This window comes from Intrasporangium calvum DSM 43043 (assembly GCF_000184685.1).
Classification (GTDB): Bacteria; Actinomycetota; Actinomycetes; order Actinomycetales; family Dermatophilaceae; genus Intrasporangium; species Intrasporangium calvum.
The window spans coordinates 1,769,596-1,827,266 of record NC_014830.1; the positions used below are offsets into that span (position 1 = coordinate 1,769,596).

A 57,671-nucleotide genomic window follows, 5' to 3' on the forward strand; every position below is an offset into this window, starting at 1 on the left:
CGGTCGCGCGCGCAGGCTGGTGAGCTCGTCCGGGCGGGCGTCGTCCGTGTTGACGACCGGGTGGTCGACAAACCGAGCCACCCGGTCTCGGAGCTCGCCTCGATCGTCCTGACCCGGCCGGCCGATCACTGGGTGAGCCGGGCGGCGTACAAGCTGCTCCGAGCTCTGGAGCTGTGGCCGGTCGATGTCGCTGGTCGGCGGTGCCTCGACGTCGGCGCCAGTACCGGCGGGTTCACCCAGGTCCTGCTGGAGCACGGGGCCGCGCGCGTCACCGCGCTGGATGTGGGGCATGGGCAGCTTGCCCCGGTGGTCGCGAGCGACCCCCGGGTTCTCGATCTACCCGGAACGAACATCCGCGATGTCGGGTCCGGGACGGTGGACGGGCCCTTCGACCTCGTGGTCTGCGACGTCAGCTTCATCTCCCTCAGCGTCGTCCTGCCGGTGCTGCGACCCCTCGTGGCGGACGACGGGGACCTCATCGTGCTGGTCAAGCCTCAGTTCGAGGTCGGCCGCGAGCGCTTGGCCCGCAGCGGGGTGGTCACCTCGAGCGGCGAGCACCGACGGGTGCTGCTGGCGGTCCATGCGGCGGCGGGGGGCGTCGGACTGGAGGTCAGGGGCGCGGCCCGCAGCCCGATCCGTGGAGGGGAGGGCAACGTGGAGTTCCTGCTGTGGCTTGTGCCACGTCGCCCCGGGACCGGCGGCCTGAATGCGGATGACATGCTGGTCTCGATCGACGCCCAGGAGGAGGAACCGTGACCCGCCGCATCCTGCTGGTCGCACACCCCCGGCGCCCCGAGGCACTCACGGTCGCCAAAGGAGTCATCAAGCGGCTGACCCACCTTGGCATCGAGGTGTCCTTGCAGGCGGATGAGGCGAAGGTCCTCGATCTCAAGCACAGCAAGCGAGTCCACATCGCCACCGAGGAGGTGGTGGCCGAGGGATGCGACCTCGTCGTCGTGCTCGGTGGCGACGGGACGATCCTGCGGGGGGCGGAGTTCGCGCGCAGCGTGGATGTGCCGCTCCTCGGCATCAACCTCGGTCACATCGGGTTCCTCGCCGAGGCGGAGCGCGACGACCTCGATGCGACCGTCGAGCACATCGCCAACCGCCAGTACACGGTGGACGAGCGGATGACCCTGCACGTGGACGCCAGGTTCGACGGTGAGATCGTCGCCAGCAGCTGGGCCCTCAACGAGGTGAGTGTCGAGAAGGCAGCGCGAGAACGGATGATCGAGCTCACGATCGAGGTCGATGGTCGGCCCCTCTCCAGCTGGGGCGGCGATGGCCTCATCGTGTCGACGCCCACCGGCTCGACGGCCTACGCCTTCTCCGCGGGCGGCCCGGTCATCTGGCCCCAGGTCGAGGCGATGCTCCTGGTCCCCAACAGTGCCCATGCCCTCTTCGCCCGCCCCCTCGTGCTCGGCCCCGACTCCCATGTGGCGGTCGAGCTGCGAACCGGCACGGACGTGCTGGGGATCATGTGGTGCGACGGTCGGCGCCACATCGACCTTCCCCCCGGGGCCAGGGTCGAGGTCCGTCGCGGACTCCGACCGGTGCGTCTCGCCCGCCTGACGCGCGGGCCGTTCACGGACCGGCTCGTTGCGAAGTTCCACCTGCCGGTGCAGGGCTGGCGGGGTGACGGGCGGCACAGCGCAACCACGCCGGCGGAGCCGGAGCGGACGGACCTCTGGATCAAGGGCACCTCAGACGAGGTGGACCGGAGGGCCGACGCTGGTGGTGCTCGGCCCTAAGGTGGACCCGTGTTCAGCGAGATGAGGATCCGCGGGGTCGGCGTCATCCATGACGCCGTGCTGGACCTGAGCCCCGGCCTCAACGTGCTGACCGGGGAGACGGGCGCGGGCAAGACCATGGTCGTGTCCGGGCTGGGCCTGCTTCTCGGCGAGCGCGCTGACTCGAGCCTGGTGCGAAGCGGCGCCGATCAGGCGTTCGTGGAGGGCGTCGTCCAACTGCCGCCGGGCCATCCGGCGCTGGATCGTGCCGCGGAGGCGGGCGCCGAGCATGACGACGGGGAGCTCGTCATCGCGCGGACGCTCAGCGCTTCGGGGCGGTCGCGCGCCCACGTGGGTGGGCGGACCGCTCCGGTCGGCGTGCTGGCCGAGCTGGGCCGACACCTGGTGGCGGTGCACGGACAGGCGGACCAGTGGCGCCTCAAGCAAGGCGACGCCCACCGAGAGGTGCTCGACGGCTTCGGCGGTCCGGCGCTCGGCGCGTTGCGTGACCGGGTGGGGCGCCTCCACGACGAGTGGCGGGGGGCCCACGCGGAGCACGACCGGCTCGTCGCTGAGTCGAGAGAGCGCGCTCGCGAGATCGACTCCTTGACGGCTGCTCTGGAGGAGATCGAGGCCGTCGATCCCCAGCCGGGGGAGGACCTCTCGCTCCGCGCAGAGGACGAGCGGCTGGCCCATGACGACAGCCTGCGCCTCGCCGCAGCCCGGGCGCTGGCGGACCTGAGCGGTGAGGAGTATGCCGCTGAGCCCGCTCCCAGCGTCCGTGACCTCGTGGGGTCCGCTCGCTCAGCCCTCGGGCACGGAGCCGTGCACGACAGCAGGCTGGGTGACCTGGACGCCCGGCTGGACGAGGTCGCGGCGCTCGTCGGTGACGTCGCCGCAGACCTGACCGCCTACCTGGAGGACGTCGATCTCGACCCACAACGGCTCGAGTTCGTCCAGGAGCGCCGAGCCGCCCTCGCCGGGCTGACCCGGAAGTACGGGGAGACGGTTGACGAGGTCCTGGACTGGTCCCAGCAGGCTGCCGCGCGGTTGGACGCGCTGGTCTCGGCCGACGACCGAGTCGAGTCGCTCAGGTCCCAGCTCGATGAGCTCACGGCCGAGCTCGCGGCCGCCGCCTCCGACCTCTCCGCTGCTCGCGCAGCGGCCGGCGCCGACTTCGCCGCACGCGTCTCGGGTGAGCTGGCCCACCTTTCCATGGGCAAGGCCGTCATCGAGGTCCGGGTCGAGCAGCGCCCTGCCGGCGACGGGATCCTCATGGCGTCCGGTGAACGGGTCCGAATCAGCCGCCTCGGTGCCGACGATGTGGAGATCCTCCTCTCGGCCAATCCGGGCGCGACACCGAGAAGTGTCGCGAAAGCAGCCTCGGGCGGAGAACTGTCCCGGGTGATGCTTGCCCTCGAGGTGGTCGGGGCGAGCCCGCTTGCCCAGGGCCGCCCGGGAAGCCAACCGCAGCCTCGGGCGGGCACCCCACCGACCTTCGTCTTCGACGAGGTCGACGCCGGGGTGGGCGGTCGTGCCGCCTTGGATGTGGGTGCCCGGCTCGCCGCCCTGGCGCAACAGGCGCAGGTCATCGTCGTGACGCATCTGGCGCAGGTCGCGGCCTTCGCCGACCGGCACCTGGTGGTCCACAAGTCTGACGACGGCGCCATCACTTCGAGCAGCATCACCGTTGTCGACGGGGAGGAGCGGCTCCGGGAGCTGTCCCGGATGATGGGGGGAGACCCCGACTCCGAGGCAGGTCTCGCCCATGCTCGAGACCTGCTCGAGCAGACCGCGGCGGCTCGCGTTTCCCGGGTCGGCGCAGCCTGAGGGGTGGGCGCGGGCCGGGGGTGCTGGCTGAGCATGCTCCGCTGCGGCCGACGCTGCTCCGACGTGGCACGATGGGGGCAACCATGGCCATGTCTCTTCGCCGCCGCATGCACGCTGCTCCCTCGGGCGGCGGTGTGGTCGGCCCTGCCCGCGTGGACGCCCGGACGAAGAACCTCACCAAGCGCCTGCGCCCCGGCGACATCGCTGTCATCGACCACGCCGACCTCGACAAGGTGAGTGCGGAGGCACTGGTCGCGGCACGTCCGACCGCCGTCGTGAACGCCTCCGCATCGATCTCCGGGCGCTATCCCAACGTCGGCCCGCAGATCCTCAACGAGGCCGGCATCCCGATCCTCGACGCCGCAGGGCCCGTCGTCATGGACGTGCACGACGGGGACCTGCTCCGGCTCGACGGCGCGGACCTGTGGCACGGGTCGACGAAGGTGGCCACCGCCCAGGTTCTCGACGCGGACGCGATCCAGGCGCAGATGCACGACGCTCGCGCCGGCCTTGCCGTACAGATCGAGGCCTTCGCGACGAACACGATGGAGTTCATCCGGAAGGAGCGCGAGCTGCTCCTGGACGGGATCGGCATCCCGCCCATCCGGACGAAGATCGAAGGACGACACACCCTCGTGGTCGTGCGGGGCTATCACTACCGGGACGACCTGCAGGCTCTGCGCCCCTACATCCGGGAGTACCGCCCGCTGCTCATCGGGGTGGATGGGGGAGCCGACGCGATCCTCGAGGCGGGCTACCGGCCGGACCTCATCGTCGGCGACATGGACTCGGTCTCGGACCGCGCCCTCCGGTCGGGGGCCGAGATCGTCGTGCACGCCTATCGCGACGGACGGGCGCCGGGACTGGCCCGGGTGGAAGCTCTCGGCATCAGCCCGGTGGTGTTCCCGGCGGCCGGCACGAGCGAGGATGTCGCCATGCTGCTCGCCGACGACGCGGGCGCGGAGCTGATCGTCGCCGTCGGCACCCATGTGACCCTCGTGGAGTTCCTGGACAAGGGCCGGGACGGCCAGGCCTCGACCTTCCTCACCCGCCTCCGCGTCGGCGGCAAGCTGGTCGACGCCAAGGGCGTCAGTCGCCTCTACCGGGCGCGCCTCCCCGCTCGCTTGCTCCTGCTCATGCTGCTCGTGGGCCTGTTCGCGCTCTTCGTGGCCGTCGCCGCCACCCCCGCGGGGCAAGCCTGGCTTCAGGTGCTCGCCGCGAGGTGGGACGACCTCTGGACCGCCGTCGTGGGGATCTTCACGTGATCGACTTCCGGTACCACCTCGTCTCCATCATCTCCATCTTCCTGGCCCTCGCGGTGGGGATCGTTCTCGGGGCAGGTCCGCTCCAGGGGAACCTCGGTACCCAGCTCACCGACCAGGTGGCCGCCCTGCGCGCCGAGAAGCAGGCACTCAACGACCAGCTCGCCGCGAGCGAGCGTCGGGTCGCTGCGGGCGAGGAGTTCGCCTCCGCCGTCTCCGAGCGCGTCCTCGACGGCGCGTTGAGCGGTCATGAGGTCGTCGTCATCGTCCTGCCGTCTGCGGACGGCGGTCTGGTCGACCTCCTCGAGGAGGGCGTCACGTCCAGCGGTGCGACGCTCACTGCCACGGTGACGCTCGGCGGCGACTGGTTCGACCCCACGTTGGCCGCAGAGCGTGCAGAGGCGGCGTCCGCCGCCGCCTCGACGCTCGGAATGTCCTCGCCTCTCTCGGGGGATGCCCTGCTCGCCGAGGCCCTCGCCCGGCTCACCGTGACCACTGATGTCGTGTCTGCGTCGGAGTCGCGCACCGCCGCCCTCAAGACCCTCAGTGATGCGGGGTTCATCGACGCGTCGGCCGAGCAGCTGGAGCCGGCGGACCTCGCCATCATCGTCTCCGGCCCGTTCGCAGGGGACGAGGCGGAGATCCAGCGGCAGGCCGAGACGATCCGCACCCTCGCCCGGTTCGTCGCGGATAGCTCCGCCGGCGCGGTCGTCGCGGGTCCGGAGCCGGTGACCGCCGCCGGTCAGTCCCTCACGTCCGATGCGGTCGCGTCGGTCAGAGGCGTGGAGGCCACCGCGCGTCTCATCTCGACGGTGGATCACGCGAGCGACCCCTCGGGTCCCGCCATCGTGGTGCTGGCCCTGAAGTCCGAGCTGGCTGGGGACGTCGGACACTACGGCACGGCGGAGGGAGCAACGGCTGCAGCGCCGCGGGTGTCCCCGTGACGTCGGAGGGGCGAGGCGTCCCCGAGGCCGTGGTCCCCGTCGGCAGACCGAGGCTCACCCAGTGAGCAGGAGGAGCCGACGGGTGACTGGTGCCCTGAGCGGCCTTGGCACCCGGCGGGTGCCAGCGTCTCCGCTCTGCCTCGACGGCCGTTCGGAGCTGTACGAAGGCACCCGACCCGTGGGGGCCGCAGACGGTCGGATCCGGGCAAGCGTGGCCACGGCAGCTGCGGCCACCATCGGCACGGTCGCCTTCCGACGACTCGCAGCCCGACTCCCGGAGACGACCAGGGCCACCTGGGAGCGGACGAACCACGCCGGCCGCAGTGTCACGCTCCTTCAGGGCCCGGTGTGGGTCGCCGCCGCCGCCACCGGGCTCGCCCTCGGATCAACGATGAACCGAAGGGCGAGCGGACGTCTCGGGCCTTCCCTTCTCGTCGTCCTGGCGAGCGGGGGACTCGGAGCGCTCGACGACCTCGCCGGGAGCGGCTCGAGCAAGGGCCTCAAGGGCCATCTGGGGGCCCTTCGGAGAGGAGCGCTCACGACCGGAGCAGTCAAGGTGATAGGGCTCGCCGCCACCGGGATGACGGGTGCTCTCCTGGCTGACCGCTCTGCCCGGAGTGACCCGCCGGCGAGTCGTGGCCCCGTGCGGGTGCGCGGCCGAGTCGCGGGGCACGGCCGATCGCAGGAGCGGGGAGCGTTGGCCGCTGTCGTCGGCGGGGCGGTCATCGCCGGGGCTGCGAATGTCGCGAACCTCTTCGACCTGCGGCCCGGTAGGGCGCTCAAGGTCGTCGTGCTCTGCGGGGGTCCCCTCGCCCTCGCGGGATTCCGCCCGGCAGCAGCGGCCCTCGGGGCCTCCGCCGGAGTCCTGCGTGATGACCTCGCCGGGCGGTCCATGCTGGGTGACACGGGCGCGAACGCCGCCGGAGCCCTCATCGGGCTCGCCCTGGTCGAGGCGACCGGCCTGCGTGGGAGGGTCGTCGCGCTCGCAGGCCTCACCGCGCTGACCCTCGCGTCGGAGAAGGTCAGCTTCAGCAAGGTCATCGACGCCCATGGGACGCTGCGCCGGCTCGACGAGTGGGGTCGGTCCGGGTCATGAGGTCCAACCCCACGACGGGGCCCGCGCCGGCCCTACGCACCGTGGTCGCCGCCGCCGGCTCGATCGCCGCGATCACCCTGGTCGCCCGCGTCGTGGGCTTCGGCCGCTGGTTCGCGTTCTCGCACTCGGTCGGCGCGACCTGTGTGGGGAGCGTCTACCAGTCGGTCAACGCGGTGCCCAACGTGATCTTCGAGGTGGCCGCCGGTGGTGTCCTGGCGGCTGTGGCAGTCCCGCTTGTTGCCGGGGCGCTCGCTCGCGGCGATCGGGGGAGCGCCGACGCCACGGCGTCCGCCCTGCTGACCTGGGCGCTGCTCGTCCTGCTCCCGCTCGGTGCCCTCGTCCTGGTCGGTGCCCGTCCGATCGCAGCGATGCTCCTCGGCACCGGTTGCGCGGGGGAGACGCAGCTCGGCGCGGAGTTCCTCGGTGTCTTCGCCGTGCAGCTGCCGCTGTACGGAGTCGCGATAGTCCTGGCCGGCGTCCTCCAGGCCCACCGTCGGTTCGTCGCCGCGGCGCTGGCCCCGCTCGTCTCGAGCCTGGTTGTCATCGCGACCTATCTGAGCTACCGCGCGGTGGTGCCCCAGCCTGCCGCTGAGATCGCGGCGATCCCGCCCACCGGGGTGCTCATCCTCGCGATCGGCACGACCGTGGGTGTGGCGGCCATGGCCCTCACCGTTGCGGTGCCGATCTGGCGTGCCGGTGTTCGGCTCCGACCCCGAGTCAGCTTCGCGGACGGCACTGGCGCCCGCGTGCGCTCGCTCGCCCTCGCGGGGTTCCTGGCCGTCGCCGGCCAGCAGCTCGCCACGCTCGTGGTCATCCGGCTCGCCAACGATCGTGGCGGCGCCGGCACCCTCAACGTCTTCATGTACGCCCAGGCCGTCGCCCTGCTGCCCTACGCCGTTCTGGCTGTTCCCCTTGCGACCGCAGCATTCCCTGACCTCGCACACGCACTCGCGGTGGGGCGAGGGCACTCGGCCACCGGTGGCCGTGCCGGTCAGCCGGGCGGGTCGGTGGGTGGCTCGGTGGGTGGCTCGGTGGGCGGGTCGGTGGGCGGGTCGGTGGGTGGCTCGCGCGGGCCTGGGCTCGACGCCCGGGCCCCTCGACGGGCCCAGCCCGAGGTGTCCCTCAAGGCACACACGACCCTCCGCCACAGCTGGTTCGGGGTTCTCGTGGTCGGTATCGCGGGGGCGGCGCTGCTCGCCGCAGTGGCGGGGCCGGTCGGCACTCTCTTCACGCTGTTGGACGCGGGTGGCGCCGCCAGCACCTCAGGCCGCACCCTGGGGGCGATGCCACAGGCTCTGGCTGCGTTCACTCCCACCGTTCCGGCGCTCGGCGCCATCGCCCTGCTGAGCCGCGCCTGCTACCTGAGAGGCCGAGCCGTGCTCGCTGGAGCAGTCGTGGGGACGGCCTGGCTGGCCACGACGGTCCTCCCTCTCGTCCTGCTCGACGATGGAGGCGCAGACGGACCGGCGACCCTGAACTTCCTGGCGCTGGGGTCGAGCCTCGGACTGGCTTGCGGCGCAGTCGTCCTCGCCTTCGTCGTGATGCAGGAGTGGGGCGCTTCGGTGCTGACCGTGCCCTGGCGTCCGCTGATCGCGACCATGCTCGGCGCGCTCGTCGCGGGGAGTGCCGGCTGGTACGTCGGGACCCGGTTCGAGGACGTCGACCTGCTCGGCGCACTGACCCTCGCGACGGTCGTCGGTCTGGGCGCAGCCCTGGTCCTCGTCGTCGTCGCCCTGGCTGTCGATCCGACGCTGCCACGTCGGCTCCGCCAGTTGCGTTCGCCGACCACGTCAGGGGTCGGGGGCTCGGGTGTGGGGGGCTCGGGTGTGGGGGGCTCGGGTGTGGGGGGCTCGGGTGTGGGGGGCTCGGGTGTGGGGGACTCCGGGGCCGGGGGCCGGGACCCATGGAGTCCCTCGTGAGGATCCTCATGGTCCTCGGAGAGTCCACCGGCGGGATCGGGGGGCACGTCGACCGACTGTCGCAGGACCTGAGGGCGGCCGGGCACGACGTGCAGGTCGCCACGTCCGCCGCGACCGCAGCCGCCTTCCAGTGGGGCGACGCCCATCCGCTCTGGCCGGTCCACCGCGGCTGGTCAGCCCCGAGGGGCCTCGTCGACTGGCACCTGCTGAAGAACCTCGCGGGGACGGTCGACGTCGTCCACGCCCACGGCCACCAGGCTGCCGTGGTGGCGGCGGTCGCCGTGGCCCGCGCCAAGCCGCGTCCCGCGTTGGTCATCTCGCTCCACAACACCCTCCCGCCGAGCCTGGTCGCCGGCGCGGACCGGATGCCGCTGGGCCCGTCCCGCGCCCGGGCCTCGGTCGCCGGGGTGGCCCGCTCCTCCATCCGCTGGGCGCTGCGGCGAGCCGCCCTCGTCACCGGTGCGAGCGCCGACCTCGTCGAGCTGGCCGAGCAGCTGGGGGCGCACCGGGCCACCCTCGCCACCGTCCCGTCCCCGGCAGTCGAGCAGCTCCTCGCGACTCCCACGCCGAGCGAGGCGGCGCGGCGCGAGACACGGCGCGCGCTCCGCGAGCAGGGCCACGACCTCGACGAGACACGCCCACTCGTCCTGACCGTCGCGAGGCTCGCCCCACAGAAGGACCTGCCGAGCCTCGTCGCCGCAGCACGGTCCGTGCGGACCCCCGCCTCGTGGGTGGTCGTGGGAGGCGGGGACGAGCGGCTCCGGGCGTCGTTGGAGAGCGAGCTCAGCGGCATACCCCTGCGGCTGGTCGGGCCCCAGCGCGACGTCGCGCGCTGGCTGCGGGCCGCGGACGTCTTCGTGCTGCCCAGCCGGTGGGAGGCGCGCGCGCTCGTCGTCCAGGAGGCGATGGCGGCCGGGCTGCCCGTCGTCACGACCCGCACGGGCGGCCTGCCCGACCTCGTCGGCGACGCGGGTCTGCTCGTTCCCGTGGGCGACCCGGGGTCGCTCGCCGCGGCCGTCGAGCACCTCCTCTCCGACGGTCCGCTGCGCCGTCGCCTGGGCGAGGCAGCGCGGGCGCGAGCGCGCGCGTGGGCCACTCCGGAGGAGGAGGCGCGCCGCTGGGTGTCGCGCTACACCGAAGCGCTCCGCGGATGACGTAGACTTAAAGCCCGTGGTGGAAACGACGAAGCACATCTTTGTGACCGGAGGCGTCGCCTCATCCCTCGGCAAGGGCCTGACGGCTTCCAGCCTCGGCCGACTGCTTCGATCCCGTGGTCTACGGGTCACGATGCAGAAGCTCGACCCCTACATCAACGTCGACCCGGGGACGATGAACCCGTTCCAGCACGGCGAGGTCTTCGTCACCGATGACGGAGCCGAGACCGACCTTGACGTCGGACACTACGAACGGTTCCTCGACGTCAACCTCGTCGGGGCGGCCAACGTCACGACCGGTCAGGTCTACAACACCGTCATCGCCCGGGAGCGTCGGGGTGAGTACCTCGGCGACACCGTCCAGGTCATCCCGCACATCACCAACGAGATCGTCGCCCGGATGCGCGCCCTCGCCACGGGCATGCCCGACGCGCCCGACATCATCATCACCGAGATCGGCGGGACGGTCGGCGACATCGAGTCCCTGCCCTTCCTCGAGGCGGCCCGTCAGGTGCGCCACCTCATCGGCCGCGACAACAGCTTCTTCCTCCATGTCTCGCTCGTGCCCTACCTCGCCCCGAGCGGCGAGCTCAAGACGAAACCCACGCAGCACTCGGTCGCCGCGCTGCGCCAGGTCGGTATCCAACCGGACGGGCTCGTGCTCCGGGCCGACCGGGAGATCCCCGACCCCATCAAGCGCAAGATCTCGCTCATGTGCGACGTCGAGGTCGATGCCGTCGCCGCGTGCCAGGACGCCCCGAGCATCTACGACATCCCCAAGGTGCTGCACAGTGAAGGGCTCGACGCCTACGTCATCCGACGGCTCGGCCTGAACTTCCGGGACGTCGACTGGACCGAGTGGGACGAGCTGCTGCAGCGGGTGCACGACCCCGAGCACGACGTCGAGGTCGCTCTGGTGGGCAAGTACATCGACCTGCCGGACGCCTACCTCTCGGTGACCGAGGCGCTCCGCGCCGGCGGCTTCCACCACGACGCGAAGGTCCGGATCCGCTGGGTCGCCTCCGACGACTGCCAGACACCGGCCGGTGCCCAGCAGGCCCTCGGCGGCGTCGACGCGGTCCTCGTGCCCGGGGGCTTCGGCGTCCGTGGCATCGAGGGCAAGCTCGGCGCGCTCACGTGGGCTCGTGAGAAGCAGGTGCCGACGCTCGGCATCTGTCTCGGCCTGCAGTGCATGGTCATCGAGTACGCACGGTCGGTCCTGGGTGTCACCGGGGCGTCGTCGACAGAGTTCGACCCCCAGACGCCGGACCCGGTCATCGCCACGATGGAGGAGCAGAAGGCCTTCGTCGACGGCGCCGGCGACCTCGGCGGGACGATGCGCCTCGGGCTCTATCCTGCCCACCTCAAGGACGGTTCCGTCGTCCGAGCGACCTACGCAGCCGCTGAGGTCAAGGAGCGCCACCGGCATCGCTACGAGGTCAACAACGGCTACCGCGACCAGCTCGAGTCCGCCGGACTCGTCATCTCGGGCACGTCCCCCGACGGTCACCTCGTCGAGTTCGTCGAGCTGCCCCAGGACGTCCACCCGTACTACGTGTCCACGCAGGCGCACCCGGAGTTCCTCTCCCGGCCGAACCGGGCACACCCGCTCTTCGCGGGCCTGATCGGCGCTGCGCTGGAGCAGCAGCGGGCCGAGCGCCTCGTCGAGGTCGAGCGTCCGAAGCACGGCCACGACGAGGACGGCCATCCCGTCGGTGACACCCAGCCGGGGGCTGCCCAACGGTCCCCAGACCCCACCCTGGTCCCGGTCGCCGCCGAGGCGGAGTGAGCCTCTCCGCCCCGAGGGGCAGCCTTGCGGACGTCGTCGAGGAGTGGACCTCAGCACCGGTCGTCGAGTCGTCCGTGCCGTACTCCGGCCTCATCTTCGACGTGCGGCGGGACCGGGTCGACCTCGGCGAGGGCGGAGTCGTCGACAGGGAGTTCATCGAGCACCCGGGGGCGGTCGCCGTCGTCGCGCTCCAGCCGTTCGAGGGGGTCGACCACGTCCTCCTCATCCGCCAGTACCGCCACGCCACCCGGGGACACGTCTGGGAGCTGCCGGCCGGGCTGCTCGACGTCTCCGGGGAGCCGCACTGGGAGGCGGCCGCCCGTGAGCTGGCCGAGGAGGTCGACCTCGTCGCCGGCCGGTGGGACGTCCTCATGGACGAGGTCGTCTCTGCCGGCGCGTTCCCCGAGCCGGTGCGCATCTTCCTCGCGCGAGACCTCGTCGACGTGCCCGGTGAGCACCTTCATGAGCGGCACGCCGAGGAGCTGACGATCCGCCCGCTGTGGGTCCCCCTGGACGAGGCCCACCGCGCGGCCCTCACCGGCCGGATCAGCAACAGCGCTGCCCTCATCGGGGTTCTCGCCGCACACGCGGCTCGCGCCGTCGACTGGGCGACACTGCGGCCCAAGGACGCTCCCTGGCCAGCCTGGGAGGCCCAGCGCCGGCCGGAACCGCCGCCGGGGGCTGGCGCGTGACCCGGCCCGCGGTCAGCCCGTGCCCCTGTGGCGGCGGCCCGTACGCCGAGTGTTGTGAACTCCTGCTCGACGGCGCCCGGCAGGCCCTCACCGCGGAGGAGCTGATGAGGTCGCGCTACACGGCGTACGCGCGCCACGACGCTGACCACGTCTTCCGCACCTGGCACCCGCGGACCCGGCCCGACAGTCCCCCCGTGGATCCCGAGGTCGTCTGGACGGACCTGCGCGTCATCCGCGTCGAAGCCGGCGGGCCTGAGGACGACACGGGGACAGTGGAGTTCCTCGCCCGGCACACCGGTCCCCACGGTTCGGGCGAGCTCCACGAGGTCAGCCGGTTCGCCAGGCGGGCGGGACGATGGTGCTACGTCGACGGCGACGCCGGCTGACCAGGACCCTCCCGGTCAGCCCGGGCCGCGAGGGTGTCAGCTGAACCCGGCGGGCCAGCGGTGCCGGACGTGCCCGGCGAACCCGGCCTGCCCGGCGCGTCGGGCAGGCCGCGCGGGTCGAGGGAGGAGGACGGCACGGAGGCCACGGCGCGGGCGGCCAGCTGTCGACGAGACGGCTCGTCCAGCCGCAGCCGGCCCCGTAGCCGGCCGGCCGGCCGCTCCACGACGACCCAGGACAGCCACGACAGGACGACCGCGGCGGCGATGAGCGCGAGGTTGCGCAGGACCGTCTTGTCACCGAACAGGACGGAGTTGATCAGGGCCTGGTGCCACAGGTAGAGCGCGTAGCTGATCGTCCCGAAGAAGACCATGACCGGCGACGCGACGACGGGCGAGTGACCGAGGACGGCACTCGCGACGAGCCAGACCCCGAGCACGGCATAGACCGCGCCCAGCGGCCGGAACAGGCCGTGGTCCGTGGCGATGTCGTGCGAGGGAAAGGCGGACACGAGGATCATGACGGTGAACGGGATGAGGACGCTCACCCGTGGCGGGTGCCAGCCCTTGCGCGCGATCGATGCCAGCGCGACGGCCAGGGACACCCCCAGCAGGAGCGCGAACGCGTTGGTCTCCGTCGAGATGTCGAGCCGGATGAACGAGCCCGTGGCCCACACGCTGTACACCGTGGCGACTCCGGTGAGGCCGAGGACCAGGCCGAGCAGGTGCTGGCGCCACCAGGCCATCAAGGCGAGGAAGACGAGGGGCCAGACGACGTAGAACTGCTCCTCCACGGAGAGCGACCACAGGTGGTTCAGCACCCCGAGGTCGGTGCCGGCGATGCGCACCCAGTTGCCGACGTAGAACAGCGATGCCATCGCCGCCGCCGGGTAGCTGGCCAGCCGCGAGTCGCCGGTGGCCCAGAGGAGGAGTGGGACCAGGGCGAGGAAGACGAGCAGCGCGGGAAGCAGCCGCAGGGCGCGACGCCCCCAGAAGCGCCACAGGGAGACCGAGCCCCACCGGTCCCACTCCCGGATGAGCAGGCTCGTGATGAGGTACCCGGACAGGACGAAGAAGAGCGTGACCCCGGACAGGCCACCCCACCGGATCGGCAGGCCGCTGTGCGCGGCCACGACGAGGAGGATCGCGAGGCCGCGGACCCCGTCGAGGTCACGGTTGCGGGAGTGCTGCACGCGCCGAGCCTAGGCGTTCTCAGCGTCCCGACACCTGCGGGGCCGGCGACCGGACTCGGCGGCGGCGCGGGAGAGGCCGGGCCCGGCACCCCGTAGGATTGGCCGTCGGCGCCCTGCGCCCGACCAGCGACCCGACCCCGTTCCGACGGCACCGTCGGAGCGCGAGCGAGCTCAGCGGCATACGGCAGCATCGCTCATCAGCACGCCACCCAAGCACCATCGGAAGGACAACCTTCGTGCTCCGCACTCACGAGGCCGGAACCCTGCGCGCCGACCACGCCGGACAGACCGTCACGCTCACCGGCTGGGTGGCTCGGCGGCGAGATCACGGCGGCGTGGCCTTCCTCGACCTGCGCGACGCGAGCGGCATCGCCCAGGTCGTCGCGCGCGACGAGGTCCTGGCCCAGGGTGGGGCGCACGACGTCCGCAACGAGTTCTGTGTGCGGGTGACCGGCGACGTGCGCGTCCGACCCGAGGGCAACACCAACCCTGACCTGCCGACCGGCGAGATCGAGGTCATCGTCAGCGAGCTGGAGGTGCTCAACCCGAGCGCGCCGCTGCCGTTCCAGATCGACGAGCGCGTCACCGTGGGCGAGGAGGCGCGGCTCAAGCACCGCTACCTCGATCTGCGACGCCCCGGCGCCAGCTCGGCCGGCTCCGCGATCCGGCTGCGCTCCAAGGTCAACGCCGCCGCCCGCAAGGTCCTCGGCGAGCGCGACTTCGTCGAGATCGAGACCCCGACCCTGACGCGGTCCACCCCCGAGGGGGCCCGCGACTTCCTCGTGCCGGCCCGCCTCGCACCCGGCAGCTGGTACGCCCTGCCACAGAGCCCCCAGCTGTTCAAGCAGCTGCTCATGGTGGCCGGGATGGAGCGCTACTACCAGATCGCCCGCTGCTATCGCGACGAGGACTTCCGCGCCGACCGTCAGCCGGAGTTCACCCAGCTCGACATCGAGATGTCCTTCGTCGAGCAGTCCGACGTCCTCGAGCTCGGGGAGGCGGTGGTCAGGGAGATCTGGAAGCTCATCGGCGTCGACCTCGAGCCGCCGTTCCTGCAGATGACCTACGCCCAGGCGATGGCCCGCTACGGCTCGGACAAGCCGGATCTGCGCTTCGGACAGGAGCTGGTCGACTGCACCGAGTACTTCACGGACACCCCCTTCCGGGTGTTCCAGTCCGAGTACGTCGGCGCCGTGGTCATGCCCGGTGGGGCGTCGCAGCCGCGCAAGCAGCTCGACGCCTGGCAGGACTGGGCCAAGCAGCGCGGCGCCAAGGGGCTGGCCTACGTCCTCGTCCAGGCCGACGGAACACTCGGCGGGCCCGTCGCCAAGAACCTCACCGACGCCGAGCGCGCCGGCCTGGCCGCGCACGTCGGTGCCAAGCCCGGCGACGCGGTGTTCTTCGCTGCCGGCCCGGCCAAGCCGTCGCGAGCCCTGCTCGGCGCGGCCAGACTCGAGATCGGGCGCCGATGTGACCTCATCGACGAGTCGCAGTGGAGCTTCCTCTGGGTCCTCGACGCGCCGCTCTTCGAGCCCGCCGCCGACGCGACCGCCTCCGGGGACGTCGCCCTCGGCCACAGTGGGTGGACGGCGGTGCACCACGCGTTCACCTCGCCCAAGAAGGAGTTCGAGGACACCTTCGACTCGGACCCCGGGTCGGCGCTCGCCTACGCCTACGACATGGTGTGCAACGGCAACGAGATCGGCGGCGGCTCCATCCGTATCCACCGCAGGGACGTCCAGGAGCGGGTCTTCGGCGTCATGGGCATCGGCGCCGAGGAGGCGCAGGAGAAGTTCGGCTTCCTCCTCGACGCCTTCCAGTACGGAGCCCCGCCGCACGGCGGCATCGCGTTCGGCTGGGACCGGATCGTCTCGCTGCTCGCCCGGACCGAGTCGATCCGCGACGTCATCGCCTTCCCGAAGACCGGTGGCGGGTATGACCCGCTGACCGCAGCGCCCGCGCCCATCACCCCCCAGCAGCGCAAGGAAGCCGGCGTCGACGCGACGCCAGCCGACGCCAGCTGAGCGCACCCGGTTCGCCGGATGTCGGATGCCGCTGGGCTCGCCGAGCCCGGCGGCACCCGTCACCGTCGGGTCGGGTCAGCTCGAAGGAGCCTCCGGCTCGACCAGAGGTGGTCGTCGCCGTAACCGAGGCCGTGGTAGACCCGACGCGCGACGTCGTTGTCGGAGTACAGCCCGAGGGTGCAGAAGCCGTCCGACCGGACCGCCTCGCGAGTCAGTGCCGCGGTGACGGCGAGCCCGAGCCCGGTGCCGCGCAGGTCCATGCGGACGGTGATCCCCTCGAGGATCGGGGCGCCGGAGAGCGTGCGGTCGAGGACGCCGCAGGCCACGAGAGCACCGCAGTCGTCCCGGACCCCGACCCAGCGCTGGCCCGGCGTCTCGAACGGTCGGGCGTCCGTCCGCGGGTTGGCGAGGGCGAGGAGCGCCTGGATCTCGTCCTCGTCGGTCTCGTCGAGACCGACGACCCGGTCCTCGCCGGGGACCGGGGGAGGCGCTGTGCGGGTGCACATCCACTCCCAGTCGCCGCCGGGGTCGGTGAGCGGCACGACCGACGCGAACGCCTCGAAGGCGGGGCGCTCCACCGTGGCGTGCAGGAAGCGTGGGTCGGCCAGCGGGTTCTCGGTGTCGCCGCGCCCGACCAGCTCGAGCGCCAGCCCTGCGACGTCGTCGGGACGGCCGAGGACGACGAGGCCGAGGCGTCGGGTGTGCGTGCGGCGAGGCACGATGAGCGCCGAGCCCAAGGACCAGCCGGGGCCCTCGAGGGGATCCGAGAGGTCGTGGCGGATGAAGGCGTCGCCGCCGGTCGCGGCGACCAGCTCGGCATGCGTGCCGTGGGTGGCGGCACGGGCCCGGCGGGGGCGGTCTGTCATGCGGGTCGAGTCCTTCTGTGATCCGTGCCCTGGCCGGTCAGTGGCGCAGGCCGTAGCGGGTGTGCAGGCGCCGCAGCGGGCCGGGCGCCCACCAGTTCCACCGACCCAGCACCGTCATGGTGGCGGGAACGAGGAGCATCCGCACGATCGTCGCGTCGATGAGGACGGCGGCCACGAGGGCGGTTCCCATCTCCTTGATGATGAGGATGTCCCCGGCGATGAACCCGGCGAAGACGATGATGATGAGGAGCGCCGCCGACGTGATGATCCGGCCGGTCCGCTGGAGGCCGAGGGCGACCGCCCGGTCGTTGTCCGCGCCGGCCTCGTGCTCCTCGACGATCCTGGAGAGGAGGAAGAGCTCGTAGTCCATCGAGAGGCCGAAGCCGAAGGCGAGCACGAGGAACGGCACCATCGACTCGACCGCCCCGACGGAGGTGAAGCGGAGCAGCCCCTCCAGGTTGCCGTGCTGGAACACCCACACCACGACGCCGAGAGCCGCGCCCAGGGAGATGACGTTGAGCAGCAGGGCCTTGAGCGGGATGACGACGGATCCGGTCATGAGGAAGAGAAGGACGAAGGTGCCGAGCACGACCAGCCCGATGGCCCACGGTGCGCCACGGGCCATCGAGTCGAGAAAGTCGATCTGCCCCGAGGCCTGCCCCGTGACCCAGGTCTCGAAGCCGGGCCGGAGCTGCGAGAGGGCCGTGACGAGGTCCTGCGCCTCGTTCGAGGTCGGCGGACCCTCGACCTGGAAGGCGGCGAGCTGGTGCTCGCCCCCGAGTGGGCGCACGGTGAGGTCGGTCACCCCGGGGGCCGCTTCGAACGGCTCGAGGGCGGTTCGTACCGCCGCGGTGTCGGAGGTCCGGGCAACGACGGTCACCTCGGGAGCGGCCAGGGCGGGGTAGTCGCTGCGCAGGGTGTCGAAGAAGGCCCGCTGCGGCGCTGACACCGGGAGCAGCTCGGTGCCGGAGGCCGTGAGCCGCATGTCGAGGGTGGGAGACGCGAGCGCGGCCAGCGCGACGAGACCGCCCACGATCACGACGAAGGGGCGGCGCTGGACGGAGGCGGCGAGCCGGCTGAAGGCGCCGGTGTCCTCGACGGACCGGGAGGCCCGGCGGCTCAGGCGCCCGGAACCGAGGACCGCGAGCGCGGGAACGAGGGTGACGGCCACGACCATCGCCACGAGGACGACGCTGACCCCCGCGAGACCGATCGCCCGCATGATCTCGGCCTCGAAGATGAGCAGCCCGGCCAGGGCGATGGCGACGGTGACGCCCGAGAACAGCACCGTGCGTCCCGCCGTTGCCACGGTCCGCTCCGCCGCGACCACCGCCTGCTCACGGGTCGGGGTGCCACCGGGTCCGACGGACAGCTCCTCCCTGAACCGGCTCACCGTGAGCAGCCCGTAGTCGATGGACAGTCCCAGCCCGAGGAGCGTGACGATGTTGACGACCGTCGCGTCGAGGTCCAGTGCGTGCGAGAAGGCGAAGAGGGACAGCAGGGCGCCCCCGATCGAGACGACCGCACCGGAGATGGGCATGCCCGCGGCGATGAACCCACCGAACACGAGGACCATGACGAGGAAGGTCAGGGGGAGCGCGATGCCCTCGCCCCGGACCAGATCGCTCTCGATGGTGCCGGTGATCGCCTTGATCACGTGGTGGTAGCTCCCGACGGATCCGGTGGCGCCGGGAAGTGCCTCGACCACGGTGGCCAGCCCGGCCTCGACCGAGGTTCGGGTTGCGGCCAGCTCGGAGTCGGCTCGGCCCCCCGCGAGGTCGACGATCGTGACGAAGCGCCCACGGTCGGGCGAACCACCGGCGAGGAGCGGACGGACGGCTGGGTCGTCCAGGCCCTGGGGCGAGAGCAACGGCGACCTCACCCGGACCACGCCGGCGAGCTGCGTGATGCGGCCGGTGGCGACTGCGGCGGCCTCGAGTGCCCGGGGGTCGCCCAACGGTGCCCCGTCGACCTGGAGCATGACGGTGTCCAACGACGGCTCGACCTGCTGGATGACCTCGCGTGCAGTCTGTGACTGGCCCGGTACCCGGGGCTCGCCGGAGGTCAGCCGGTCGAAGAGCGACTCGCCGGTGACGCCGCCGACCGCGACGGCGAAGGAGACCAGCGCGGCCACGACCCAGGCCAGCACCCACCACAGAGGGTGGCGTCCGGTGGACCGGCCGAGGCGGGCGAGGAGCGTCGGCGGCGCTGCTGGGCGCGTGGCTCGGGACGGCTCGGGAACGGGATGGGCGGGCACGCCAGATAGCCTTCCACAGTGACCTCCGACGACCTCTTCGGTGCCGCATCCGCGGTCGAGCGCGACCAGCGGCCGATGTCCGCAGGTGGTGCTCCCCTCGCGGTGCGCATGCGACCCCGGTCCCTCGACGAGGTCCGAGGGCAGGGCTCGGTGCTGCGTCCCGGGAGCCCGCTGCGGCGCCTGATCGAGGGCAGCGGCGGGGCAGCCGGGCCGCTCTCCGCCATCATCTGGGGTCCCCCCGGCACGGGCAAGACGACCCTGGCCCACCTGGTCGCGACCGCAGCCGACCGTCGTTTCGTCGAGCTGTCGGCGGTGACGGCGGGAGTCAAGGACGTCCGCTCCGTGATGGAGTCGGCGGTCCGTGAACGCGATCTCTACGGACGACAGACGGTGCTCTTCCTCGACGAGATCCACCGGTTCACCAAGGCTCAGCAGGACGCACTCCTGCCCGGAGTCGAGAACCGCACGGTCATCCTCGTCGCGGCGACCACGGAGAACCCCTCGTTCAGCGTCATCGCGCCCCTGCTGTCCCGGTCCGTCCTCATCACGCTGGGCTCCTTGTCCGACGAGGACATTCGGGACGTGGTCCGGTCCGCCCTCGTCGACGAGCGGGGGTTCGCCGGGGCGCACCTCATCGACGACGATGCGATGGACCACCTCGTGCGAACGTCCGGGGGTGATGCTCGTCGCGCCCTCACCTCGTTGGAGGCCGCGGCCGGCGTGGCTCTCGACGCCGAGCCTGCAGGGCGGACCGACGACACACTCGTCCTCATCGGGCTCGCCCACGTCGAGCAGGCCATCGCTCACGCGGCCGTGCGCTACGACCGGACCGGTGACCAGCACTATGACGTGGCAAGCGCCTTGATCAAGTCGATGCGTGGCAGCGACGTCGATGCCGCCCTCCACTACCTCGCACGGATGCTCGAGGCCGGGGAGGACCCGCGCTTCATCGCCCGACGGATCGTCATCGCCGCCAGCGAGGACGTCGGGATGGCGGACCCGACGGCGCTGCAGACCGCCGTTGCCGCCCTGCACGCCGTGGCCCAGATCGGGATGCCCGAGGCGCGGATCATCCTCGCGCAGGCCGTCGTCCACAACGCCCTGGCGCCGAAGTCCAACGCGGCCTACGCGGCGATCAACGCCGCGATCGCCGATGTCCGGGCCGGCCGGGGAGGGGCGGTGCCGGCGCACCTGCGCGGCAGTGGATACGCCGGGGCGGAGCGGCTCGGTCACGGGGACGGCTACGTCTACGCCCACGACGAGCCGGACGCCGTCGCCCGCCAGCAGTACCTGCCCGACGACCTGGAGGGAAGCACCGCCTACTACCTGCCGACGGATCGCGGCTTCGAGGAACGCCTGCGGGCCCGGCTCGAGTGGCTCCACGAGCGGCTCGGGAAGGGCAAGCGACCGCAGAGCTGAGCCTCCAGGGCATCGACGGGCGCACATTATGCGGTCGACCGGTCCAGAAGCGTAACGATTTGTGAATTTTGGCCGTCGAACCCGGTGACCGGCGCGACGCTCTGTGGCAGAGTCACCCCCGGTTCCGTCATGGGGCCGGGCGCGTGCGCCCGCCCCGTCGGCAGGGGCCGCTGGTCCACGACCCGTGACCAGAGCACTCGTCACCCCGATGCGTGGACGGAGACACCTCGTTGAGCAGTCCGGGCGCCACCGACGCCTTCGCGCCGACCACGGTGGGCCCGCCCGGAGCGCAGTCCGTCGAGCCGCCGCCGGACTCCCGCGTCACCCGGACCGGTCGAGCGGGCCGAGCGGGCGTGGTCGGCCGAACCGGAGGCCCCGGCGTGCCCGGCGTGCCCGGCGTGCCCGGCGCGCCCGGCCGGACGGCTGGGACCGGCCGCTCGCCCGGTCAGGTCGCCTGGGACCGCCTACGGGGGGACAGGGTCGCGATCGCCTGCGCCGTGGTCATCCTCTTCTTCATCCTCGTGGCGGTCTTCGCCCCGTTCCTCACCAGCCTCCAGTCGGTCGACCCCCTCACCGGCACCCAGGCGGACCCGTACACCACGCACACCGAGCTGCTCGATCTCAACGGGTTTCCCACTGAGGGAACCAGCTCGGCCCACTGGCTCGGAATCGAGAAAGGCCTCGGGCGTGACCTCTTCGCCCGATGGGCCTACGGGGCCCGGCCCTCGCTCGTCATCGGGTTCACCGCGGCGGCCCTGTCGACCGCGCTCGGAGTGACGTTCGGGCTCGTCGCCGGCTACGTGGGGGGTCGCGCCGACCGGATCGTCTCGTGGTTGACCGACTTCTTCCTCAGCCTGCCCCTGTTGCTCCTCATCGTCGCCGTCGTCCCGATCGTCGAGCTCCGCTTCGGCGAACGGGGCTCGCTCACGGCCGAACAGACGTCGACGATCCGGTTCTGGGTCGTCATGGCGGTGCTCGTGACGTTCGGCTGGATGGGACTGGCCCGTCTCGTGCGGGGGGAGGTGGTCAGTCTGCGGGAGCGCGAGTTCGTCCAGGCTGCCCGCGCCATCGGGGTCCCGACCCGCCAGATCCTCCTCCGCGAGATCCTGCCCAACCTGGTCGGGCCGATCGCCGTCTCCGCGTCCATCGCGGTTCCGGCCTACATCACCGCCGAAGCCACCCTGACCTTCCTCGGTGCCGGCCTCGTGGAGCCGACCGCCACGTGGGGCCGGACCATCGCCGATGCCCAGAACTCCTTCCGGAGCTATCCCTTGTGGCTCTGGCCCCCCGTCCTCAGCATCTCCGCCCTCGTCCTGGCCCTCACCCTGCTCGGCGACGCGATCCGTGACGCCTTCGACCCGACCACGCGCCGCTAGGCGCGGCACCACGCCGACCCCTCCACCACCTCCACCCACTCATCGACCACCGGCACGGCGCCGGAAGTGCACGCAAGGGAGCCAACTATGCGCTGGACCACCGTCCTGACCGCAGCCGGAGCCGCGGTCTCCATCGGACTCGTCGCGGCCTGTGGGGCGCCCACGCCCACCGAGCAGACCGACGTCGTCCAGTTCGACAAGTCCTCCATCGCGACCGCGACATCCGGCATGCTGCCCGATGCCACGGGCCCGGCGCCGGACGTCCAGGGCGCCAAACGGGGCGGAGTGCTCACCGTCCCCTACTTCTCCACGCCCGCCAACTTCGACCCGAGCGACCAGTACTTCAACGACACGTTGGCGATCCTCGGACTGACCCACCGGGCGCTGACGGCGTACGCCGTCCGGGACGGCCAGTCGGTCCTCGTGCCGGACCTGGCCACCGACCTCGGCCAGGTGTCCGAGGACGGCCTCACCTGGACGTTCACCCTCAAGGACGGCATCACCTACGAGGACGGCTCGCCCGTGACGGCGCACGACGTGGTCTTCGCGCTCAAGCGTTCCTTCGACAAGGACCTGGCCCAGAACGCACCGACCTACCAGCGCGAGTTCTTCAAGGGCGGCACCACCTACGAGGGCCCCTACCAGGGTGACCCGAAGTGGAAGGGGGTCGAGGCGCGGAACGACAAGACGCTCGTCATCCGGCTCGAGAAGCGCTTCGAGTCGCTCCCGTACTTCGCCGCGTACCCCCAGTTCTCGCCGATCCCGCAGGCCAAGGACAAGAAGCAGGACTACACGCTCCATCCGCTGGCGACCGGCCCGTACAAGTTCAAGACGTACACGCCCGGTTCGGAGCTCGTCCTCGACCGGAACCCCGAGTGGAAGCCGGCCACGGACCCGGCGCGCAACGACTACCTCGACGGCTACCACTTCAAGTTCGGGGTCGAGGACGTCAAGGCCCAGACCGCGATCCTCGCGAGCAACGGGGTCGACGCCACGTCGCTCAACTGGAGCCCGATCGACTCCTCGCTCGTCGAGCAGATCGAGGGCCCGAAGAAGTCCCAGTTCGTCGAAGGGCCCTCGTCGTGCGTCTACACGCTCAACCTCGACACGCGGAAGATCCCGCTCGAGGTCCGCAAGGCCATCGCGGTCGCCTACCCGTACGACTCGGTCCGCAAGGCCGGCGGTCAGTCGACGCACGCCTACCTGCCCGGGACGACCTTCATCCCGCCGCAGGTGCCCGGCTGGGTCGACTACCAGGGCGTTGACGGCTTCGACGGAACCGGGGACGGCAACGCGGAGAAGGCCAGGAAGATGCTCGCCGACCTCGGCTACGGCCCAACCCGGCCGTTCGAGCTCAGCTACTACTACGAGAACGACTCCGCGGTCGCCGAGCGGGTCAACCAGGTGCGCAAGCAGAAGCTCGAGCTCGCGGGCTTCCGGGTCGTCGACAAGGGCGTCCCGGCCAAGGAACGCCGGCAGCTGGCGGGCACCATCGACGCGCCCGTGAACATGCTGCAGAGCCCGGCCGGGTGGTGTTACGACTGGCCGTCGGCGGACTCGATCTTCCCACCGATGGTGTCCTCGGTGGCCGTCTCGCAGGGCGCCACGAGCTGGGGAAACATCTCCGAGGAGAAGATCGACCAGGAGATCCGGCGCATCCAGGAGCTGCCGATCGCCGACCAGGGCCCCGAGTGGGGCACGTTCGACAAGTGGCTCTTCGAGAGCTACCTCCCGGCCATCCCGTACCAGTACAGCAAGGGCAACGCCGTCTTCGGCGCCAAGGTCCGCAACGTCGTCAACGACCCCCACCACGGACTGCCGATCATGACCCAGATCTGGATGGAGCCGTAGGCCTTCCCGTCAGTGTTTCCCCCGGGTGGGGGCGGGAGCGACCCTCCGGCCCCCACCCTTCGACCACGGAAGGTACTTCGTGCTCACGTACGTCCTGCGCCGAGTCGTCCTCGGACTGACCGTCCTGCTCGCCACTCTCGTCGCCGCGTTCCTCCTCTTCTTCGCCGGCCCGGCAGACCCGGCCCAGGCGATGTGCCCCGAGCAGCGGTGCTCAGCCGAGCGCCTCGTCGAGATCCGTGCGAACCTCGGGCTCGACCGGCCGCTCGCCGTCCAGTTCAGCGAGTACTTCGGCGGTCTCTTCGTGGGACGCGACTTCGCGTTCGCGGGGGATGTCGTGCACTGCAGCGCCCCCTGTCTCGGGATGTCCTTCCTCACGAAGCGGCCCGTCTCGGAGGAGATCTTCTCGCGCTTCCCGGCCACGGTGCTGCTCGCCCTCGGCACGGTCATCGTGTTCCTCGCCGTGGGCGTCTCGGTCGGCGTCATCACCGCCCGGGCGCGGGGGACGGTGCTGGATCGGCTCCTCATCGGCGGCTCGCAGGTCTTCGGCGCCATCCCGTACTACGTCATCGCGTTGGTCTTCGCGCTCTACCTGACGCGGATCCACGGCATCCTGCCGCAGTCCGTACCCCTGTCCCAGGGACTGCTCGGCTTCCTCGCCGGGCTCATCGCGCCCTGCCTGTTGCTCGGCCTCGTCTACTCCGCCGGGTACGCGAGGTACACGCGCAGCTCGATGATCGAGGCGCTCTCCACCGACTTCGTGAGGACGGCTCGGTCGAAGGGACTCCCCGAGGTGAGCGTCCTTCGCAGCCACGCGCTCCGGGCTGCGATCGGGCCGGTCGTCACCATTCTCGGCCTCGACGTCGCGGCCCTGCTGTCGGGCACTCTCGTGACGGAGAAGATCTTCGAGATCGACGGCATCGGCAAGCTGTCGATCGACGCGCTCGGCCGGGACTACCTCCCGGTCATCATGGGTACGGTGCTCGTCACCGCCTTCCTCGTGGTCACGCTGAACCTCGTCGTCGACGTCGCGTACTCGTTCATCGATCCGCGGGTGAGGCTCTCATGACGCCCGCTGACGTGGTCCTCGAGGTCACCGACCTGTCCGTCGCGTTCCCCACGGAGGAGGGCGTCGTCCGAGCCGTGTCGGGCCTGAGCTACCAGGCCCGCCTGGGCCGGACGCTCGCGATCGTCGGCGAGTCCGGGTCCGGCAAGTCCGTGGCCGGCATGGCGGTCCTCGGCCTGCACGACCCGCGCCGGACCCGGACGACGGGGAGCATCCGTCTGGAGGGCGAGGAGGTCGTCGGCGCGTCCGAGTGGACGCTGCAGGCGCTGCGCAGCACCACCGCGGCGATGGTCTTCCAGGACCCGATGAGCTCCCTGCACCCCTTCCACAGGGTCGGCAGGCAGGTCGCAGAGGCCTACCTCGCCCACCACTCGGTGTCGAAGGCGGTCGCTCATCAGCGGGCCGTGGAGATGCTGGACCGGGTCGGCATCCCCAACCCGCACCGGCGGGCGAACCAGTTCCCGCACGAGTTCTCGGGCGGCATGCGGCAGCGGGCCATGATCGCGCTCGGGCTCGTCAACAACCCGAGGCTGCTCATCGCCGACGAGCCGACGACCGCGCTGGACGTCACCGTCCAGGCCCAGATCCTCGACCTCCTCGGCGACCTGCGGCGCGAGTTCGGCTCGGCGGTCATCCTCATCACCCACGACTTGGCGGTGGTCGCGGAGACGGCCGACGACCTGCTCGTCATGTACGCCGGCCGCGCCGTGGAGCAGGGCCCCGCCCGGGAGGTGCTCAGCCGTCCGTCGCATCCCTACACCGAGGCGCTGCTCAGGTCGATCCCCTCCCCGTCGGAGGACGCGGCGCAGCTGCGGCCGATCCGGGGCGCCCCGCCGAGCCTGCTCACCCCGCCCCCCGGGTGCTCGTTCCACCCTCGCTGCGCCTTCAGCGACGGGATGGGCGCGGTGTGCCGGACCGACGCGCCGGCGTGGCGACCGACGCCGGGCCTGGTCAACCGGCACCTGCGCTGTCACCTCGCGGACCCGGTGGCCGCGATCGAGATCGCGGGAGGTGCCCGGTGAGCGAAACCTCACCGTTGCTCCGAGTCACCGGCCTGGTGCGACACTTCCCGTTCCGTGAGATGCAGGGCCTGCGGATGACGACGGCCACCGTCAAGGCCGTCGACGGGATCGACTTCAGCGTGCGAGCCGGCCGGACCCTCGGGATCGTCGGCGAGTCTGGTTGTGGCAAGTCGACGACGGCTCGGCTGCTCACCCGGCTCGACGAGCCGACCGGCGGCCGGATCGAGTTCCGCGGCCGCGACATCAGCCACGTGGGGGAGTCGCAGCTGCGCTCGTTCCGCCGGGACGTGCAGATGGTCTTCCAGGACCCGTACAGCTCGCTGAACCCGCGTCACACGGTCGGCTCCATCCTGCGCACGCCGCTGCGCGTCCACGGGCTGCACCCCGGACGCGAGAAGGCACGCGTGAGGGAGCTGCTCGAGCTCGTCGGCCTCGGCCCCGAGCACGCCAACCGCTACCCGTCGGAGTTCTCCGGTGGTCAGCGCCAACGGATCGGGATCGCCCGGGCCCTGGCCGTCGAGCCGAGACTCATCGTCGCCGACGAGCCCGTCTCGGCGCTCGACGTGTCGATCCAGGCCCAGGTGATGAACCTGCTCGCCACCTTGCGCACCGAGCTCGGCCTCGCCTTCGTGCTCGTCGCTCACGACCTCGGCGTGGTCCGACACTTCTGCGACGAGGTGGCGGTGATGCACCTGGGCAAGATCGTCGAGCACGGCGAACGGCGACAGATCTACGCGGCGCCGGTGCACCCCTACACGCAGGCGCTCCTTTCCGCCGCTCCCGACATCAACGTCGTGCGCGGCGCCGCACCGAGGGAGCGGATCCGCCTCGCCGGAGACGTGCCCAGCCCGATCGACCCGCCGAGCGGCTGCCACTTCCGGACCCGCTGCTGGAAGGTGCGGGAGGTCTGCCACCGGCAGGAGCCGCCACTCGTCAGCGTCGAACCCGTCGGTCCACCCGCTCCGCCGGGGTCGGGGCCACACCGGCACGCGTGCCACTTCCCCGAGGTGCGAAGCCGGGTCGTGGCCCAACCGCCCGCCGGAGCCGGTCCGCGGCGACCGTGACCCCACTCCCGCGGGGGTGAGCCTTTCACGAGGGCCGAACCCAGCGGCATACGGCAGGAGTCCTCGTATGCCGCTGGGCTCGCTCCCGTGACCCGGCAAGGTCGACTTTGGGCGGGCTCAACCTCGGTCGGCTAGGGTGAGAGGCCATGGATGTGTGCGAGATGACCGGCCCGGTGCAGCGTTGCCGGACGGGTGCGCGAGTCGCCGGGTGGGCCCGAGCTCCCCGGGGGGCAGCCGCGCGCGCGTGAGCCCCGGTTGCCCCCGCCCCGACCTCATCCCACCCACATCAGCAAGGACCTGAACCATGGAAACCGCCGAGATCAGGCGACGCTGGCTCTCCTTCTTCGAGAGCCGGGGCCACACCGTCGTGCCGAGCGCCCCGCTCGTGCACGACGACCCCAACCTCCTGTTCGTCAATGCCGGGATGGTGCCGTTCAAGCCCTACTTCCTCGGTCAGGAGACCCCGCCGTACGCCCGCGCGACGAGCGTCCAGAAGTGCGTGCGGACCCTCGACATCGAAGAGGTCGGCAAGACGACCCGGCACGGCACGTTCTTCCAGATGAACGGCAACTTCAGCTTCGGCGACTACTTCAAGGAGGGCGCCGTCGCGCTCGCCTGGGAGCTGGTCACCACGCCGCAGAGCCAAGGCGGCTACGGCTTCGACGAGAAGGACCTCTACGCCTCCGTCTACCACGAGGACGACGAGGCCATCGCGATCTGGAAGCGTGTCGCCGGCCTGCCCGACGACCGCATCGTGCGACTCGGGAAGAAGGACAACTACTGGAACATGGGGGTCGCCGGACCGGGCGGCCCGTGCTCCGAGATCCTCATCGACCGTGGCCCCGAGTTCGGCGCCGACCGGGACTGGGAGGCGGGCGACCGCTACCTCGAGTTCTGGAACCTCGTCTTCATGCAGGACGACCTGTCCGCGGTGCGGGCCAAGGACGACTTCGACATCGCCGGCCCGCTGCCGAAGCGCAACATCGACACCGGAATGGGCCTCGAACGCGTCGCCTACCTGCTCCAGGGCGTCGACAACCTCTACGAGATCGACGAGGTCTTCCCCGTCATCGCCGCGGCGGAGGAGCTCTCGGGGCGCCGCTACGGGGCCAACCTCGAGGACGACGTCCGCTTCCGTGTCGTGGCCGACCACGTGCGCTCTGCGCTCATGCTCATCGGTGACGGCGTCACGCCGGGCAACGAGGGTCGGGGCTACGTGCTGCGCCGGCTCATCCGCCGCGCGGTGCGCTCGATGCGGCTCCTCGGCGTCGACGCGCCGACCCTCGAGCACCTGCTGCCGGTCAGCAAGGACCAGATGCGGGCGTCCTACCCCGAGCTCGAGCGCGGCTTCGGCCGGATCAGCCAGGTCGCCTACGCCGAGGAGGACGCGTTCCGCCGGACCCTCACAGCCGGCACGACGATCCTCGACGTCGCGGTCACCAAGGCCAAGTCGAGCGGCTCCGCGACGTTGAGCGGGTCCGAGGCGTTCCAGCTGCACGACACGTACGGCTTCCCCATCGACCTCACCCTCGAGATGGCGGCCGAGCAGGGGCTCAACGTCGACGAGGCCGGGTTCCGCCGGCTCATGGCGGAGCAGCGCGACCGGGCCAAGGCCGACGCCAGGTCGAAGAAGATGGCGCACGGCGACGTCTCCGTCTACCGCCAGGTCGCGGACTCGCTGGGTCGGGACGTCGAGTTCACCGGCTACGACGAGGTCGTCTCGGACTCGCGGGTCCGCGGTCTCATCCGCGGCGGTGAGCTGGTCTCCACGGCGCATGCCGGTGAGGAGATCGAGGTCGTGCTGGACCGGACCCCGCTCTACGCCGAGTCCGGTGGGCAGCTCGCCGACCGGGGCCGGATCCGCTTGGCCAACGGCGCGCTCATCGAGGTCCGGGACGTGCAGAAGCCGATCAACGGCCTCATCGTCCACCGGGCCACCGTCCTCGAGGGCGAGGCCGTCACGGGCGACGATGCCGAGGCGGTCGTCGATGTCGTGCGCCGCCGCTCCGTCTCCCGCGCGCACACCGCGACGCACATGGTGCACCAGGCCCTCCGTGAGGAGCTCGGCGAGACCGCCACCCAGGCCGGTTCCGAGAACTCGCCCGGTCGGCTGCGGTTCGACTTCAAGGCGCAGAGCCCGGTGCCGCTCGAGGCCATGGCCGACATCGAGGCCAAGGTCAACTCGGTGCTGCTCGACGACCTGGCCGTGACCGCCGACGTGATGTCGCTCGACGAGGCCCGTCGGATGGGTGCGCTGGCCCTCTTCGGGGAGAAGTACGGCGAGCGGGTCAGGGTGGTCTCCATCGGCGACTGGTCGATCGAGCTCTGCGGCGGCACCCACGCCCTGCGCGTCGGCCAGCTCGGCGTCGTCAAGCTGCTCGGCGAGGCGTCGATCGGCTCCGGCGTCCGACGCGTCGAGGCTCTGGTCGGCTCCGACGCCTACACGCACCTCGCTCGGGAGGCGGCCATCGTCGGGCAGCTGACCGACCAGCTCAAGGTGCGCACGGAGGAGCTGCCGCAGCGGATCGCGAGCATCCTCTCCAAGCTCAAGGAGGCCGAGAAGGAGATCGCCGCCGTCAAGCAGGCACAGGTCCTCGGGGCCGCTCCCGGACTGGTGGCCACGGCTCGGGACATCGCGGGGGTCACTTTCGTCAGCCACGACGCGGGAGACGGAGTGACCGCCGACGACCTGCGCGCCCTCGTCCTCGAGGTGCGCCGCCGGCTCGGCACCGACCGTCCCAGCCTCGTCTCCATGGCTGCCGTCTCCAACGGCCGCCCCATCGTGATCGTCGCGACGAACGACCGCGCTCGCGAGGCCGGCCTCAAGGCCGGGCTGTTCGTCCGGACTGCCGCTCAGGTGCTCGGTGGAGGTGGCGGCGGCAAGGACGACATCGCCCAGGGCGGTGGGACCGACGCCTCGATGGTGTCTGCTGCACTCGGCGCGGTCGAGCAGCAGCTGCACCAGCGAGGCGCCTGACGGTGTCACCGCGACCGGGTGTGCGGCTCGGCATCGACGTGGGCGACGCTCGCGTCGGGGTCGCAGCCTCCGACCCCTCGGGCACCTTCGCCAACCCGGTGCAGACGCTCGCCCGCGACGTGCGCGAGCTGGCCGACATCGAGGCGATTGCGATCTTGACGGCCGAACGCGACGTCCTTGAGATCGTCGTCGGGCTCCCTCGGCTGCTGTCCGGCGGCGAGGGCGAGGCGGCGCGAGGCGCGCGCGCCTATGCCGCCCAGCTGGCCGCCCGGGTGGCCCCGGTGCCGGTCCGCCTCGTCGACGAGCGGTTGACGACGGTCGGGGCGCACCAGAGACTGCGGGACAGCGGAGTGCCCGGGCGGGGGCAGCGCTCCGTCGTCGACCAGGCGGCTGCAGTGCTCATCCTCCAGTCCGCGCTCGACGCGGAGGCGTCGGCGGGTACACCGGCCGGTGAGGTCATCTCGCTCGGCAAACCACGGAAGAAGGAACGTCGTCGATGAAGGACCACCTCGAGACCTCCATCTTCGGTGAGGAGGAGGAACCGTCGGCGGGCTCGATGGAGCCGGCGACAGTGCGTCCCCGGACCCGCCGCGAGGCCCGTGAGGCAGAGCTCGCCGCGCTCCGCCGGCCGAGAGGCTCGGGTCGGCCGGCGAGGGGCAAGCCGTCGGTCCTGCGCCGGCTGGCCGTCCTCGCCCTCGCACTCGCCATCATCGGCGGAGGTGTCGCGATCGCGTACACCTACCTGCGTCCCGTGGTCGCCGGTTTCCTCGAGCCCAACGACTACGCAGGGCCCGGCGCCGGCGCCGTGCGCGTGAGCGTCGCCCAGGGCGCAGGGGGCTCCGCCATCGCGCAGGTCCTGGCGGAGCAGGACGTCATCAAGTCGACGAAGGCCTTCATCGAAGCGGCCCAGAACGACGCCAAGAGCGCCGGGATCCAGCCGGGTGTCTATGAGATGCGCAAGCAGATGAAGGCGACGGACGCCCTCGCGATCCTCATCGACCCCGCCAACCGGATCGTGACCAGAGCGGTGGTCCCCGAAGGCAAGTGGGCCACGGAGATCTACCCCATCCTGTCGGAGGCCACCGGAATCCCCGTCGAGGAGTACACGAAGGCCGCCAAGGACGGAGCAGCTCTCGGTCTTCCTGACTCGGCCAAGGGCAACGTCGAGGGATACCTCTTCCCGGCCAGCTATGAGTTCGAGCCGGACACCACGGCCGCCGACCATCTGAGCACGATGGTCGCGGAGACCACCAAGCGGCTGGAGGCGCTCGGCGTCACGCCAGAGCGGATGGAGCGCACCATGGTCGTCGCCAGCCTGGTGGAGGCGGAGGCGCGCTTCGAGGGGGACCGGCCCAAGGTCGCCCGGGTCGTGGAGAACCGCCTGAAGCAGGACATGCCACTGCAGTTCGACTCCACGGTCAACTACGCCATCGGCAAGCACGGCATCACCACGACCGACGCGGATCGCGCCAGCGACAGTCCCTACAACACGTACCGGGTCAAGGGGCTGCCCCCCGGCCCGATCGGCAACCCGGGGGAGAGCGCGATCAAGGCGGCCGCCCAGCCGGCGGACGGGCCATGGCTCTACTTCGTGACGGTGGACCCGGTGAAGGGCACGACGAAGTTCGCCGTGACGTTCGAGGAGCACCAGGCCAACGTGGCCGCGTTCCAGGCCTGGTGCCAGGCCAACAAGGGCAAGTGTTGAGCGCTCGGCGTGCCGGTCAGGGCCGCGGGTCAGGGGCGCGAGGAGGAGACGCGGTGAGATGGGCGGCGCGCTGACGAGGGTGCGGTGCGCGGTGTGGGGGTCACCGATCAGCCACTCGCTGTCGCCGGTGCTGCACCGGGCCGCCTATGCCGCGCTCGGGTTGAACCACTGGGCCTACGACCGGCGTGAGGTGGACGAGGGCGCCTTCCCGGATGCCTTCGCCGGACTCGACGACTCGTGGCGCGGGCTCTCCCTCACCATGCCGCTCAAGGAGGTTGCCCTGGCGGTCGCCGACCGGGTGGCGGACTCGGCTGCCGAGACGGGTGCGGCCAACACCTTGGTGCGGGGCCAGGAGGGGTGGACCGCGCACAACACCGACGTGCACGGGATCGGCGTCGCCCTCCGCGAGGCCGGCTGCCGGGAGACCCCGCACGCCCTCGTCGTCGGCAGCGGCGCGACCGCGCGGTCCGCGGTCGCCGCGCTGCGCAGGTCCGGAACCGTCCGCGTCACCTTCATGGTGCGTGGCAGAGCCCGTCCCGAGACGGTGGGCCAGGCCCGCCGAGCCGGCCTCGAGGTGGACGAGGTCCCGATGGGGCAGTGGGTGCCCGCCGACGTCGTCATCAGTACTGTCCCGCCGTCGGCCGTCTCGGGTCTGCAGGGTTTCCCCCGCCCCACGGACGCGGTCGGGGCCACGCTGCTCGAGGTCGTCTACGGCGAGGGGCCGACACCGCTCGAGGCGACGGCGACCGCGAACGGCTGGACCGTCCAGCACGGCACGGCCATGCTCCTGCACCAGGCGACCGAGCAGGTCCGGCTCATGACGGGCCGCCCGGCGCCCTTGGAGGCGATGCGGTCCGCCTTGGCGGCGGCACTGGCGCAACGACCACGCCGATGAGCAGGGTCGACTTCCCCCCCACCCCGTGGTGGTACGTCGCGGCGCTCCTCGTCGCCGGCGCCTTTGTCGGGCGGTTGCTCGGTACGCGACTGGCCACCCTGGGGTACCGCCTCGACCACGAGACGCGACCGACACCCCGCACGCCGGGGTGGGCCGTCGCCGTGCTGCTGGCGCTCCTGTGGGGACTGCTCGCCTGGCGCTTCGGACCCTCGGCGGAGTACGCGCTCGCCCCGGCCTACCTCGGTTTCGCCACAGTCGCGGTGGCCCTGGCCTGGGTGGATGCGGACGTCCACCGTCTTCCCCACGGACTGACCCGGCCGGCCTACCCCATGCTCATCGGGCAGCTCGCGCTCGCCTCGCTCGCGTCGGGTGACTGGACGGCCTTCCGGCGGGCCCTCATCGCGGGCGCCGTCCTGTGGGCTGTCTACTTCGTCCTGGCCCTGCTCGCGGCCCTCCTTCGCAGCGGGTTCGGGCTCGGTGACGTCACGCTGGCCGGACTCATCGGCCTGGCCACGGGCTACGTCTCTGCCTGGGGGCCGGTGATCGCGACCTACGCAGCGTTCCTGCTGTCCGGCGTCTACGGCCTCGGGCGGATCATCGCCCGGCGTGGTTCTCGCAAGGACCACATCGCCTTCGGACCGTGGATGCTCGTCGGCGCCCTCGTCGCGTTGCTCGCAGAGGTCCGGCTCTGGCCATGACCGCCGCTCCCGTCCGGTTCGACGGGCGCGAGGAGGACTGGCGATGCCTACGGGCCCGCACTGCTCCCGCCCGACGAGCTCTGCGGCGCGTAGGCGGTGGCCTCGTCCCGGGTGGCGGTCGCGGATCCGGGCGCCCGCCGACCGCGTGGGAGGATCGACCCATGTTGCGTTGGTTGACCGCTGGTGAGTCACATGGACCCGCACTCGTGGCCATGGTCGAGGGTCTCCCAGCCGGCGTCGAAGTCACAGCGTCGGATCTGCGGACGGCGCTCGCCCGCCGTCGACTCGGTTACGGGCGCGGGGCACGGATGAAGTTCGAGCAGGACGAGGTCGAGTTTCTCGGCGGCGTCCGGCACGGTGTCTCCATGGGCGCCCCGATCGCGATCCGCATCGGCAACTCGGAGTGGCCCAGGTGGACCACGGTCATGAGCCCCGACCCGGTCAGCGCCGACGACCTGGCTGCCGCTGACGACGTCAACGCGGAGAAGGAGATCGCGCGCAACAAGCCCCTGACCCGCCCCCGCCCTGGTCACGCCGACCTCGTCGGGATGCAGAAGTACGGGCACGACGATGCCCGTCCCGTCCTCGAGCGCGCGTCGGCCCGCGAGACCGCTGCCCGCGTCGCCGTCGGCGAGGTCGCCGCCCGGTTCCTCGAGCAGGCGTACGGCATCCGGCTCGTCTCCCACACGGTCTCCATCGGCATGGCCGGTGTCGCGACCGGAGCGGACCTGCCGACGCCGGACGACCTCGAGCGTCTCGACGCGGACCCGGTGCGCACGCTCGACAGCGACGGCTCGGCGGCGATGGTCGCGGAGGTCGACGCGGCGCGCAGGGACGGGGACACGCTGGGCGGGGTGGTGGAGGTGATCGCGTACGGGCTGCCGCCCGGACTCGGCTCACACGTCCACTGGGACCGCAAGCTCGACGCGCGGCTCGCTGCCGCGCTGATGAGCATCCAGGCCATCAAGGGTGTCGAGATCGGCGACGGGTTCGAGACGGCTCGGCGCCGTGGGTCGCAGGCCCACGACGAGATGGACGTCGTCGAGGGCACGATCCGGCGCCGCACCGGCCGAGCCGGAGGCACCGAGGGCGGCATGTCCACGGGGCAGCCGCTCCGCGTACGTGCAGCGATGAAGCCGATCAGCACCGTGCCCCGTGCCCTCGCCACGGTCGATGTGGCAACTGGCGAGGCGGCCACGGCGATCCACCAGCGCTCCGACGTCTGTGCCGTGCCCGCCGCCGGAGTCGTCGCCGAGGCCATGGTCGCCCTGGTGCTCGCCGAGGCCTGCCTCGAGAAGTTCGGCGGGGACTCGGTCGCCGAGACGTCCCGCAACCATGCCGCCTACCTCGCGGCGATCCCGGAGGGCCTGCGCACATGGTGACCACCGCCCGACCCGTCGCCGTCCTCGTCGGGCCGCCCGGTGCCGGGAAGACCACCGTGGGTCGTGCCCTGGCGAGCCGGCTCGGCGTACCGCTGCACGACACCGACGCGGCGATCGAGCAGGCAGCCGGGAGGTCGATCTCCGACATCTTCGTCGACGACGGCGAGCCGGCCTTCCGGGACCTGGAGCGGGCCGAGGTGGCGCGGGCGCTCACGGAGGAGCCGGGGATCGTCGCCCTGGGCGGCGGCGCCGTGATGGATCCGCTCACCGAGGCAGCTCTGGCCGGACACATCGTCGTCTTCCTCGACGTCGGGATCGCCGACGCGAGCAAGCGGGTCGGCTTCGACCGTTCCCGTCCGCTGCTCTCCGTCAACCCCCGGGCCTCCTGGGTCGCGATGATGAACGCTCGTCGCGCGACGTACGAGCGCGTCGCCGGCCACCGCGTCGACACCGCCGGGCGCACCCCGGAGGACGTCGCAGCCGAGATCGCGGCACTCCTCGAAGGAGCCGAGGCATGACGGGGGAGGCCATCGCGCCCACGTTCATCCGGGTCGCGGACGACTACGACGTCGTCATCGGGTCGGGTGTCCTCGACCGCGTCGCCGGCCTCCTGCGCGACGGAGTGGAGCGCGTGCTCGTCGTCCACCCACCGACGCTCCCCGGCCTCGCCCAGCGGGTGGCGGGCTCGCTCGCGGCGGAGGGGTATGCCGCTGAGCTGGCCGAGGTGCCCGACGCCGAGTCCGCCAAGACGTCCTCGGTGGCCGCCTCGATCTGGGCGCAGCTGGGCAGGGCGGGCTTCACCCGCACCGACGCGGTCGTCGGTGTCGGTGGTGGAACGGTCACCGATCTGGCCGGCTTCGTCGCCGCGACGTGGCTGCGCGGGGTGCAGGTGGTGCAGGTCCCCACGACGCTGCTCGGCATGGTCGACGCAGCGGTGGGCGGCAAGACCGGCATCAACACGGACGAGGGCAAGAACCTCGTCGGCGCCTTCCATCCACCCGCGGGTGTGCTCTGCGACGTGGACGTGCTGGCCACCCTGCGGGAGGCCGACCTCGTCGGGGGGATGGCCGAGGTCATCAAGTGCGGCTTCATCGCCGACCCGGTGATCCTCGACCTCGTCGACGCGGACCCCGCGGCGGCACGGCGCCCGGACAACCCGCGCCTCCGCGAGCTCATCGAGCGAGCCATCCGGGTCAAGGCAGAGGTTGTCGCGGTCGACCTGAAGGACAACGCGATCCGCGAGATCCTCAACTACGGCCACACGTTCGGGCACGCGATCGAGCAGGTCGAGGGCTACACCTGGCGCCACGGGGAGGCGGTCAGCGTCGGGATGGTCTACGTCGCCGAGCTCGCCCGACTCGCGGGCCACCTGAGCGGTCCCGAAGGCGAGGCGCTCGTGGCCCGGCATCGACAGGTGCTCGAGTCCGTCGGCCTGCCCACGACCTACCGGGGAGACCGATGGGACGCGCTCCGGACGGCCATGCGTCGCGACAAGAAATCGCGCGGTTCCACCTTGCGGTTCGTCGTCCTCGACGGGCTCGCCCAGCCGACGCGTCTGGTCGGCCCGTCGGACGAGCTGATGCGCTCGGCGTACGGCCTGGTGTCACGCGGGTGACCTGCTGACGTCAGGCGGTTGCGGGACCTTCGCCCCGGTGGCTCCAGTGAGCACGGATGGCCCTCGGCCCAGGGGCTGCCGTCATCCGGCTCAGGCGTCGATCCGGCCCTGTGACGCTTGCAGGGCTGCCCCGCCGTCGTCACGGGATCGCTCACTAGACTGCGCGCATGACGGCACCCACGGTCTTCGTCCTCTCGGGCCCCAATCTCAGTCGCCTCGGGACCCGTGAACCCGACGTCTACGGGTCGGACACCCTCGACGACATCCACGCGGCGGTGCAGCGCGAGGCCCGCGACCTCGGTCTCGTCGCGGACTGCCGCCAGACGAACCACGAGGGCGAGCTCATCGACTGGCTCCACGAGGCCGTCGACACGCGGGCCGACGTCGTGCTCAACCCCGGGGCGTTCACGCACTACTCGTACGCGGTTCGGGACGCCTGTGCCATCGTCACCACGAGCGGCCGCTCGCTGGTGGAGGTGCACCTGTCCAACCCGGCCGCCCGGGAGGAGTTCCGGCACACCTCCGTCATCGCCGGTGTCGCGACCGGTACCATCGCCGGCTTCGGTCTCCAGTCCTACCTGCTCGGCCTGCGCGCGCTGGTCTGAGCGTCCCGACCCGGGGTGGGCTGCCCGTCGAGACTGCCGGTCAGCGCAACGGGCCCGGCAGGGGGTCCGCGTGGAGCACGGTCAGCTCCGAGACCGCGCGCGTGAGGATGACGTAGAGGCGCCGCAGGCCAGTGCGCTCGTCAGGCTCGGCAGCCGCGATCGCAGCAGGTTCGACGACGACGACGCGGTCGAACTCCAGCCCCTTGGCCACCGTCGCAGGGACCAGCTGGACGGGGTGGTCCGCGTCGTCCCCGTGGTCGACGTCGAGGCGCCCGTGGGGCACACCCCACTCCTGGAGGGCCTCGCCCAGCCGGTCGAGCTCGAGGTCGGCGGCGATGACCCCCGTCGAGCCCGGCTCCCCGTCGCGGTCGGTGAGCAGCCTGGCCAGGTGCTCCCCGACCGAGGACCCGTCGACCCGCACGAGGGTCAGCACCCCGGGGTTGTCGCGGACCGACGTGGGCGGCGTGAGGCCCTCCGACATGTGGGGGAGCAGGCGGGCGGCGAAGTCGAGGACCCGCCCGGGCACCCGGAAGCCACGCTCGAGCTCCACCAACTCGTAGGCCGGCTTCCCGAGGTGGGCCATGGCCTCGGACCACGAGCTGGTGGCCCATGGCGTCGTGCCCTGGGCCAGGTCCCCGAGGATCGTCGCGGACCCCGTCGAGCACCGGCGCCCGACGGCGCGCAGCTGCATGGGGGAGAGGTCCTGGGCCTCGTCGAGGATGACGTGTCCGAGGCTCGGGGTCCGCGAGAGCAGGTCGGCCAGCTCGTCGAGGAGGACGAGGTCGGCGCGGCTCCACCTCGAGGCACCCTTGCTGCGAGGAGGTCGCGGCCAGCCGAGCACAGCCTGCTCCGCCGCGGTGAGGTCATCGCCGGCCGCCGTCGCCAGGGCCACGGGATCGGACCACAGCCGGTGCAACACCGCGGCGGCGTCGAGGGCCGGCCACACCGAGGCGACGTAGGCCCGGACGGCGCCCGACGTGGCGACCGAGTCCTGGACCCGGTCGTCGGGGGCGTCGCCGGAGGCCTCCATGGCCAGAAGCACGTGGTGGGCGAGCCGCTGCGGCAGCAGGGCCCGGGCCGCCTCGTAGCGCACGTCGCGCGCCACGAGCTCGTCGAGGACGTCCTGCACCTCATACGCCGGCACCCGCCACTTCCGGACCCCGCGCGGCACGACGAGCGGCTCGGTCGCGCGGCGCACCGATGACCACACCGCGCGTCGCAGGACGGTGGCCAGCCGGGCGTCGCCCTTCAGCGTCGCCGCCGCCGGCGAGTCCTCGGCGCGCAACCGGGCACGGTGGCCCACGAGGGACTCGATGGTGGCGTGCCCGACCCGCACCTCGCCCAACGACGGCAGGACCGCTCCGATGTGGTCGAGGAAGGCCCGGTTGGGCCCGATGACGAGTACCCCGGCCCGGTCGAGCCGCTCGCGGAACGAGTAGAGCAGCCAGGCGGCGCGGTGCAGGCCCACCGCCGTCTTGCCGGTGCCCGGCGCTCCCTGCACACAGATGGTCGTGCCCACGTCGCTCCGCACGATCTCGTCCTGCTCGGGCTGGATCGTCGAGACGATGTCCCGCATCGGTCCGGTGCGCGGCCGCTCGATCTCGGCCGCGAGGAGAGCGCTGTGCCCTGCGCCCGTCCCTGCGGCGAGCTGTTCGTCCTCGAAAGCGGTCAGCCGGCCGTGCTCGACCCCGAAGCGTCGTCGACGGACGACCCCCATCGGGTCTGCGACCGAGGCGCGGTAGAAGGCGCCGGAGATGGGCGCCCGCCAGTCGACCACGACAGGCTCCCCGGCGCCGTCGGACACATGCCTCCGACCGATGTGAAAGGTCTCACCCGCAGGATGCTCACGGCTGGCCACTGTGTCGATCCGACCGAAGAAGAGGGTCGTCCTCGGGTCGTCACGAAGGGAGACGATCCGGCGCGCGAGCACCCGAGAGAGCACCTCACCGGACACGGCGTCACTGGCCCGTGAGGCATCGAGCGCCTCAGCGGCCTCGCGCATCCGGGCCAGCTCTTGACGGGCCAGGTCGAGGTGCTCCTGCTCGGCCGCCAGCTCGACGTCGGGGGAGGACAAGGGTGAGCCTTTCGTCGCCGGAGGTCATCGGGCGGGCCAGCCTAGTCTCCGTGCCAGCGCCCCTGCACGCGCGATTCCTCGCCGGCACCCGGGCGCCGCTAGACTTGCGCGGCAACTCACCGACATCCGACGCACACGTCCGGGGCACCCACGTGCACGTGCACGCCGAGCGAGCCCAGCGGCATACGAAAGTGGTACTTCACCCATGGCAACGACCAACGACCTGAAGAACGGCATGGTGCTCAACATCGACGGACAGCTGTGGTCCGTCGTCGAGTTCCAGCACGTCAAGCCGGGCAAGGGCCCCGCCTTCGTGCGGACGAAGCTCAAGGCCGTCCTGTCCGGCAAGGTCGTCGACAAGACGTTCAACGCCGGCACCAAGGTCGAGACGAGCAACGTCGACAAGCGGACCATGCAGTACCTCTACAAGGACGGCGACGACTTCGTCTTCATGGACACGGACACCTACGACCAGCTCCACGTGCCCCAGGCCGTCGTCGGGGACGCCGCGAACTACCTGCTCGAGAACCAGAACGCCATCGTGGCCACGCATGAGAGCGCCCCGCTCTACGTCGAGCTGCCCGCCTCGGTCGTCCTCGAGATCACGTTCACCGAGCCGGGCCTGCAGGGCGACCGCTCCACCGGCGGCACCAAGCCGGCCACCCTCGAGACGGGCGCCCAGATCCAGGTCCCGCTGTTCCTCGAGACCGGCACCAAGGTCAAGGTCGACACGCGCGACGGGTCGTACCTCGGCCGTGTGAACGACTGATCGCCTTGTCCGCACGCAGCAAGGCCCGGGCCCGGGCCCTCGACATCCTCTTCGAGGCCGACCAGCGCGGGCTGAACGCCGAGGTGCTCCTCGACGAGCGGCTGCGGGACCCCGAGAGCCGCGCCGGCAACAACCCCTACACCGCCGATCTCGTGCGCGGGGTCGTCGGCAGGTGGCGCGACATCGACGCGGCCCTGACCGACTACAGCCAGGGGTGGACGCTGGACCGGATGCCCGCCGTCGACCGCGCGATCCTGCGCGTCGGCGCCTGGGAGGTCCTCTTCAACGACGACATCCCGGACGCCGCGGCGATCGCCGAGGCGGTCGCCCTCGCGACGGAGCTCTCGACGGACGAGTCGCCGGGTTTCGTCAACGGTCTGCTCGCCCGGCTCTCCGAGGTCAAGGCGACCATCGTCTGAGCGAGGGCGTCGGTGCCGAACGCGCGACACGCGGCACGATCCGCGCGCACGGCTCCTCGCAGCACTCCCGCGGCTGGTGATGCACACCCATTAGGTTGGGCCTCGTGACCGCGCGGCTGCTCGTCGTCCACCACACGCCTTCTCCGGCGACCCAGGAGATCCTCGAGGCGGTGCTCGCCGGTACCCGGGCCGACGGTATCGAGGGCGTCGCTGTCGACGTCCAGCCGGCGCTGTCCGCGACCGCGAGCGACCTGCTCGCCGCCGATGCGGTCCTGCTGGGGACCCCGGCGAACATCGGCTACATGAGCGGTGCCCTGAAACACTTCTTCGACACCGTCTACTACCCCACGTTCGGGGCGAAGCGCGGCCTGCCCTACGGCTACTGGGTCCACGGCAACAACGACACCGAGGGCGCCCGCCGGGCGATCGAGTCGATCGCCGGCGCCCTCGGATGGGTGGGGTCCGCCGCGCCCCTGCTCGTCACCGGGCCGGTGGACCGAGAGGTGCGAGAGGCCGCGTTCGAACTGGGCGGGACGCTTGCCGCCGTGCTCATGGGGTGATCCGACTGCGAGGCCGCCGGACGGACTCCTCCGGCGGTTCGCGTGGCCGCGTCCCACCGGCCAGTCGCTGCACGAGGCACTCCGCCGGCCCGGTTAGACTCTCCCGCGGAAGACATCCTTTAACCACCGTCCTGTGAGGCGGGGAAGGAGGTCCAGCGGCTGTGACCTGCCCTGACCTGAACACGCCGGCACCACATCCCACCATTCCGGAGGACGCTCGAGACGTCCTCAGCTCGGATGACATCGCCCGGGCGTTGCGGCGCATCGGGCACGAGATCCTCGAGCGCAACAAAGGCGCAGCCGACCTCGTCCTCCTCGGAATCCCCTCCCGCGGAGTGCCGCTCGCCCAGCGGCTCGGCGCCGCGATCGAAGCGGTGGAAGGCGTCGCCGTGCCGGTCGGAGAGCTCGACGTGACCCTGCACCGCGACGACCTGCGTCGCCAACCGACGCGGGCGGCACACCGCTCGCGCATCCCCGAGACCGGGATCGACGACAAGGTCGTCGTGCTCGTCGACGACGTGCTCTACTCCGGCCGGACCATCCGCGCCGCCCTCGACGCGCTGTCGGAGCTGGGCCGGCCCCGAGCGGTCCGTCTCGCGGTCCTCGTCGACCGCGGTCACCGTGAGCTGCCGATCCGGGCGGATCACGTCGGCAAGAACCTCCCCACCTCCCGCGACGAGCGCGTCCACGTGCGGCTGTCCGAGCTCGACGGGCTCGACGTGGTGCGCATCAGCGGAGGGGAGGGCCGATGACTCGACACATGCTCTCGTCGGCGGACCTCAGCCGCACCGAGGTCCTGGACATCCTCGCCACAGCCGAGTCGATGCACGACCTCCAGCGACGTGAGGTGAAGAAGGTCCCGACCCTCCGCGGTCGCACCGTGATCAACTTCTTCTTCGAGGACTCGACCCGCACCCGCTCGTCCTTCGAGATCGCCGGGAAGTGGATGTCCGCCGACACCATCAACCTCTCGGCCAAGGGGTCGTCGACCTCGAAGGGAGAGAGCCTCCGCGACACCGCCATGACCATCGACGCGATGGCCGTGGACGCCCTCGTCATCCGCCACAACGCCTCCGGCGCCTGCCACCAGGTGGCCCAGTGGGTGCGCTGCTCGGTGATCAACGCCGGAGACGGGACCCATGAGCACCCGACGCAGGCGCTGCTCGACGCGTACACGCTCCGGAGTCGCCTCGGCGACCTCGACGGCAAGCACGTCGTGATCGTCGGCGACCTCACGCACTCGCGCGTCTTCCGGAGCAACGTCATCACGCTCAAGACGCTGGGAGCCAGAGTGACCGTCGTCGCACCCCCCACCCTGATGCCGAGTGGCATCGTCGGCTGGAGTGCCACGGACGGGTTCGCCACGTCGTGGGACCTCGACGCCGTGCTCGACGGCGAGGACCCCGTGGACGCGGTCATGATGCTCCGGGTCCAGCGCGAACGGATGAGCGGCGGGTACTTCCCGACGGCTCGGGAGTACACCGTCGGCTACGGCCTGACGCGAGACCGCCTCGACCGGCTCGTGGCGCGCAACCCTGACGTGCTCATCCTGCACCCGGGCCCGATGAACCGCGGGCTCGAGATCGCGGCCGAGGCTGCGGACAGCGCCCGGTCGGTCGTCCTCGACCAGGTCTCCGCGGGTGTCGCCGTCCGGATGGCAGTCCTCTATCACCTGCTCGCAGGCAACGACGACGCGCCGCGCGAGCCGGCCGAGCTCGAGACCAGCACGACCGGGGCGTCCGCGCCGTCGGCCCCCACGCAGCCTGAAGGAGTTGCCCGATGACCCGACTGCTCGTTCGAGGAGCCCGCATCCTGGGCGGTCACCCAGCAGACCTGCTCATCGAGGACGGCGTCATCAGGCAGGTCGGCTCGCTCGGCGCTGCCGAAGGGGTGGAAGTGATGGACGCGGACGGCCTTGTGGCGCTGCCGGGGCTGGTCGACCTGCACGTCCACCTCCGCGAGCCGGGCCGAGAGGACGCCGAGACCATCGCCACCGGCTCGGCCGCGGCGGCCGCCGGTGGCTTCACGGCCGTCTTCGCCATGGCCAACACGAGCCCGGTCACCGACACCGCGGAGGCGGCCGAGCGCATCCTCGACCTCGGCCGGGCCAGTGGCCTCGTCGACGTGGTCCCGGTCGGCGCCGTCACCAAGGGGCTCGATGGGGCCGAGCTCGCCGAGCTCGGGCTGATGGCCCGCTCCCGCGCGCGCGTCCGCGTCTTCTCCGACGACGGTCGGTGCGTCCACGACGCCCGCCTGATGCGACGCGCCCTCGAGTACATCAAGCCGTTCGGTGGCGTCATCTCCCAGCACGCCCAGGACCCGCACCTCGCGGACGGCTCGGCCTGCTGTCACGAGGGGGAGCTGTCCGGCCGGCTCGGGCTGCCCGGCTGGCCCGCGGTCGCAGAGGAGACCATCGTCGCCCGAGATGTCATGCTCGCCAGGCACACCGGCTCGCGCGTGCACGTGGCCCACGTCTCGACCGCCGGCACGGTCGAGGTGGTCCGCTGGGCCAAGGCGCAGGGGATCGACGTCACTGCGGAGGTCACCCCTCACCACCTGGCTCTCACGACCGACCTGCTCGTCGGCTACGACCCGGTCTACAAGGTCAACCCGCCGCTGCGGCCGCAGGAGGACGTCGAGGCGCTGCGCGCGGCGCTCGCCGACGGGACCATCGACGCCGTCGCGACAGACCACGCGCCGCACGCGCGGCACGACAAGGAGCACACCTTCGTCGACGCAGCCTTCGGGATGCTCGGCCTCGAGACCGCCCTGGCCGTCGTCAGCGACCTCATGGTCCGACCCGGCCTGCTCGACTGGTCCGACGTCGCGCGCGTGATGTCGACCACCCCGGCGCGGATCGGTGGCCTGCCGGACCAGGGCCGCCCGCTGCAGCCGGGCTCGCCGGCGAACATCACGCTCGTCGATCCGGACCGCGAGGTGACCGTCGACGCCGCGGCGAGCCGTAGCCTCTCACGCAACAACCCGTGGCACGGGCGCACCCTCAGGGGCGCAGTCCACGCGACCATCCACCGCGGGACGGTCACCCACAGCACCGACACGAACGTGATGGAGACCGCATCGTGACCCTCAACCCACCCAGCCCGACCGGGCTCGTCCGCCAGCCCGCCGTGCTCGTCCTCGAGGACGGCCGCAGTTTCCGCGGACTGTCCTACGGAGCCGTGGGCGAGACCCTGGGCGAGGCCGTCTTCTCGACCGGGATGACGGGCTACCAGGAGACGCTGACCGACCCGAGCTACCACCGGCAGGTCATCGTCATGACAGCCCCACACATCGGCAACACCGGGGTCAACGACGAAGACGGCGAGTCGCGTCGGATCTGGGCTGCCGGCTTCGTCGTCCGCGACCCCGCTCTGCGTTCCTCGAACTGGCGCGCCCGCCGCGACCTCGAGGACGAGCTGCGCGACCAGGGCGTGGTCGGCATCTGCGAGATCGACACCAGGGCGCTCACCCGGCACCTGCGCGAGCGCGGCTCCATGCGGGTGGGCATCTTCAGCGGCAGCACGGCGCAGCGTCCCCCGACCGAGCTGCTGGACCGGGTCCTCGCCGCCCCCCGGATGGAGGGGGCCGCTCTCGCCGAGGAGGTCAGCACGAGGCAGTCCTATGTCGTCCCAGCGCGAGGGCAGAAGCGCTTCACCGTCGCGGCACTCGACCTCGGGATCAAGGAGATGACCCCCCAGCTGATGGCCGAACGCGGCATCGAGGTCCACGTCCTCCCGGCGAGGTCCACGATCGAGGACGTCATGACGGTGGGCGAGCACGGTCCCGACGGCGTCTTCTTCTCCAACGGGCCCGGGGACCCGGCGACCGCCGAGCGCGAGATCACCCTGCTCCGTCAGGTTCTCGGCGACCGGGTGCCCTTCTTCGGGATCTGCTTCGGGAACCAGCTGCTCGGCCGGGCCCTCGGTTTCGGCACCTACAAGCTGAAGTACGGCCACCGCGGGATCAACCAGCCGGTGCTGGACCGGGCCACCGGCAAGGTGGAGGTCACCGCCCACAACCACGGGTTCGCCGTCGACGCACCGCTCGACGACGTCAGCGACACTCCCTTCGGGCGGGCGCGGGTCTCGCATGTGTGCCTCAACGACGACGTGGTCGAGGGTCTCGAGTGCCTCGACGTGCCCGCCTACTCCGTCCAGTACCACCCCGAGGCGGCCGCCGGCCCTCACGACGCCGCGTACTTGTTCGACCGCTTCATCGAGCTGATGGAGCGGCGAGGAGAGGGTGAGGACACGAGCGAGGAACGAGTGAGGCCCGGAGCCCCGACGAGCGCGACCGGAGACATGGAGCGGCGAGGAGAGGGTGAGGACACGAGCGAGGAACGAGTGAGGCCCGGAGCCCCGACGAGCGCGACCGCAGAAATGGTCGAGTCCACGACCGCAGAGCAGAACAGGGAAGCAAACTGATGCCCAAGCGTGACGACATCAAGAGCGTCCTCGTCATCGGCTCCGGGCCGATCGTCATCGGCCAGGCCGTCGAGTTCGACTACTCCGGGACACAGGCCTGCCGCGTGCTGCGGGAGGAGGGCATCCGCGTGATCCTCGTCAACAGCAACCCGGCGACGATCATGACGGACCCGGAGTTCGCCGACGCAACCTACATCGAGCCGATCACCCCGGAGTTCGTCGAGGCGATCATCGCCAAGGAGCGCCCCGACGCCGTCCTCGCCACGCTGGGGGGGCAGACCGCGCTCAACTGCGCTATCGCCCTGCACGAGAACGGCGTGCTGGAGCGGTACAACTGCCCCCTCATCGGGGCGAGCGTCGAGGCCATCCAGCTCGGCGAGGACCGTCAGAAGTTCAAGGGCGTCGTCGAGCGGTGTGGTGCCGAGTCGGCCCGCTCGGTCATCTGTCACACCATGGAGGAGTGCCTCGCCGCGGCGGACGAGCTCAGCTACCCCGTCGTCGTCCGGCCCTCGTTCACCATGGGCGGGCTCGGGTCCGGCTTCGCCTACGACGAGGACGACCTGCGCCGGATCGCCGGGGCGGGCCTGCAGTACTCCCCGGTGACGGAGGTGCTCCTCGAGGAGTCGATCCTCGGATGGAAGGAGTACGAGCTCGAGGTCATGCGCGACCACCGCGACAACGTCGTCGTCGTGTGCTCCATCGAGAACCTCGACCCCATGGGAGTCCACACCGGGGACTCCATCACCGTCGCACCGGCCTTGACGCTGACCGACCGCGAGTACCAGCGGCTCCGTGACATCGGGATCGCGGTCATCCGCGAGGTCGGCGTGGAGACGGGAGGCTGCAACATCCAGTTCGCCGTGAACCCGGCGGACGGTCGGGTCATCGTCATCGAGATGAACCCGCGCGTCTCTCGCTCGAGTGCCCTGGCGTCCAAGGCCACCGGCTTCCCGATCGCCAAGATCGCGGCGAAGATGGCGATCGGCTACACCCTGGATGAGGTGCCGAACGACATCACCCGAGAGACGCCCGCCTCGTTCGAGCCGACGCTCGACTACGTCGTCGTCAAGGTCCCGCGGTTCGCTTTCGAGAAGTTCCCCGCAGCGGACCCCACGCTGACGACGACGATGAAGTCCGTCGGAGAGTCGATGGCGATCGGGCGCAACTTCACCGAGGCGCTGCAGAAGGCGCTTCGCTCCCTGGAGAAGAAGGACGCCAGCTTCCACTGGGATGGCGACCTGACCCGCGCGGCAGCCGCCCGCCTGCTGGAGGCAGCCAAGGTGCCCACGGATGGACGGATCGTCCAGGTACAGCAGGCCCTGCGCGGTGGCTACACCGTCGAGGAGCTCCACGAGGCGACCGGCATCGACCCGTGGTTCCTCGACCAGATGCAGCTCCTCAACGAGGTCGCCGCCCTGCTGTCCGAGGCGCCGGCACTCACCCCCGAGCACCTGCGCCTCGCGAAGCGGCACGGGTTCAGCGACGCCCAGATCGGGGCGCTGCGGGGGATGCCCGAGGCCGTCGTGCGCGGTGTGCGCCACGCCCTCGGCGTGCGTCCGGTCTACAAGACCGTCGACACCTGCGCGGCCGAGTTCGCTGCCACGACGCCGTACCACTACTCCTCCTATGACGAGGAGACCGAGGTGGCACCGCGTGAGAAACCGGCGGTGATCATCCTCGGGTCCGGGCCCAACCGCATCGGCCAGGGTGTGGAGTTCGACTACTCGTGCGTCCACGCCTCCTTCGCGCTCCGTGAGTCGGGCTACGACACGGTCATGGTCAACTGCAATCCCGAAACGGTGTCGACGGACTACGACACGAGCAGCCGCCTCTACTTCGAGCCCCTCACGCTGGAGGACGTGCTCGAGGTCATCCACGCCGAGGGCCAGGCCGGACCCATCGCGGGCGTCATCGTCCAGCTCGGGGGACAGACGCCGCTCGGGCTGGCCCAGGCACTCGAGGACGAGGGCGTTCAGATCGTCGGGACGTCCCCCGCGGCGATCCACCTCGCGGAGGACCGCGGAGCCTTCGGCCAGGTGCTCAGCAGGGCCGGACTCATCGCCCCGAAGCACGGCACCGCCTTCAGCGCGGACGACGCGCTGACCGTGGCCCGCGAGATCGGCTATCCCGTGCTGGTCCGTCCCTCCTACGTCCTCGGCGGCCGGGGCATGGTCATCGTGTATGACGACGACTCGCTCGTCACCTACGTCGAGAAGGCCACCGAGGCGTCACCGGACCACCCCATCCTCATCGACCGCTTCCTCGACGACGCCATCGAGATCGACGTCGACGCGCTCTTCGACGGCGAGGACCTCTATCTCGGCGGCATCATGGAGCATGTCGAGGAGGCCGGCATCCACTCCGGGGACAGTGCCTGCACCCTGCCGCCGGCCACCCTCGGGGACGCGGAGCTCGAGCGCGTCCGCGTGGCGACGCGCAAGCTGGCGGAGGGAATCGGGGTCCGCGGCCTCATGAACGTCCAGTTCGCCCTGGCGCAGGACATCCTCTACGTCATCGAGGCCAACCCACGGGCGTCCCGTACCGTGCCGTTCGTGTCCAAGGCGACCGGGGTCGCCCTGGCCCGCGCGGCCTCTCGGGTCATGCTGGGCACCTCGATCAGCCAGCTCCGCGCCGAGGGCGCTCTGCCACCCTTCGGCGACGGGGGACGGCTGCCGGACCACGCGCCGATCTCCTGCAAGGAGGCGGTGCTCCCGTTCAAGCGGTTCCGCACCCCGGAGGGGCTCGCGGTCGACTCCATCCTCGGGCCGGAGATGCGGTCCACCGGTGAGGTCATGGGCATCGACCGGGACTTCGGCTCGGCCTTCTCCAAGGCGCAGCTGGCAGTGGGCGGCGGACTGCCGAAGTCCGGGTCGATCTTCGTGTCGGTCGCCAACCGGGACAAGAGAGCCATGCTCTTCCCCGTCAAGCGGCTCGTCGACCTCGGCTTCACGATTCTCGCGACGGCCGGGACAGCTGCAGTCCTCAAGCGCAACGGCATCGCCGTGACCCTGGTCCGCAAGCTGACCGAGCGGACGGGGGAGCACGAGGGCGAGAAGTCGATCGTCGAGCTCATCGAGGACGGCACGGTCCAGATGGTCGTCAACACCCCGAGCGGCCAGGACGCCCGCGCCGACGGGTATGCCATCCGGGCCGCGACCACGAGCGCCGACCTGCCCATCATCACGACGATCGCGACGCTCGCCGCCGCCGTCCTGGCCATCGAGGCACACCTGACCGAGGAGATCCGGATCAAGTCGCTCCAGGAGCACGCCCGCGACCTCGACCTCCTCGGGCGGGGGGGAGCACCGACCCCCATTGCGACCCATCCCACCAGCCCCGGGGCGCGACCCGGGGCCGCGGAACGGTCGGCGGAGCTGTCGGTGTGACGGTGCCCGGCGACAGCGCGGCCACCCAGGTGATCAGGAGGTCCCGGGTCGCCCAGGAGTCGAGTGAGGTGATCGCGGCGAGGACGGTCGGCGCCTTCCGGCACCTCACCCTGGTCGCTCCGGGGGTGGCCGAGTCCGCGGGGCCGGGCCAGCTCGTCGCGGTCGCCGTCGGCGGCCCGGGGGCGGAGCTGCCGCTGCGGCGCCTGGTGCTGCTCCATCGGGCGACCCCGAGCGGCGCGTACGGCGGAACGGTCGAGCTCGTCATCGATCCCGCGGATCCGACGACGGCCTGGCTGGCCGCCCGGCGACCGCACGACCAGATCGACGTCGTCGGGCCGCTCGGACGGCGTTTCCCGTTGCCGTCGGAGGCGCTCCCGTGCGTCGTCGTCGGCGAGGGGGCCGGTGGTGGCGCGCTTCTCTGGCTGGCCGAGGTCCTCCGCACCCGAGGCTGCCGAGTGGACCTCGTCCTCGGCGGCGAGAGCGCGCGCCGGCTGCTCGGGTTCGTGGACGCGCGGCGACTCTGCGACGGTGTCACGGTCACGACGCTCGACGGGTCCGCCGGGGTGCACGGCGAGCCCGCCGACGTCCTGCCGACACTGCTCGAACGCAGTCGCGCAGCCGTCGTCTACGCTGCGGGCCCGCTGTCCCTGTTGCGCGCGACGGCGGCAGCCGCGGAGCGTGCGGGTGCCGTCAGCATGGTGGCCGTCAACGGGCCGGGCGGATCCGTCGCCGGCTGCGGGACCGGCCTGTGTGCCGGCTGTGTCGTTCCCGTGCGAGATGAGGGCGGCGGTGTCACGCATCTCGTGCGCAGCTGCACGGAGGGGCCAGTGCTGCGCGGCGACCGGGTGCGCTGGGACGCGCTGGTCGACGGGCGGTGGCGGATCCCCTCGGACGCCCGGTCTGCCGCTCCTCACCAGGGGGAGTGATGCTCGACCTCTCCGTCTCGCTTGCCGGGCACCGCTTGAGCAACCCGGTCATGACGGCCTCCGGGTGCGCCGGCCACGGCCGTGAGCTCAGCCGCTTCCTCGACGTCGCTGCTCTCGGTGCGATGGTCACCGCGTCCGTCACGGCAGAGCCCCGGGCCGGCAGCGACGCGCCGCGGATGCTCGAGACTCCGGCCGGTCTCGTGGCGGACACCGGTCTCTCGAACCCCGGTGTCGCCGCACTCCTCAGGGACCTCCCGTGGCTCCACTCCGTCGGAGCCACCGTGATCGTCTCGATCGCCGGTAGCACGAGCGCTGAGTACGCGCGCGTCGCGGACCAGCTCCGGACCAGCGACGACTTCGCTCGGGTCATGGGTCTCGAGGTCAACCTCTCCGTGCCCAATGCCAGCGCGGCCGGACGGAGCTTCGACGACGACCCGCTCTCGGCCGCGACGGTGGTGGGGCGCGTGCGCGAACGGCTCCCGCGCCGCACCCCGCTCTTCGCCAAGCTCGCCGTCGACGCCCGCGACCTCGTCGAGGTCGCCGCGGCGTGTCTCGAGGCAGGCGCCGACGGGCTCACCCTCGGGAACGGTCCGCGGGGGATGACGATCCCCGTCGACTCACCCACGCACCGGCCGGTGTCCGTGGTGGGACGGGCCTCGGGTGCTGCGGTCCGCCCGATGGCGGTTCTCGCCGTGCAGCGGGTCCACCAGGCGATGCTCGCGGGTCGGATGTCCCCTGCGCCGATCATCGGCGTAGGTGGGGTCACGTCGGGTCGGGACGCCTTCGAGCTCCTCCGCGCGGGGGCCACTGCCGTGCAGGTGGGCAGTGCCACCTTCGCCGACCCCCGAGCCCCGGCGCGGGTCCGGGACGACCTCGCGCGCCTGCTGGACTCGTGGGGCTGTGCCAGCCTGGGCGATGCGTTGCCCACCGTGGTGCAGTCCGCTGCAGTCCCAGCCGGGAGATCCGACCCTGCCGCCGGCCGGGCTCCGATGACCAATGACCACTGATCCAGGTGCTTCGTCACCAAGAGAGGAACCCATGACCGAACCGTTCGGGACCAGACTTGCCGCTGCCATGCGCCGCCACGGACCGCTCTGCGCTGGCATCGACCCGCACCGGTCCCTCATCGAGTCGTGGGGCCTGACCTATGACGTCGGCGGCCTCGAGCGGTTCGCGCTCACGTGCGTCGAGGCCTTCGCCGGTCGCGTCGCCGCGGTGAAGCCCCAGTCCGCCTTCTTCGAGGTCTTCGGCAGTCGCGGGGTGGCGGTCCTGGAGCGAGTCCTGGCGGAGCTGCGGGAGTCGGGCACCGTGACGATCCTCGATGCCAAGCGCGGCGACATCGGCTCCACCATGGACGCCTACGCGCAGGCGTATCTCGCTCCGACGGCGCCGTCGCCGGCGGACGCGTTGACCATCAGCCCCTTCCTCGGCTACGAGGCGCTGCGTCCCGCCATCGATCTCGCTGGTCAGAGCGGCAGGGGGGTGTTCGTGCTCGCGCTGACCTCGAACCTCGAGGGGCCGAGCGTCCAGCACGCCCGCCGGGGTGATGAGTCGGTGGCCGGCAGCATCGTCCGGGGTGCCGCTGCCGACAACGCGGCGGCCCGGGCCCGAGGCCACCTCGGTCACGTCGGCCTCGTGGTGGGAGCCACCGTGGGTCCCGCGGTGGCTGAGCTCGGCCTCGACCTGGGCGCCACCGCGGCGCCCGTCCTGGCCCCGGGGTTCGGCGCGCAGGGCGGCGACGTCGCCGCGCTCGAGCGGACGTTCGGATCAGCCCGCGGCCAGGTCCTCGCGTCGTCGAGCCGGGAGATCCTGGCCGCGGGACCCGAGCCGCACCGACTCATCGATGCCGTCGCCCGGTCCGCCGACGTGCTCACCCAATGGGCACGCTGAGTCCCGACTCTCGAGGATCGTGAGACGCGGTCCCCGCGTTGCACCGGCGGCCCCCCGATCGCTAGGTTCGGCGCTGAACCCTGTCAGTCCGTTCGGCCCTTTCAGCCGGCCAGGCCAACCGGCACGTCGCGTGACGTGTCCAGCGAGGAGACTTCATACCGTGGCCCTTCCACCGCTCACCCCCGAAGAGCGCGCCGCAGCCCTCCAGAAGGCTGCCGCAGCGCGCCGGGAGCGAGCCGTCGTCAAGAACCGCCTCAAGTACGGCAGCGCTTCGCTCGCCGAGGTCATCGAGGACGGCAAGGTCGATCCCGTCGTGGGGAAGATGAAGGTGACCGAGCTGCTCGAGTCACTCCCGGGAGTCGGGCGTGTCCGGGCCAAGGCGATCATGGCGGAGGTCGGCATCGCCGAGTCCCGTCGGGTTCGCGGGCTGGGCGCGAACCAGGTCGCCGCGCTGCTGCGTCGGTTCGAGCGGCCGTGACGGCTGGCTCCGGGACGGCGCCGCGCGAGCCCGGACGGCTGACCGTCCTCGCCGGACCGACTGCGGTGGGCAAGGGCACCATCGCCGCCTACGTCCGCACCCACTTCCCGGGCGTGTGGTTCTCCGTGTCGATGACGACGCGCAAGCCGCGTCCCGGCGAGGTCGACGGGGTGCACTACCACTTCGTCGACGACCAGGAGTTCGACCGCCTCGTGGTGGCCGGGGAGTTCCTCGAGCACGCAGTCGTCCACGGGGTGGCCAAGTACGGCACGCCGCGGGGCCCCGTCGAGCGGGCGATCCGGGAGGGTCGGGACGCCCTCCTCGAGATCGACCTGCAGGGGGCCCGGCAGGTCAGGGTGACGTGGCCGGACGCGCTCTTCGTCTTCCTGGCCCCGCCCAGCTGGGACGAGCTCGTCCGGCGGCTGGTGGGCCGGGGCACCGAGGACGAGGGGGAGCGGCGCCGTCGGCTGGACACCGCGCAGGCCGAGCTGGCGGCCCAGTTCGAGTTCGACCGGGTCGTCGTCAACGACGATGTTCGGCGCGCCAGCGAAGAACTCGTATCATTGATGAGATCGGGACGCCCCGGCCGGTGATCCCGTCGGTGTCGCACACCGCTTCGACGTGGCGGCCCGCGTCCCTGAACGACCACGACTGCCCGAACGACCCCAACGAAACGAGATCACTGTGTCCGGTACCCAGGCTGCTCCCATCGGCATCACGAACCCGCCGATCGACGACCTCCTGAGGGCCGCGGACTCCAAGTACGCCCTCGTCATCTACGCAGCCAAGCGGGCGCGCCAGATCAACGCGTACTACTCGCAGCTGCAGGAGGGTCTGCTCGACTACGTCGGTCCCCTCGTCGAGACCGAGGTCCACGAGAAGCCGCTGTCCATCTCCCTGCGCGAGATCAACGAGGGACTCCTCACCTCCGAGCCGACCGAGTCCTGAGGCGCCCCGCCCGATGCGCGTCGTCCTCGGCGTGAGCGGCGGCATCGCCGCCTACAAGGCCTGCTCGCTCCTTCGGCTCTTCACGGAGAGCGGACATGACGTCACGGTGGTCCCCACCGCGGCAGCCCTCAGCTTCGTGGGCGCCCCGACCTGGGCGGCGCTCTCCGGCAAACCGGTCAGCACCGACGTCTGGACCGACGTCCACGAGGTGCCGCACGTGCGCATCGGCCAGCAGGCGGACGTCGTCGTCGTCGCTCCCGCGACCGCGGACCTCCTCGCCAAGGCCGCCCACGGGCTGGCCGACGACCTGCTCACCAACACCCTCCTCACGGCCCGGTGCCCGGTCGTGCTGGCCCCCGCGATGCACACCGAGATGTGGCACCACCCGGCCACCCGGGCGAACGTCGCGACCCTCCGCGAGCGTGGGGTCCACGTCATCGACCCCGCCGAGGGCCGCCTCACCGGCAAGGACACCGGCGCCGGACGCCTGCCCGACCCAGACGTGCTGTATGCCGCTGTGCTCGCCATCGTCGACGCGTTCCCTGACGCTCCTCCCGCCCTCGACGGCGCCTCGGCGCGGGAGGGCGCGGCCGGTGACGTGACCCCGGGAGCGAGCTCAGCGGCATCCGGCCTCTGGTCAGGTCGGAAGGTCGTCGTCTCCGCCGGCGGCACCCGCGAGCCGCTCGACCCGGTCCGCTACCTGGGCAACCGGTCGTCGGGCAAACAGGGCGTCGCCATCGCGCGCGCGGCGGCCGCCCGGGGTGCCGAGGTCACGCTCGTCGCGGCCAACGTCACGCTGCCGGCCCCCGACGGGGTCAGGGTCGTCGCGGTCGGCACGACGCTCGAGCTCCAGGAGGCCATGACCGCGGCCGCCGCCGATGCCGACCTCGTCGTGATGGCGGCCGCTCCGGCAGACTTCCGGCCGGCCACGATGCAGGCCAGCAAGATCAAGAAGGGCGACGACGGTGAGGGCCTGCGCCTCGAGCTCGTCGAGAATCCCGACATCGTCAGGGGGCTCGTCGCGGACCGGGCCCGCCGCGGCACATCGAGGCCGCTCATCGTCAGCTTCGCCGCCGAGACCGGGGACTCGAGCGGTTCGGTGCTCGACCATGCGCGCGCCAAGTTCGCCCGCAAGGGCAGCGACCTGCAGGTCACCAACGAGGTCGGCTTCGACAAGGCGTTCGGTCTGGACGACAACACCGTCCACCTCCTCCTGCGGGGGAGCGACGAGGTCCACACCGTCGGTCCCGCCTCGAAGGACGACGTCGCCGACGCGGTGCTGGACGCCGTAGAACCCCTGTTCTGACCGGGGACTACACTCGCCGTCACCGCCACCCATCAGCCAGGAGCCTTCGTGTCCGCACGCCTCTTCACGTCCGAGTCCGTCACTGAAGGACACCCGGACAAGATCTGCGACCAGATCAGCGACTCCATCCTCGACGCGCTGCTCGCGGAGGACGCCCAGGCGCGGGTCGCGGTCGAGACGCTGGTCACCACGGGGCTCGTCCACGTCGCAGGGGAGGTCTCCACCACCGGCTACGTCGAGATTCCGCGGATCGTGCGCGAGACCATCCTGCGGGTCGGCTATGACGGCTCGCAGAAGGGCTTCGACGGCCGCACCTGCGGGGTGTCGGTCTCGATCGGCGCACAGTCGCCGGACATCGCCCAGGGCGTGGACACCGCACACGAGACCCGGCACGGCGGCGTCGACCCGATGGACAAGCAGGGCGCGGGCGACCAGGGTCTGATGTTCGGCTACGCGTGCAATGACACGCCCGAGCTGATGCCGCTGCCGATCTTCCTGGCCCACCGCCTCGCGGAGCGGCTCACTCAGGTTCGCAAGAGCAACGAGCTCGCCTACCTGCGGCCGGACGGGAAGACCCAGGTGACGATCGCCTATGACGGCGACCGCGCGGTTCGCCTCGACACCGTGGTGCTCTCGACCCAGCACGCACCTGACGTGTCCCTCGAGGGCCTGCTCGAGCCGGACATCAAGGAGCACGTCATCGCACCTGTCCTCGAGGAGCTCCACGCCGGGGGGAGCAACCTCGACGTCTCGTCCTACCGGGCCCTGATCAACCCGACCGGCCGCTTCGAGATCGGCGGGCCGATGGGCGACGCCGGGCTCACGGGTCGCAAGATCATCGTCGACACCTACGGCGGGATGGCGCGCCACGGTGGTGGCGCCTTCTCCGGCAAGGACCCGAGCAAGGTCGACCGTTCCGGCGCGTACGCGATGCGTTGGGTCGCCAAGAACATCGTGGCCGCCGGTCTTGCGTCACGGTGCGAGGTCCAGGTGGCCTACGCGATCGGCAAGGCGCAGCCGGTCGGCCTCTACATCGAGACGTTCGGCACCGAGACCGTCCCCGTCGACCGGATCCAGGATGCGATCGGCCAGGTCTTCGACCTGCGCCCCGCCGCGATCGTCGACGCGCTGGACCTGCTTCGCCCGATCTACGCTCCGACGGCCGCCTACGGCCACTTCGGTCGGACGAAGGCCGACGGCGTGGACCATGCCTTCACGTGGGAGCGCACCGACCGGGTCGAGGCCCTGCGGGCCGCTGTCTCCGGCTGACGCTAGGTTCGCCCTCGTGGGCGACGGTTTGGGCAACGGTGTGGGCAACGGCGTGGGAGCCGGCACGGACGCACGGACGTCGGTGACGAACGCGCTGCCACCGGAGCTCGGTCCGGTCGCGGCCGTCGTCGTCGACACCCCGCTGGCGCACCTGGACCGGGTGTTCGAGTACGCGGTCCCGGCTGACCAGTCCGCCGATGCCGTGCCGGGCGCCCGGGTCCGGGTGCGGTTCGCCGGGCGCGACCTCGAGGGTTTCGTGGTCGCGCGCCGAGCGGAGGCGGAGCACGAAGGACGCCTGACCCCGCTCCGCAAGGTGGTCAGTCCCGAGCCGGTCCTCACTCCCGAGATCCTTGACCTGTGCCGAGCCGTGGCCGACCGGTACGCGGGGACCCTGAGCGACGTGCTGCGGCTCGCGGTCCCCAAACGTCACGCGACGGCAGAGCGCAACCTGCCCCTCCTCCCGGCAGCTGACCCTGACCCTGACCCTGACCCTGACCCGGACCCCGACCCTGACCCCGGCACCGGCGCTGAGACCGGCGCTGAGGCCGGCGCTGAGGCCGGCGCTGAGGCCGGCGCTGAGGCCGGCGCTGAGGCCGGCGCTGAGGCCGGCGCTGACACGGGCACGGTGCCGTTGGCGGCCTACCCGGCCGGCTCCGCGTGGCTGCGCAGGGTGGCGGGGGGACAGGGCCCGGCGGCGGCCTGGACGGCGCTGCCGAGCCAACCCCCTGGGGCCGACTGGCCAGAGGCGTTCGCGGCCGCGGTCGCTGCCGCCCTGGCGGGCGGTCGCGGCGCGGTCGTCGTCGTTCCCGACCACCGGGACGTCGACCGGCTCGACGCGGCGCTCATCCGTGCACTGGGTCGGGGACGGCACGTGCGGTTGACGGCCGACCAGGGACCCCAGGCGCGGTACACGTCGTGGCTCAAGGTGCTGCGAGGACATGTGCGGGTCGTGATCGGGACCCGTGCGGCTGCCTTCGCGCCGGTGCGCGACCTCGGCCTGGTCGGGTGGTGGGACGACGGGGATGACCTCCTGTCGGAGCCGCGTGCGCCCTACCACCACGTCGGGGTGGTCCTTGCCCTCCGGGCGCAGCAACGCGGCGCCGCGCTGCTCTCCGGGGGTTTCGGGCGCAGCCTCCGTGTCCAGACCGAGGTTGAGGCGGGACGGTTCGTGGCCATGACGGCCGACCTCGACGTCGCGCGAGCGGCCCAGCCGCGCGTCGTCATCGCTGGCGAGGGTCTGGACGACGAGCGCGACGGTCCTGGTGCGCGGGCTCATCTTCCCTCGCGGGCCTGGCGGGTGGCCAAGGACGCGCTCCATGACGGACCGGTCCTCCTCCAGGTGCCGAGGCGCGGCTATCTGCCGGCCCTCAGCTGCGGCGAGTGCCGGACCCCGGTCCGTTGCCCTCGGTGCCAGGGCCCGGTCGCCGTCGGCTCGGCGGGCAGCCCGGCGCGGTGTCGGTGGTGCGGGTCAGGTCTCGGGCCGGCCGGCTTCGAGTGCCGGTCCTGCGGCGCGCGACGCCTCCGGGCCGCAGTCACCGGCGCCGTGCGGACGGCCGAGGAGATCGGGCGGTCGCTGCCCGGCCACCCGGTCCACACCTCGCGGGCCGGCCAGGTGCTTCCCGCCGTCGGTCCCGAGCCGGCCATCGTCATCGCCACCCCTGGCGCGGAACCGGTTGCCGAGGGCGGCTACTCCGCGGTCCTGCTGCTCGATGCCTGGGCAAGCTTGGACCTCCCGGTCCTCGACGCCCCGCTGGAGTCCCTTCGTCGATGGATGGCTGCGGCCGCCCTCGTTCGTCCTGGGCGCACCGTCGTCCTTGCCGGGGTCCCGCAGGGGGTCACCCTCCCGGCGATCGAGGCGCTGGTCCGCTGGGACCCCGGTTGGCTCGCTGCTCGGGAGCTTGCCGAGCGTCGTGAGCTCGGTCTGCCTCCCGCGGTTTGCATGGCTCGGCTGGTCGGCAGCCGCGAGGGTGTCGAGGGCGCGCTGGCCCAGCTCGATGTGCCCCCTGCGGCTCAGGTGCTCGGCCCGATGCCCCTCGATGTCTGGCGAGCGACCAGGACGGGTCGGGCGGACGAGACGAGCGAGCCGGCCCGACCGGGCTGGCATGCCCTGGTCCGGGCCCCGCTCGACGCGACCGGAGAGCTCACGCACGCCTTGGCGGCGCTCAAGGCCTTCCGCTCGGCCCGCAAGGAGCCCGAGGTCGTCGCAGTGCGGGTCGACCCCCTCGACCAGTGGTAGCGGGGATGCGCGCGACGCCGGCCGCCGCCCCCGGAGGCGGCATGGCACAGTGGCGGCCATGGTGACACGCGACCTCGACATCGTCCTCTACGGGGCCACCGGCTTCGTCGGCCGGCTGACCGCTCGCTATCTCGCCGGCCGGGCCGACGGCCTGCGGGTGGCACTCGCCGGGCGG

49 protein-coding genes (2 of these 49 only partly in view) are annotated in these 57,671 nt (G+C 71.6%); 45 read left to right on the forward strand and 4 right to left on the reverse strand.

Annotated elements, in window-relative coordinates:
- The 11 genes from INTCA_RS07945 to INTCA_RS07995 form a co-directional block, all read left to right on the forward strand.
- Window positions 1-756, forward strand: the 3' portion of a protein-coding gene (locus INTCA_RS07945) for a TlyA family RNA methyltransferase (RefSeq protein ID WP_013492394.1). Its footprint begins 48 nt before the window's first position; only the last 756 of its 804 coding nucleotides appear in the window; the start codon falls outside the window, past its left edge; the stop codon is at window positions 754-756.
- Complete coding sequence (locus tag INTCA_RS07950; RefSeq protein WP_013492395.1) at window positions 753-1,751, forward strand: NAD kinase; 999 nt, start codon at window positions 753-755, stop codon at window positions 1,749-1,751. The genes INTCA_RS07945 and INTCA_RS07950 overlap by 4 nt, the downstream gene beginning before the upstream one ends.
- Before the next feature lie 9 nt (window positions 1,752-1,760).
- Window positions 1,761-3,560, forward strand: coding sequence for a DNA repair protein RecN (gene recN / locus INTCA_RS07955; RefSeq protein ID WP_013492396.1), 1,800 nt, complete (start codon window positions 1,761-1,763; stop codon window positions 3,558-3,560).
- Window positions 3,561-3,643: 83 nt separating this feature from the next.
- Entirely contained in the window at window positions 3,644-4,825 is a 1,182-nt protein-coding gene (gene steA / locus INTCA_RS07960) for a putative cytokinetic ring protein SteA (RefSeq protein ID WP_013492397.1), read from the forward strand.
- The gene (locus INTCA_RS07965) at window positions 4,822-5,766 is read left to right on the forward strand and encodes a copper transporter (protein ID WP_013492398.1); all 945 of its coding nucleotides are present in this window, start codon (window positions 4,822-4,824) and stop codon (window positions 5,764-5,766) included. Before steA ends, INTCA_RS07965 begins: the two co-directional genes overlap by 4 nt.
- 82 nt (window positions 5,767-5,848) lie before the next feature.
- The gene (locus INTCA_RS07970) at window positions 5,849-6,862 is read left to right on the forward strand and encodes a hypothetical protein (protein WP_013492399.1); all 1,014 of its coding nucleotides are present in this window, start codon (window positions 5,849-5,851) and stop codon (window positions 6,860-6,862) included.
- A complete protein-coding gene (murJ, locus tag INTCA_RS18640) occupies window positions 6,859-8,781 on the forward strand; it encodes a murein biosynthesis integral membrane protein MurJ (RefSeq protein WP_013492400.1) in 1,923 nt (640 codons plus the stop codon). Before INTCA_RS07970 ends, murJ begins: the two co-directional genes overlap by 4 nt.
- A complete protein-coding gene (locus tag INTCA_RS07980) occupies window positions 8,778-9,935 on the forward strand; it encodes a glycosyltransferase family 4 protein (protein ID WP_244859885.1) in 1,158 nt (385 codons plus the stop codon). Before murJ ends, INTCA_RS07980 begins: the two co-directional genes overlap by 4 nt.
- A 16-nt stretch (window positions 9,936-9,951) precedes the next feature.
- Window positions 9,952-11,724: a CTP synthase gene (locus INTCA_RS07985; RefSeq protein ID WP_013492402.1), complete on the forward strand. Its 1,773-nt coding sequence runs from the start codon at window positions 9,952-9,954 to the stop codon at window positions 11,722-11,724.
- Window positions 11,721-12,416 carry an NUDIX domain-containing protein gene (locus INTCA_RS07990; protein ID WP_013492403.1) on the forward strand — a complete coding sequence of 232 codons (696 nt, stop codon included), beginning with the start codon at window positions 11,721-11,723 and terminating at the stop codon, window positions 12,414-12,416. Before INTCA_RS07985 ends, INTCA_RS07990 begins: the two co-directional genes overlap by 4 nt.
- Window positions 12,413-12,802, forward strand: coding sequence for a YchJ family protein (locus INTCA_RS07995; protein WP_013492404.1), 390 nt, complete (start codon window positions 12,413-12,415; stop codon window positions 12,800-12,802). The genes INTCA_RS07990 and INTCA_RS07995 overlap by 4 nt, the downstream gene beginning before the upstream one ends.
- On the opposite strand, the gene INTCA_RS08000 is transcribed toward INTCA_RS07995, so the two are convergent.
- A complete protein-coding gene (locus INTCA_RS08000) occupies window positions 12,778-13,992 on the reverse strand; it encodes an acyltransferase family protein (protein ID WP_013492405.1) in 1,215 nt (404 codons plus the stop codon). The two genes, INTCA_RS07995 and INTCA_RS08000, sit on opposite strands and share 25 nt — an antisense overlap.
- A gap of 236 nt (window positions 13,993-14,228) precedes the next feature.
- On the opposite strand from INTCA_RS08000, the gene aspS reads away from it, so the two are divergent.
- Complete coding sequence (gene aspS, locus INTCA_RS08005) at window positions 14,229-16,016, forward strand: aspartate--tRNA ligase (protein ID WP_013492406.1); 1,788 nt, start codon at window positions 14,229-14,231, stop codon at window positions 16,014-16,016.
- Between the two features lie 59 nt (window positions 16,017-16,075).
- Here aspS and INTCA_RS18645 read toward each other — a convergent pair whose 3' ends face one another.
- Window positions 16,076-16,882: a GNAT family N-acetyltransferase gene (locus INTCA_RS18645; RefSeq protein ID WP_013492407.1), complete on the reverse strand. Its 807-nt coding sequence runs from the start codon at window positions 16,880-16,882 to the stop codon at window positions 16,076-16,078.
- 37 nt (window positions 16,883-16,919) lie between these two features.
- On the reverse strand, window positions 16,920-19,139 hold the full coding sequence (locus tag INTCA_RS08015) for an MMPL family transporter (RefSeq protein ID WP_013492408.1): 2,220 nt from the start codon (window positions 19,137-19,139) through the stop codon (window positions 16,920-16,922).
- A gap of 75 nt (window positions 19,140-19,214) precedes the next feature.
- Here INTCA_RS08015 and INTCA_RS08020 point away from each other — a divergent pair, with 75 nt between their 5' ends.
- The 15 genes from INTCA_RS08020 (at window position 19,215) to aroQ (ending at window position 36,811) form a co-directional block, all read left to right on the forward strand.
- The gene (locus INTCA_RS08020; RefSeq protein WP_052338096.1) at window positions 19,215-20,558 is read left to right on the forward strand and encodes a replication-associated recombination protein A; all 1,344 of its coding nucleotides are present in this window, start codon (window positions 19,215-19,217) and stop codon (window positions 20,556-20,558) included.
- Window positions 20,559-20,788: 230 nt separating this feature from the next.
- A complete protein-coding gene (locus INTCA_RS08025; RefSeq protein WP_244859886.1) occupies window positions 20,789-21,934 on the forward strand; it encodes an ABC transporter permease in 1,146 nt (381 codons plus the stop codon).
- 87 nt (window positions 21,935-22,021) lie between these two features.
- Window positions 22,022-23,785, forward strand: a complete 1,764-nt coding sequence (locus tag INTCA_RS08030; protein WP_013492411.1) for an ABC transporter substrate-binding protein — start codon at window positions 22,022-22,024, stop codon at window positions 23,783-23,785.
- 79 nt (window positions 23,786-23,864) lie between these two features.
- Window positions 23,865-24,851 (forward strand): ABC transporter permease, encoded by a 987-nt coding sequence (locus tag INTCA_RS08035; protein ID WP_013492412.1) that lies wholly within the window; start codon window positions 23,865-23,867, stop codon window positions 24,849-24,851.
- Entirely contained in the window at window positions 24,848-25,870 is a 1,023-nt protein-coding gene (locus INTCA_RS08040) for an ABC transporter ATP-binding protein (RefSeq protein WP_013492413.1), read from the forward strand. Before INTCA_RS08035 ends, INTCA_RS08040 begins: the two co-directional genes overlap by 4 nt.
- A complete protein-coding gene (locus INTCA_RS08045) occupies window positions 25,867-26,934 on the forward strand; it encodes an ABC transporter ATP-binding protein (RefSeq protein WP_013492414.1) in 1,068 nt (355 codons plus the stop codon). The genes INTCA_RS08040 and INTCA_RS08045 overlap by 4 nt, the downstream gene beginning before the upstream one ends.
- A 304-nt stretch (window positions 26,935-27,238) precedes the next feature.
- Window positions 27,239-29,911 carry an alanine--tRNA ligase gene (gene alaS, locus INTCA_RS08050; protein ID WP_013492415.1) on the forward strand — a complete coding sequence of 891 codons (2,673 nt, stop codon included), beginning with the start codon at window positions 27,239-27,241 and terminating at the stop codon, window positions 29,909-29,911.
- 2 nt (window positions 29,912-29,913) lie between these two features.
- On the forward strand, window positions 29,914-30,411 hold the full coding sequence (gene ruvX, locus INTCA_RS08055; RefSeq protein WP_013492416.1) for a Holliday junction resolvase RuvX: 498 nt from the start codon (window positions 29,914-29,916) through the stop codon (window positions 30,409-30,411).
- Entirely contained in the window at window positions 30,408-31,616 is a 1,209-nt protein-coding gene (gene mltG / locus INTCA_RS08060) for an endolytic transglycosylase MltG (protein WP_013492417.1), read from the forward strand. Before ruvX ends, mltG begins: the two co-directional genes overlap by 4 nt.
- Window positions 31,617-31,674: 58 nt before the next feature.
- Window positions 31,675-32,511, forward strand: coding sequence for a shikimate dehydrogenase (locus INTCA_RS08065; protein ID WP_013492418.1), 837 nt, complete (start codon window positions 31,675-31,677; stop codon window positions 32,509-32,511).
- Window positions 32,508-33,209, forward strand: coding sequence for a prepilin peptidase (locus INTCA_RS08070; protein ID WP_013492419.1), 702 nt, complete (start codon window positions 32,508-32,510; stop codon window positions 33,207-33,209). Before INTCA_RS08065 ends, INTCA_RS08070 begins: the two co-directional genes overlap by 4 nt.
- A gap of 161 nt (window positions 33,210-33,370) precedes the next feature.
- Entirely contained in the window at window positions 33,371-34,591 is a 1,221-nt protein-coding gene (aroC, locus tag INTCA_RS08075; protein ID WP_013492420.1) for a chorismate synthase, read from the forward strand.
- Window positions 34,585-35,109: a shikimate kinase gene (locus INTCA_RS08080; RefSeq protein WP_013492421.1), complete on the forward strand. Its 525-nt coding sequence runs from the start codon at window positions 34,585-34,587 to the stop codon at window positions 35,107-35,109. The genes aroC and INTCA_RS08080 overlap by 7 nt, the downstream gene beginning before the upstream one ends.
- The gene (aroB, locus tag INTCA_RS08085; RefSeq protein WP_013492422.1) at window positions 35,106-36,206 is read left to right on the forward strand and encodes a 3-dehydroquinate synthase; all 1,101 of its coding nucleotides are present in this window, start codon (window positions 35,106-35,108) and stop codon (window positions 36,204-36,206) included. Before INTCA_RS08080 ends, aroB begins: the two co-directional genes overlap by 4 nt.
- Before the next feature lie 167 nt (window positions 36,207-36,373).
- A complete protein-coding gene (gene aroQ, locus INTCA_RS08090; RefSeq protein ID WP_013492423.1) occupies window positions 36,374-36,811 on the forward strand; it encodes a type II 3-dehydroquinate dehydratase in 438 nt (145 codons plus the stop codon).
- A gap of 40 nt (window positions 36,812-36,851) precedes the next feature.
- Here the strand turns inward: aroQ and INTCA_RS08095 are convergent, their stop codons facing one another.
- Window positions 36,852-38,885, reverse strand: a complete 2,034-nt coding sequence (locus tag INTCA_RS08095; protein WP_013492424.1) for a HelD family protein — start codon at window positions 38,883-38,885, stop codon at window positions 36,852-36,854.
- Window positions 38,886-39,090: 205 nt separating this feature from the next.
- Between INTCA_RS08095 and efp the strand changes: the two genes are divergently transcribed.
- The 18 genes from efp to INTCA_RS08185 form a co-directional block, all read left to right on the forward strand.
- Window positions 39,091-39,654, forward strand: a complete 564-nt coding sequence (gene efp, locus INTCA_RS08100) for an elongation factor P (protein WP_013492425.1) — start codon at window positions 39,091-39,093, stop codon at window positions 39,652-39,654.
- 5 nt (window positions 39,655-39,659) lie between these two features.
- Window positions 39,660-40,073, forward strand: a complete 414-nt coding sequence (gene nusB / locus INTCA_RS08105) for a transcription antitermination factor NusB (RefSeq protein ID WP_013492426.1) — start codon at window positions 39,660-39,662, stop codon at window positions 40,071-40,073.
- Between the two features lie 104 nt (window positions 40,074-40,177).
- Window positions 40,178-40,633, forward strand: a complete 456-nt coding sequence (locus INTCA_RS08110) for a flavodoxin family protein (RefSeq protein WP_013492427.1) — start codon at window positions 40,178-40,180, stop codon at window positions 40,631-40,633.
- Between the two features lie 161 nt (window positions 40,634-40,794).
- Window positions 40,795-41,385 (forward strand): bifunctional pyr operon transcriptional regulator/uracil phosphoribosyltransferase PyrR, encoded by a 591-nt coding sequence (gene pyrR, locus INTCA_RS08115; RefSeq protein ID WP_013492428.1) that lies wholly within the window; start codon window positions 40,795-40,797, stop codon window positions 41,383-41,385.
- Window positions 41,382-42,416 (forward strand): aspartate carbamoyltransferase catalytic subunit, encoded by a 1,035-nt coding sequence (locus INTCA_RS08120; RefSeq protein WP_013492429.1) that lies wholly within the window; start codon window positions 41,382-41,384, stop codon window positions 42,414-42,416. Before pyrR ends, INTCA_RS08120 begins: the two co-directional genes overlap by 4 nt.
- A complete protein-coding gene (locus INTCA_RS08125; protein WP_013492430.1) occupies window positions 42,413-43,717 on the forward strand; it encodes a dihydroorotase in 1,305 nt (434 codons plus the stop codon). The genes INTCA_RS08120 and INTCA_RS08125 overlap by 4 nt, the downstream gene beginning before the upstream one ends.
- Window positions 43,714-45,057 carry a glutamine-hydrolyzing carbamoyl-phosphate synthase small subunit gene (gene carA / locus INTCA_RS08130; protein ID WP_013492431.1) on the forward strand — a complete coding sequence of 448 codons (1,344 nt, stop codon included), beginning with the start codon at window positions 43,714-43,716 and terminating at the stop codon, window positions 45,055-45,057. The genes INTCA_RS08125 and carA overlap by 4 nt, the downstream gene beginning before the upstream one ends.
- Complete coding sequence (gene carB, locus INTCA_RS08135) at window positions 45,057-48,443, forward strand: carbamoyl-phosphate synthase large subunit (RefSeq protein ID WP_013492432.1); 3,387 nt, start codon at window positions 45,057-45,059, stop codon at window positions 48,441-48,443. The genes carA and carB overlap by 1 nt, the downstream gene beginning before the upstream one ends.
- A 2-nt stretch (window positions 48,444-48,445) precedes the next feature.
- The gene (locus tag INTCA_RS08140) at window positions 48,446-49,369 is read left to right on the forward strand and encodes an iron-sulfur cluster-binding protein (protein WP_234423969.1); all 924 of its coding nucleotides are present in this window, start codon (window positions 48,446-48,448) and stop codon (window positions 49,367-49,369) included.
- Window positions 49,369-50,376 (forward strand): beta/alpha barrel domain-containing protein, encoded by a 1,008-nt coding sequence (locus INTCA_RS08145; RefSeq protein WP_013492434.1) that lies wholly within the window; start codon window positions 49,369-49,371, stop codon window positions 50,374-50,376. Before INTCA_RS08140 ends, INTCA_RS08145 begins: the two co-directional genes overlap by 1 nt.
- 31 nt (window positions 50,377-50,407) lie before the next feature.
- Window positions 50,408-51,259 (forward strand): orotidine-5'-phosphate decarboxylase, encoded by an 852-nt coding sequence (gene pyrF, locus INTCA_RS08150; RefSeq protein WP_013492435.1) that lies wholly within the window; start codon window positions 50,408-50,410, stop codon window positions 51,257-51,259.
- 160 nt (window positions 51,260-51,419) lie between these two features.
- Window positions 51,420-51,737 (forward strand): integration host factor, actinobacterial type, encoded by a 318-nt coding sequence (gene mihF / locus INTCA_RS08155; RefSeq protein WP_013492436.1) that lies wholly within the window; start codon window positions 51,420-51,422, stop codon window positions 51,735-51,737.
- On the forward strand, window positions 51,734-52,330 hold the full coding sequence (gene gmk, locus INTCA_RS08160; RefSeq protein ID WP_013492437.1) for a guanylate kinase: 597 nt from the start codon (window positions 51,734-51,736) through the stop codon (window positions 52,328-52,330). Before mihF ends, gmk begins: the two co-directional genes overlap by 4 nt.
- A 91-nt stretch (window positions 52,331-52,421) precedes the next feature.
- Complete coding sequence (gene rpoZ, locus INTCA_RS08165; protein WP_013492438.1) at window positions 52,422-52,685, forward strand: DNA-directed RNA polymerase subunit omega; 264 nt, start codon at window positions 52,422-52,424, stop codon at window positions 52,683-52,685.
- A 13-nt stretch (window positions 52,686-52,698) separates the two neighbouring features.
- Window positions 52,699-53,991: a bifunctional phosphopantothenoylcysteine decarboxylase/phosphopantothenate synthase gene (locus tag INTCA_RS08170; protein WP_013492439.1), complete on the forward strand. Its 1,293-nt coding sequence runs from the start codon at window positions 52,699-52,701 to the stop codon at window positions 53,989-53,991.
- A 48-nt stretch (window positions 53,992-54,039) separates the two neighbouring features.
- Window positions 54,040-55,260: a methionine adenosyltransferase gene (gene metK, locus INTCA_RS08175; protein WP_013492440.1), complete on the forward strand. Its 1,221-nt coding sequence runs from the start codon at window positions 54,040-54,042 to the stop codon at window positions 55,258-55,260.
- A 16-nt stretch (window positions 55,261-55,276) separates the two neighbouring features.
- Complete coding sequence (locus INTCA_RS08180; RefSeq protein WP_013492441.1) at window positions 55,277-57,496, forward strand: primosomal protein N' family DNA-binding protein; 2,220 nt, start codon at window positions 55,277-55,279, stop codon at window positions 57,494-57,496.
- A 58-nt stretch (window positions 57,497-57,554) separates the two neighbouring features.
- A protein-coding gene (locus INTCA_RS08185; RefSeq protein ID WP_041307445.1) for a saccharopine dehydrogenase family protein crosses the window boundary here: on the forward strand, window positions 57,555-57,671 show its 5' portion. Its footprint extends 1,140 nt past the window's final position; 117 of the gene's 1,257 nt are visible here — the first part of the coding sequence; the start codon lies at window positions 57,555-57,557; its stop codon lies off the right edge, out of view.

Excerpts from the sequence above, each read along its gene's own strand:
- steA (WP_013492397.1), top strand. The coding sequence starts at position 3,644 with ATGGCCATGTCTCTTCGCCGCCGCATGCACGCTGCTCCCTCGGGCGGC.
- murJ (WP_013492400.1), top strand. The coding sequence starts at position 6,859 with ATGAGGTCCAACCCCACGACGGGGCCCGCGCCGGCCCTACGCACCGTG.
- INTCA_RS18645 (WP_013492407.1), bottom strand. The coding sequence starts at position 16,882 with ATGACAGACCGCCCCCGCCGGGCCCGTGCCGCCACCCACGGCACGCAT.
- INTCA_RS08020 (WP_052338096.1), top strand. The coding sequence starts at position 19,215 with ATGTCCGCAGGTGGTGCTCCCCTCGCGGTGCGCATGCGACCCCGGTCC.
- INTCA_RS08030 (WP_013492411.1), top strand. The coding sequence starts at position 22,022 with ATGCGCTGGACCACCGTCCTGACCGCAGCCGGAGCCGCGGTCTCCATC.
- INTCA_RS08040 (WP_013492413.1), top strand. The coding sequence starts at position 24,848 with ATGACGCCCGCTGACGTGGTCCTCGAGGTCACCGACCTGTCCGTCGCG.
- alaS (WP_013492415.1), top strand. The coding sequence starts at position 27,239 with ATGGAAACCGCCGAGATCAGGCGACGCTGGCTCTCCTTCTTCGAGAGC.
- mltG (WP_013492417.1), top strand. The coding sequence starts at position 30,408 with ATGAAGGACCACCTCGAGACCTCCATCTTCGGTGAGGAGGAGGAACCG.
- INTCA_RS08065 (WP_013492418.1), top strand. The coding sequence starts at position 31,675 with ATGGGCGGCGCGCTGACGAGGGTGCGGTGCGCGGTGTGGGGGTCACCG.
- INTCA_RS08070 (WP_013492419.1), top strand. The coding sequence starts at position 32,508 with ATGAGCAGGGTCGACTTCCCCCCCACCCCGTGGTGGTACGTCGCGGCG.
- aroC (WP_013492420.1), top strand. The coding sequence starts at position 33,371 with ATGTTGCGTTGGTTGACCGCTGGTGAGTCACATGGACCCGCACTCGTG.
- INTCA_RS08080 (WP_013492421.1), top strand. The coding sequence starts at position 34,585 with ATGGTGACCACCGCCCGACCCGTCGCCGTCCTCGTCGGGCCGCCCGGT.
- aroB (WP_013492422.1), top strand. The coding sequence starts at position 35,106 with ATGACGGGGGAGGCCATCGCGCCCACGTTCATCCGGGTCGCGGACGAC.
- aroQ (WP_013492423.1), top strand. The coding sequence starts at position 36,374 with ATGACGGCACCCACGGTCTTCGTCCTCTCGGGCCCCAATCTCAGTCGC.
- efp (WP_013492425.1), top strand. The coding sequence starts at position 39,091 with ATGGCAACGACCAACGACCTGAAGAACGGCATGGTGCTCAACATCGAC.
- INTCA_RS08120 (WP_013492429.1), top strand. The coding sequence starts at position 41,382 with ATGACTCGACACATGCTCTCGTCGGCGGACCTCAGCCGCACCGAGGTC.
- INTCA_RS08125 (WP_013492430.1), top strand. The coding sequence starts at position 42,413 with ATGACCCGACTGCTCGTTCGAGGAGCCCGCATCCTGGGCGGTCACCCA.
- carB (WP_013492432.1), top strand. The coding sequence starts at position 45,057 with ATGCCCAAGCGTGACGACATCAAGAGCGTCCTCGTCATCGGCTCCGGG.
- INTCA_RS08145 (WP_013492434.1), top strand. The coding sequence starts at position 49,369 with ATGCTCGACCTCTCCGTCTCGCTTGCCGGGCACCGCTTGAGCAACCCG.
- pyrF (WP_013492435.1), top strand. The coding sequence starts at position 50,408 with ATGACCGAACCGTTCGGGACCAGACTTGCCGCTGCCATGCGCCGCCAC.
- INTCA_RS08170 (WP_013492439.1), top strand. The coding sequence starts at position 52,699 with ATGCGCGTCGTCCTCGGCGTGAGCGGCGGCATCGCCGCCTACAAGGCC.